This is a genomic window from Parapedobacter flavus (assembly GCF_035818675.1).
GTDB lineage: Bacteria > Bacteroidota > Bacteroidia > Sphingobacteriales > Sphingobacteriaceae > Parapedobacter > Parapedobacter flavus.
In genome coordinates, this window is the sequence record NZ_JAYKZZ010000004.1 from 1 (window position 1) to 57,671 (window position 57,671).

The window sequence follows — 57,671 nt, forward strand, 5'->3', positions numbered from 1 at the left end:
TTACCAAACCGGAGAAACACCGGTATACCACTCGTCGCCGGTCTTCGCAGACCTGGCCCCGGGTGAATACCTGGTGCAGATGCGGTCGTTGACGATTGATTGCGAAGCATCGGCCGTGGCGGTAACCGTCAACGCAGCACCCGAGGTCCCTGCGGCCCCGATGGCCGAAGACCAGGCCGTATGCGCGGAAACGCCGCTGCAGACGCTGACCGCTGTGGCCACCGTTCCCGAGGGCACGACCGTGTTGTGGTACGATGCGGCGACCGGCGGACAGGTGGTGACCGATCCTACCCTGAATACGGTTGGAACCGTTACCTACTACGCGGAAGCCAGCAACGGCGACTGCGTGAGCGAGACACGTACGGCGGTAACGCTCACCATCCATGCATTACCAACGATCATCATTACGGATCCGGCGGTAGCCTGCGCTGGCGTAACCATCGATCTGACGGCTGCGGCCATTACGGTGGGCAGCGATGCCGGATTGACGTATAGCTATTACACGGATGCTGCGGGTACCAGCCTGGTGGAAAACCCGGCTACTGTTGCCCTATCCGGTGTTTACTACATCCGTGCGACTGATCCGGTGACGGGTTGCAGCACCATTGCACCGGTTACGGTAGAGTTTGTGGACCGGCCTGTGGTGGTTGTGACCCATCCTGATTGTGTAGTAAGGGCAGGAACGATAACCATCACCGAACCCTTGGGCGCTGGTTTCGAATATTCGATCAATGGCGCGGATTACCAAGCGGAGCCATTGTTTGAAAATATAGTCCCCGGCACCTACCGCGTCACAGCGCAGCATGTGTCGGTACCGGGATGCGTGAGCGGGGAAGTCGAGGTAACCATCAACGCGACCCCGACAACGATTATGCCCACGGTGGTGCATCCGGAATGCGGGGAGACCACGGGCGCCATCGAGTTCCCCGTTGATACGGATTACGAATATGCGGTGTACCGCACCGGAGAAACACCGGTATACCACTCGTCGCCGGTCTTCGCAGACCTGGCCCCGGGTGAATACCTGGTGCAGATGCGGTCGTTGACGATTGATTGCGAAGCATCGGCCGTGGCGGTAACCGTCAACGCAGCACCCGAGGTCCCTGCGGCCCCGATGGCCGAAGACCAGGCCGTATGCGCGGAAACGCCGCTGCAGACGCTGACCGCTGTGGCCACCGTTCCCGAGGGCACGACCGTGTTGTGGTACGATGCGGCGACCGGCGGACAGGTGGTAACCGACCCGGTTTTGAGTGCGGTTGGAACCATTACCTACTACGCGGAAGCCAGCAACGGCGACTGTATAAGTGAGACGCGTACAGCCGTAACACTGACCATCAGCGCAACCCCGGTTATCGATCCGTTGGAAGACGCCGTGGTATGCGAAAGTTATACATTGCCCGATATCACGGGAACGAACCTGACCGGGGATAGGGCTTTTTATACCGAAGAAGGAGGAGCCGGTACACGGTACGAAATCGGCGAAACGATCGCTACGGCAGGAACCTACACACTATATGCCTATGCAGCCACGGCGGCAGGCTGTACCGCGGAAACGGCGTTCACGGTGACGATCACGGAAACGCCGCAAGCGGGGCAAATAGGCGCTGACCAATCCGTCTGCGTTGGGCAAACATCGGCAGCGTTGGTTTCGGTCATAGCCGGCAGCGGTTCAGGCACGGTTGGCTATCGCTGGGAGCAATCTGCGGATGGAACGACTTGGTCCCCCATCGATGGGGCAACGGGTGCGGCATACCAGCCCAGAGTCTTGGAGGCGACCACGCATTACCGCCGGGTTACCGTGACGGTAGTGGGCGATGTGGTGTGCGAATCAGTGCCTACTCCTGCCGTAACCATTACGGTCGTGGAAGTGCCGGTAGCCAACGCGGGTGCGGACCAGACGAAAGCTGTGGATCCGGTGTTCACGCTAGACGGCAACAGCCTTGCCGGTACGACGGGAACCTGGACGGTGGTTTCGGGAACACCGGCCGTTACCTTTTCTGATATTCAGGACCCGCAGGCAACGGTGTCGCTCACACCGGGTACATCCGTAACCCTGCGGTGGACCCTTGGCAACGGCAGCTGCGAGGCTTTCGATGAGGTGGTGCTTACGTTGCTACCGGAAGTCAAAGCGGACCTCGGGGTTACCAAAACAGTGGACAATGAGTCGGCGCTGGTGGGGAGCACCGTGGTGTTTACCATCGAAGTGACCAACGTAGGGCCTGACGGCGCCACCGGTGTGGAAGCGTTGGATAAGCTTCCGTCGGGCTTTACCTTCCTGTCTGCGGAAGCATCGGCAGGCTCCTATGATGAGGCTTCGGGCATATGGACGATCGGTTCACTCGCCAATGGCGAAACGGAAGTACTGCGGATTACGGCTTCGCTAAATGCGGAGGGCGAATACCTGAATGATGCCGAAGTGTACGGCAATGAAGATGATCCCGACGCGGACAATAACGAAGCCCGGATTTCGGTCACCCCAATACATCCGCCGCAGGCGATTGATGACAAGATAGCCGGAAACTCAAACAAGGGCCTGATGATCTCGGTATTGGCCAACGACAATGAACGTAGCTATCCGCTGGATCCATCGACCGTGCAAATTGTTACCCAGCCGCAACACGGTACCGCCACCGTCGGTACGGATGGCACCATCTCCTATATATCCGAACGTGGCTACGTAGGTGAAGACCGGTTTACTTACCGCGTACAGGATAGTGAGGGCCATTGGAGCGATCCGGCAGAGGTGGTCATCGGGGTAGCCGCTAACCCGCTGCGCATACCGAATATTTTCACGCCCAACGGTGACGGCCAAAACGACCGTTTAGAAATCGAGGGCATTGAAGGGTACGACCGGATTGAGCTTGTGGTGTTCAATCGCTGGGGTAACGAAATCTATCGCCATAACAAGTATGACAATACATGGGACGGAGCAAACATCCAAGAGGGCACATATTACTATATGCTGACATTGCATAAGGGTAATGATAGACAGGTGGAAAAAGGATGGATCGTCTTGAAAAAGCAATAATAAGGGATAAGACGTAATCATTCGGACCAATCAATACGATGAAGATGAGATATATTAAGATAATCACATGGTTGTTGGCCATAGGGATGCCAGGTGCGCTCCGGGCCCAGCAAAACATCCAATTTACGCAGTACATTTTCAATTCAATGAGTATCAATCCTGCTTATGCGGGATATAAAGAAGAATGGTTTGGCCAGCTGGGCATGCGCAGCCAGTGGGTCGGCATCGACGGTGCCCCGCAAACGGCATTGCTGTCGGTAGACGGATTGCTGGACCAGGCCACCTATAAGCGGCACGGACTGGGTATACAGCTCACTACGGACCGGCTGGGGCCACAGTCGGCCAACTCGGCTTATCTGAATTACGCCTTCCGGCTGAGACTGGATGATGAAGATACCCAACGGTTGAGTTTCGGCATCGGGGCAGGAGTGACACAATACGGCCTGAACGGCGCTTTACTCGACCCCGTTAGCGTGGGAGACCCCATCGTACCGCCCAACCGCATTAATAACTTTATTCCGGATATCCGTTTCGGCATCTATTATTACAACCCCACCTGGTATGCCGGTATCTCGGTGATGGACCTGTTGTCTGGCGACCAAAGCAATAATATCTTCCGGTGGGATAACACCACCACAGATAATATCCGGCGTAAACGCCACATCTATTTCATGGGTGGAGCGCTTGTCAATCTCAGTGAGGGTACCCGCCTCCGGCCGAGCCTGCTCATAAAAGAGGATTTCAAAGGGCCAACCAGCTTGGATTTGAATGCGATGTTCGTATTCGGTGACCGCTTTTGGATCGGAGGTGGCTGGCGTACGGGTGTCACGGTATTCAAGAAGGATTTCGAACGCCTCTCAGGAAACAAGTTAAGTAAACAGAATTCGGTTTCGGCGATAACACAGCTCTACGTGACACCCCAACTAAGGGTGGGTTACTCGTATGACCATATCCTCAGCCAATTAAGTGGCGTGCAGAATGGATCGCATGAGGTGACGCTGGGCATCACCTTTGGGCCTAAAGACCGGCGACTATTGAGTCCAAGGTTCTTCTAGGAATTTTTATTGCATGTACCGGGTTATGTTATTGGAAAGGATTACACGGTTCTTAGATGGGACAAACGCGTTCAGGTACACCCGAAGCGGTCATTTGATAGAAATTTGGTTAGCACACATGGAGGAATTGCCTGTTGTCGTGTCTAAAATCAATAGCAGCCGATACATTGTCTCTTCGGGAAATTTGATTTATGAGATGACAGACGAGGAGAAAGCATACCGTTACATCCTTCGGGTATTTGTGGTCATGGATAGTACCCGTTGAAGCATTTTTACGATAATAGTAAATTAGTTATGAAAGCAACATTACAGCCAAGGATTCGTTTTTATCTCGTTTTCTTTCTTACCGTCATCCTGTTATTGACCAACGTATTCACATACGCCCAGGAGCAACTCGGTTTGCGCGACCGGGCGGAACAGGCATTCCGAAAATATGAGTATGCAAATGCCGCGGCACTTTATGTGAAACTGGTCGATAGGAAGAAGCCCCATGTGGCCGATTTGGAGCATCTGGCGTATTGTTATGTACAGATGAAGGACTATGAAGCGGCGGAGAACTGGTACGCCCGGGTGGTGACTACGGAATCGAGCGATCCGGAGAACCTGATACACTACGGAGAGGTGCTGAAAATGAACGGCAAATATGCCGAAGCGAAGAAGCAATTGGAAGCGTATGCCGAACAATCGAACGACCGGGACAGGGTAGCTGTACAGCTGGCGGGCTGCGATTCGGCCATCGTATGGATGGCCGACCCCACGGTGCATAACCTACGCAACGAGGGGATAAATACATCCCTGTCGGAGTTTGCCGTATTCCCCGTGGGTGATAAGGTGTACTACGCAGGCGAACCCGATGCGCATATGCGGGGCGTTGGGACATACGGTTGGACCGGCAACTCCTTCCTACGGGTCTACACGGCCGATCGGGGCACGGACAACATGCTTTCGGATGCGGTGATAGCCGTTGACGGCATCAACAATGCGCCATTCCATATGGGGCCTGTTGCTGCCAATGCAGAAGGTACCACGCTGTACGTGACGCGTACGTATGCCGGCAAAGAGGGGAACGTATCCCGGGAAGAACGGCGCAAGTACCTGACCAATACACTCGAACTTTATATATACACCCAGGGGGATGACGGTAGCTGGCAATCGGCCCCTTTTCCATATAATAACGTGGAGGAATACTCATTGGGCCACGCAGCGGTCAGTACGGATGGGAACGTCTTGTATTTCGTGAGCGACATGCCTGGTGGACAGGGCGGCACGGACATCTGGTACAGTGAAAGGCAAACCAATGGAGGCTGGGGAACACCGGTAAACGCGGGGGGAACCGTAAACAGTGCGGGCGATGAATTTTTTCCGAATATCGGCCCCGACGGCACGCTTTATTATTCGAGTGATGGATTTGCAGGCATGGGCGGATTGGATGTATTTGAAACAACAGGCAGCAGGCAGCAATGGACCTCGCCCAGGAACTTACGGTTTCCAGTGAATTCAGCCGGTGATGATTTTGCATATCTGCTCACTTACGAGCGCGAGGAAGGTTTCGCCGGTTATTTATCTTCGAACCGGAAAGGCGGCATAGGCGGTGATGACGTGTATTCGTTTACGTTTGAAAAGCCGAAAATAATCATCGTTCTAAGAGGTACGACAGCCGACAAGCATACCGGCCAGCGCCTGGCAGAAGCAACGGTAACGCTTTATGATGGCGACCGTGAAATCATCGCAAAACGGAATAGCGATGGTAAGGGGACCTTCGAGTTTATACTGGATAAAGGGATGTCGTACACGGTATTGGGACAGAAGGCGGGCTACCATGCCGACTCGGCCAAGGTGAATACGCTGGGCATCACCACGTCAGACACGCTAGAGGTGGCCTTGCTGCTTGAGCCGGTTTTCGAGGTGGGCAAGACCTTCGAACTGGAAAACATCTATTACGATTTCGATAAGCACAACATCCGTCCGGACGCTGCGGCCATATTGGATGAGCTGGTGCGCACACTGCGTGACAACCCCACCTTGAAAATCGAGCTTTCGAGCCATACCGACAGCCGCGGCAGCGATGCCTATAACATGGCACTGTCGCAGCGGCGTGCACAGGCCGCGGTGGATTATCTGGTTAGCCAGGGAATAGCGCGCGAAAGGATGGTGGCAAAGGGTTACGGAGAAACGCGCTTGGTGAACGATTGCGGCAACGGTGTGCCGTGTTCGCGCGAGCAGCACCAGGCCAACCGCCGTACGGAAGTGACCGTATTGGCGTATTAGGATGTCAACTGAATCGGGGATTTTTTAGATATTTTAACTGATGACAATTATGGCTTTGAAAATTGACGAACGGGATATAACGATCAATGGGCAGGCGAAACAACTGGTTTTTGTAGCCATGGAGGGACGCGAAGGTTGTCGGGTCGCTATCGAGGCCAATCTGGGGTTGACAGGGTTCGGAGCAGACAAGTCAGACCTCATTGCCGACATCAAGGATAAGGTGCGGCAGTATTTCAAAGCAGACTTCAAAGGCCAAATTCGGTTACGCGAATTCACCGACACCGTCATCGACTTTTGATGGCAGCTTTTCTCATTTACCGCCAACCCCCGCCCAACGCCTTATAAAGCGTTACCTTGGCGTTGAGCTGCTGCTGTTTCACACTGACCAGATCCAGCTCACTGTTGAGGGCATTGCTTTGGGCCGTAATCACCTCGAGGTAGGTCGCCTCACCGGCTTTGAACAATAAGTTGGCATTTTTGACGCCAAGCTGTGCCGTGGCTACCCGCTGCTGGGCGATACCGAGTTGCTCATTGAGCTTGTCGATCATCACCAGCGCGTTGGTTACTTCGTGCACGGCATCCATCACCATATATTGGAAGCCGATTTCGGCCTTATCACGCTCCAGTTTGGCTACCTCATGCTGGGTCTTGAGTTTCCTGCCGTTGAATATGGGCTGTGTAACGCCACTGATAAGTCCGCCAAACAACGCCCCGGGTATATTGAACCAATTTTGAGGCAACATGGCATTAAGGCCGCCCGATGCTTCGATGGTCAGCGTAGGGTAGCGGTAGGCTTGAGCCACGCCCACCTCGGCATTGGCGGCACGCAACGCGAGCTCTGCCTCGCGTACATCCGGACGGTTGGCCAGCAGCTGCAAGGGCACCCCACTATCGTAAGTTTCCTGCATGTGCCAGTCGGTCAGGGCGGACGACCGGTATACACCGCCCGGCATACGCCCCGTGAGTGCCATCAATGCATTTTCCTGAATAGCGATCTGTTGTTCCAGCTCGGGTATGAGCGATGCGGCCACCAGCTTTTGCGATTCGGTCTGCTGGATGGCCAACGAGCTCACCTCACCGGCGTCGCGCTGGAGCTTCACAATCTGCAAGGTGCTATCGCTGAGCCGCAGGTTGCGCTGGGCTACTTCCAACTGGCCATCCAGCGTGAGCAAGTTGTAATACCCTTCGGCGATAGCGGCCACCAAGCTGGTTTGGATGGCTTTCCGGGCCTCAAACGTTTGCAGGTATGAGGCATAAGCGCCCTCTTTCTGCCGGCGCAATTTCCCCCAGATATCCAGTTCCCAGCTCATATCGATGGATGAGAAATATTGCGACTGTAGCACGTAGAGATTTTCCGGTGGCGTACCGTTGCCCCCGCGTTCATACCAGCCCGAAGAGGGGGAGGAGTAATAGTCGCGCGACCGCCATTGATGGTTCGTGCCGGCCAGCTCGGCACCAATTTGTGGTAAGAATGCCGCGCGCGACTGCCGTACGGACTGGTTGGCGATTTCGATGTTCTTCAATGCCGTCTGCATGTCGAAATTGTTCGCAATGGCGCTGTCGATGAGCATGGTGAGCATGCTATCGGTAAAAAAGTCGTACCATGGGATGTCGGCGATGTTCACCGAATCATCAAGGGCGCTTTCGTCGACGACCGTACCACGGAAGGTATCGGTAAGGTCCGTTTCAGGGCGCACATAATCGCGCCCCACTTTACATGACGATATCAGCAGCGAACAAATCACCGCCATAAGACCAGTTTGCCAAGTTAGCTTCATTCTTCTTCTTTCGTAGTCAACTTATTTTTAACAACTTCGTCGAGGTGCTTGAAAACGACGTATAGCACGGGGATGATGAAGATCCCCAAGGTTACACCGAAGAGCATACCCCCGGCGGCGCCAAAGCTGATGGAGTGGTTGCCTTGTGCCGATGGTCCCACGGTCCACATGAGCGGCACCAGACCGGCAATAAACGCCAGCGAGGTCATCAGGATGGGGCGCAGGCGCATGCGCGATCCTTCCAGCGCCGACTCGACAAGGCTTAGTCCGGCGCGGCGTTGCTGCACGGCAAACTCTACGATGAGGATGGCGTTTTTTGCCAGCAGGCCAATAAGCATGATGAGTCCAACCTGCACATAGATGTTGTTTTCCAATCCCACGAGGTTCACCAGCGTATAGACACCGATAAGCCCTACGGGAACGGAAAGCATTACGGCCAATGGCAAGATGTAGCTTTCATACTGTGCAGCGAGCAGGAAGTAGACGAAGATGATGCTCAACGCGAAAATGAGGAATGTTTCGTTTCCCGATTTCCGTTCTTCCAAACTCATGCCCGTCCACTCATAGCTGTAGTTGCCGGGTAGGTACTCAGCGGCGGTTGCTTCCATGGCCTGCATGGCTTCGCCTGTGCTGTATCCCTCGGCGGGCGTGGCGTTTACGGCGATCGCATTATAAAGGTTATACCGGTTCACCACTTCGGGGCCCATTGCCTTCCGCAGGGTGATGATGGTGTTGGCGGGTACCATTTCGCCGTTGCTGTTGCGCACGAAGATGGATTTGAAGGACTCCGGGTCTGTGCGGTAATCAAAGTCGGCTTGCATATATAGTCGGTACTGACGCCCGAAACGGTTGAAGTCGCTCACGCGCACGCGGCCGTAGTATCCTTGGATGGTGCGCATCATATCGTTGATGCTCACGCCCAGCGCCTTGGCCTTCACAGGGTCGACTTCCAGTACATACTGAGGGAAGTTGGCGTTGAATGTGGTGTATGCCGACGCGATTTCGGGTCGTTTGCCCAATTCGTGGATGAAGGTGTCGGCTACGGCCCCGAAATCCCACATCGACCCACCCATGCGGTCTTGCAGTACGAACTCGAGGCCCGAGAAGTCGCCGAATCCTTGGATAGTTGGCCGTGGGAAAACACTGAACTTGGCATCGGTAATCTGGGAGAGGTCGCTGCGGATGGTATCCATGACAGCGTTGATGTTCCGGATGTCACCGCGCTCGCCGGCAGGCTTCAGCTGGATATAGCCCACGGCGAATGCCGAGCTGGCGCTGGCGTCGATGGCGTTATAGCCCGACACGGTGGTCATGCCGGCAATGGCCTCTCGCTTTTCCAAGATGCTGTCTGCTTTGGCCAGTGCGTCGGTGGTACGGGCCAGTGATGCCCCGGGCGGCATGGACAGCGAGTACGTCACGAAGCTGTCGTCTTCTGTAGGGATGAAACTCGTGGGTGTCCGGTTCATCAACCACACGCCAATGACGGTGACCAGCGCCAGCCCGCCAAAGGCAAGCACCTTGCGCCCGATCAGGAAACGGATGGCACCTATGTATTTGTGGGTCATGGTGTCAAATGCCGTGTTGAAGGCGCCGAACAGTCGTGAGGTAAAGTTGCGGCTCCTTTTTTTCTCCGCGTTGTTGCTTTCGTCCATGGCTTCCAGTTCGTGGTCCTTCGGTTTTTTCAGCAACAACGCGCACAAGGCGGGGGTAAGCGTCAGCGCATTCAATGCCGAGATCAGGATGGCTGTCGCCAAGGTATAGGCGAATTGTTGGAAAAACACACCCGATGGCCCCTGCATGAAACCCACCGGAAAGAACACCGCTGCCATCACCAGCGTGATGGAAATGATAGCTCCCGTAATTTCGCCCATGGCGGCGTGGGTTGCTTTGCGTGGACCCAATTTTGTGGAGTGCATCTTCTGGTGCACCGCCTCCACCACCACAATGGCATCGTCAACCACAATACCGATGGCCAGCACCAGTGCAAACATGGTCAGCACGTTGATCGAGAACCCGAACAGCTGCAGGAAAAAGAATGTGCCGATGAGCGATACCGGGATGGCGATGGCCGGTATGAGTGTGGAACGGAAGTTCTGCAAAAAAATAAATACGATGATGAACACCAGGATAACGGCCTCGAAGATCGTATGTTTTACCTGATCGATGGACTCATCGATCTGGTCGCGCACGCTGTAGGAAATCTCATGGTGGATATTGTCGGGGAAATCCTTGGAGAGCCGCTCCAGCACCTCCCGGATGTGGATGTCGATTTCGCGGGCATTGGAGCCGCTGGTCTGGAGGATGTTGAGCGTAAGTCCCGGGTAGCCGTTTACTTTGTTATCGCTGCCCAGGTTGGTGGCTCCCAGTTCGGTGCGGGCAATGTCCTTGAGGTAAAGCACCGAGCCGTCGGGGTTCGTCTTGATGACAATCTGTTCGAACTCTTCGGGCAGTGTAAACCGGCCTTCGTGCCGCAGGATGGTTTCAAAGGCCTCGTTGGAGGTTTCGCCGAATTTACCGGGGGCGATCTCGAAATTCTGGTCGCGGATGGCATCGCGTACATCCTGGGGTACCAAACCATAAGAGGCCATTTTTTCGGGATTGAGCCAGGTACGTATGGAGTAGTCGCGCGCACCTACCCGGCGTACTTCGCCCACGCCATCTACACGCGCAAGCTCACGCATCAGGTTGATCTGTGCGTAGGCCTGCAGGAACGTTTCATCATACAGCGTGTCGGGATGGTCGCTGAAGATGTTAATGGTCATGATGATGCCGCTTTGGCGGGGTTCCACCGTGATGCCCGACTCGATCACTTCGGCGGGAATACGTGAGCTGGCTTTAGATACCCGTGTTTGCACGTTTACCGATGCCTGGTCGGGGTTCGTTCCCGTTTTGAAAAACACCGTGATTTTACCAGATCCGGAGTTGGTGGCCGACGACCGGAGGTACGTCATATTGGCTACACCATTGATGGCTTCCTCGATGGGAAGCAGTACGGCACCCGCCACCGTCTCGGCGTTGGCGCCGGGGTAGGAGGTCGAAACCGTTACACTCGGCGGTGCGATTTCGGGAAACCGCGTGATGGGCAGTTGCCACATCGATACCAATCCGAGGATAACAAGCAGCGTAGAGATTACGGTAGCTAATACCGGTCTGTTGATGAATGTCTTGAGCATACAGTCGTTCTATGATAGCACACCGCAAGCGAGCGCGAAACGAGCCCGTAGCATCGTGCTATGAAGTCAATGAATAATAATCGGGAAACTATTCGGCCGTGGTGGCGGGAACATTCAGCGGTTTGATGACCATACCATCCGACAATTTGTCCACTCCGGAAAGGACAATCCGGTCGCCGATGTTGACCCCGCTATTGACCATATAGTGGTTGCCACTTTTGCCGGCAACCTCAATGGCCTGCCGTTTCACGGTGTTGTCTGCGGAAAGGGTATAAACGAACACCTTATCTTGCAAATCGGTAGTTGCCACTTGGGGTACGGTCAATACGCCGGGTTGGCGCTCTTCCATTTTGAGGGTGCCGGTGTTGCCCGAACGCAACACGTCGTTTGGATTGGGGAAGGTAGCACGCAGGCTGATAGACCCGGTGGTGCGGTTCACCTGGCCGTTGATGGCGTCGACCACGCCCTGCTCGGCATACGTCGACCCATCGGCCATCACCAACGATACATTCGGAATCAGTTGGGTGGTGTCGGTCGATTCCTTGGTCGAATCTTGCTTCCCGTATTTCTTCCGGAAGTAAAGGAAGTCAGATTCGCTCATGGCAAAATAAACATACACTTCGCTGATGTCCGAAAGCTCGGTCAGAGGGTCGCTCTTGCTCACCAGGTTGCCGATCCGTTTAGGAATACGGCCGATATATCCGCTCACGGGGGCCTTGATGGTCGTAAATTCTAGGTTGATGCGAGCACTGGCTACGGCGGCAGACGCCTGGTCGAGCGAGGCTTTGGCCACATCGTAATCTGATTTTGCCGTAAGCAGCCGCACTTCGGATATCACGTCGTTTTCAACCAATGGTTTCAACCGTTCGACTTCCAACTTGGCGTTTTCGAGTTTGGCCTTCTCCACGTTTTCGTTGGCCACGGCGTTGTTCAGCTCCTCTTGGTAGGGCTGTGCGTTGATCTTGAAAAGTTTTTGCCCTTCCGCAACGAAAGCGCCCTCGTCGACATATATTTCTTCCAGAATACCCTCAACCTGGGGACGTATTTCTACATTGACCTTGCCCTCTATGGTGCCCAGATAGTCTTTTACCGTCACGGCGGTGGTGGTATCAATGCGCTGCACAGGGAGTGCGATCGCGTTATCTTTGCCGTCGGTTGTCTTAGACGATCCCGTGGAACAGCTGAAAATGGCGAAGAGCAATAATGCCATTAAAACAATGGCTATTAGTGTTTTGGTGTTTAATCTGATGGATGTGTTCATGTTCGATTATTTTGTTGTCCTAGTATCTATTTGTTAACGGTGCGGCCATAGGGTGCTTTGTTTCCGTTGCCTTAGCCGCCTATGCAACGAAATTCAGAATGCATGCCAAAAGCGGGTGACGGCCTGTGGCAAACATTTCTTCATGTACTGGTGTTATTGCTTTCGACATGGAGTTGGTATATCATATACATAAAGCGCAAAGCCCAATTATCGCGGCTGCCATCCACGATGGCCATCTGATTGCAGCACCGTTGCTCGATTACATGCATTTGCAGGAACATGAGCGTTTCCGCGAGGAAGACCCCTACACGGCCTACCTGGCCAACATGCCCGCAAACCGCATCCTCGTACAGACCTCCCGGTTCCAGACCGATTTGAACCGGAGACGGGAAGAGGCCGTATACCGGGAGCCGGATGATGCCTGGGGGCTCACCGTATGGCAGCCCACGTTGCCTGAACGCATGGTGAACCAGCTGTTGGTGGAATACGATCGGTTTTATGCCGATGTGGCGGAGCTGATCCAGGGGACCATCGCTCGCTTCGGCAGGTTTGTGGTGCTCGATATACACAGTTACAACCACCGGCGCCGCGACCCTTCTACCGAGGCGACCATTGGCGAGAACCCGGAGATTAATATCGGAACGGCACACAACCATGAACAATGGAAGTGGCTGGGGCAGCAGCTCACCCGCTTTCTGGCCCACCACCAAATCGATGAGCTGTTTGTCGATGTACGCGAGAACGTCAAGTTCAAGGGAGGTGGTTTCTCCGAATGGATCAACCACCACTACGGCGAATATGGTTGCGTGCTGTCGCTGGAATTTAAAAAAACATTTATGGATGAATGGACGGGCCGCGTAGCCATTGGGCACCTCCGCCAGTTGAGGGCTATGCTCGCTGGATGTGTGCCATTCCTCTTGGATAAACTCGATGAGATCGTTAAACCCGTTTACCCGCATGGCCACTGACACCAACAAACACATAAGCCGTATCCGCGCCAAGTTGAAAAAAGGACAGCCCCTGCGCATGGCACTGCCTTGCGGGGGTGAACTTCACATCGACCGGCCGGTACCCTACCTATTGGTGTACCGCGTGCCGCCGAATGGTGAAGATGCGTTTACATCCACACTGGGGAAAACGGAATCGGCGTACTTGGTGGCGCCAGATACCGCCGAATGCCCTACCACGCCCATTGTACGTGAAATAGCGGGAATGATGGCCGACCAGTTCGGGGGCTTTATGCTGCTGGAAGTGTGGCTCTCCGAACAGAGCGACTCGCCTACATTTACCATCCACCTGGGCCAAAAGAGCGCCCTGGCGGTTGCCGAGAAGCTCCAGTCGGAATTGCAGGGGATGCGCCTTCCGCAACTGCCGAACATTGAAATCGATCTGGCAAAAGGCAAGAAATTGCCGGCACCGCCTTACTACAATCAACTTTTCGAAGCCGAAGAAGCGCGCAAACGTGAAATCATTGTCATCGGATTGGCCATTTCCCCGGTCTATATCAACGAGCAGACGGGTGCGCCGTATCCGCTGTTCCTCCGTGCACTGCGCGAAAGCTTCGGTAAGGCATTGCGAAAGAGCTTCTTTGAGTTTGTACGCATGAAAACCTCCTATAGCGCGGCGCACTTCGAAATGCTGGGTACTACGGAGTTGCACGACGGCGTATGGGATATTGACGAGCGCCTCGCCGAGTACAGTAACCTCTTTGACTTCCTGCTCCTGGTAACGCCCATCAATACGCAAGACGCATGGAAAGGCTTCGCCAAGAGCAAGTACCGTAGCAATCCGGTGTTCCACTACCGGCCTATGCCCATCGACCCCGAATTGATTAAGCGGAAACTGTATAACCTCCCGATAGAAGACCTCGCGGACCCGACCATTGGATACCTTTTCCGCGACAAGCGGAAGGAGGTAGACCGTATGCTCAACATGTTGAGCGACCGCGATAAGCCCGATTTTGTTTACAGCAGCCAACAGCTTTTTGGCAATATCGAGGAAGACCTATTAGAGACCGCGCAGGCTATCCTGGTGGCATCCGAACGGCCACAGCAACCGGCCGACGAACCCGAAATGATCGATGCCGAAGCGTTTGCGGCACTGGCCAAAGTCGAATTGGACTACCTGAAGCAACAATACGACGCCGTATCGACCGCAGTACGTGTGCGCGATGACGTGGAGGGTGTCATGGTGTCGCGCGGTACACTCAACATCAGCAGCCGCTACCGCATATCCAAAACGCGCGCATTCGCCCTGCTGCAGCACGAAGTGGGAACGCATGTGGCCACGTATTACAATGGCAAAGCACAACCATTCCGGCTTTTTTACGTGGGCGTGCCCGGGTATGAACAGCTGCAGGAGGGCTTGGCGGTGCTTAGCGAGTACATTACCGGTGGCCTCACCAACCAGCGCATGCGCATCCTTGCGGCGAGGGTCGTCGCCGTGCACCATATGCTCGGGGGGAATTCGTTTGCCGATACCTTTGATATGCTCACCGAGAAATATGGTTTTAAACACGAGACTGCCTTTCACATCACCATGCGTGTGTACCGCGGGGGCGGGCTTACCAAAGATGCGGTGTACCTCAAAGGTCTCCTGAATGTGATCGAATACATCAAACAGGGGAAGGATATCGGCCGGTTGCTCGTGGGGAAAATCAGGCAGGACTACCTGCCCATCATCGATGAGCTGATGCATCGGCAATTGCTGAAACCATCGCCCTTACGGCCCAAGTTTTTGGAAAAACCGTACATCGATAAAATCGAGGAAATAAAAAAGGACGGTACGGTGTTCAAGATGATTAATTAACGGGGTCTGCGGGCACGAGGCAAACAAGCAAAACGGCAGATCAAAAAAAAACGGAAAAGCAAATAACAAAATAAAATGACCATCACATTCATTGTCAATCAGGTGCGTAAAGAAGTGGCTGGGTACACCACTACAGCGCTGGCTTATGAGGCCCATAAGCGTGGCCATACGGTGTATTACGCCGGGGTGGGCGATTTAGTGTATCTGGCCAACGGCAAGATCGGCGCGCATTGCAGGGAGGTGCCCAATCGGGAATTCCGCTCGCTGAATACCTTCTTGGAAGCAGTGGTTGCCGAGGAAAAGACGCTCAAAAGTACCAAAAACTGGGATGTGCTCTGGTTGCGGAATGACCCGGCCGCCGATATGGAAAACCGCCCATGGGCGCAGGATGCTGGTGTACTGTTCGGACAGCTGGCCAGCCAACAGGGGGTGTTGGTGCTGAATGATCCGGTAGGTCTGATTAAGGCATCCAATAAAATGTACCTGCAGTATTTTCCCGAATCCGTGCGGCCCCTGTCGGTCGTTACCCGCAACATGGCTGATGTGGAAGCGTTTTACCGCGACCAGCACCACCGGATCATCCTGAAACCCCTCAAAGGGTCGGGCGGGAAGAATGTTTTCCTCGTCGATAAAAAAGATAACAAAAACCTGAAGCAGATCGTTGAGGCCATATGCCGCGATGGGTTCGCTATTGCCCAGGAATACTTGCCCGCAGCGAAGAAAGGCGATACCCGCCTGTTTTTGATGGATGGCGAACCGATTGTAATCGGTAAAAAGGTAGCGGCGATTCAACGGGTGCAACAAGCCGGGGAAATCAGGAGCAACATCCATCGGGGTGCGAAGGCAAAGCCCGCTTCCATGACCAAAGAGATTCAGACCATCGTGGATGCGGTAGGGCCACTGCTGCGCGACGACGGGATGTTTTTGGTGGGACTGGATATTGTAGGTAACAAACTGATGGAAATCAATGTGTTCAGCCCCGGCGGACTTATCCATGCTAGTGAGTTCCACGGGGTGGATTTTATGGAAGAAGTGATCACAGCCGTAGAGAAAAAGGTCGCTGATATTGGGGGAAATGCCTAAGTTTGAGGATGCATGTGTTGGCGAAGAGCCCCATCGATATACTGCAGACCGTAGGCACCTTTATCTATCAATGGTATTGGATTCCGCTTTTGGTGGTGTATCTGGCCGTCATCGCTACCATCCTGATCGAGAACCGGAACCCATCGAAAACCATCGCTTGGATTCTCATCATTGTTTTCATTCCCATCGTGGGAGTCATTATCTATTATCTTTTCGGCCAAAAGTTCCGTAAAATTAAGGTGTTCCGGGTGCAGGACCGCGAAAGGCACGCCCGGCTGGTCCGCTTCTGGGAACAGCTCAGTCCGCTTATGGATGCCAACCTTGTCGTTTTAAAGCAGTCGATAGGCCAGCTGAGCCGCGTATTTACCTTTCTGAAAAACCAGCAGGTGGCACCTCCCACGTTGCACAATGAAGTAAGGTTACTGATCAACGGTGAACAGAAATTTCCGGCACTGATCGAAGCTATCAAGTCGGCGCAGCACCACATCCACCTGGAATATTATATTTTCGACACCGACCGCATCGGTAACCAGCTTATCGAGCTGCTTGCCGAGAAAGCGTCTGCCGGCGTAGCGGTTCGGATCATAGCGGACGACTTCGGATCGCCAGGCCTCAATAAGCAACGTAAGCGCTTGGCCAAGGCCGGCCTGGCGTTTGTCGCATTCCTGCCCGTTACCTTTACCTCGCTAGCCAACGGTAACTACCGCAACCACCGAAAAATAGCCATCATAGATGGCCATACTGCGTTTGTGGGGGGTATCAACATCAGCGATAGGTACATCAACGATGTCCAACAACCGTTGTATTGGCGAGACACAGCGGTACAGATCCGCGGGCAGGCGGTTAAGGGGTTGCAGACCCAATTTTGGGTCAATTGGCACTTGGCAAATGGACCGTCCTTCAGTTTGCGTGATGGTTATTTTTACACGGCACCCGTAGTGCCTACGGGCTCGGCAGCGGTGGGTTTCGCGTTTTGTGACCCCGGCTCCATTGCGCCGTTCAACATGGAGGCGCTCCTGATCGGGATAGCCGAGGCCGAAGCGTCCATCCAATTATGTACCCCTTATTTTATTCCCAGCGACGAACTAAGTACCGCCCTCCAGTTGGCCGCCGCGTCGGGGGTGAGGGTGGAACTCATGCTGCCCGCGCGGTCGGATTCCTTGCTCGTGCAGCATGCTTCCTTCTCGTTCCTGAAGCCACTGTTGGCGCGTGGCGTATCGGTATACCTCTACGAGAAAGGGTTTTTGCATGCCAAGACCGCCTGCATTGATGGTAAACTGGCGTATATTGGCACGGTTAATCTCGATATCCGTAGCTTCTACATCAATTTTGAGGTGAGCGCCATTATCCATGACGAGGCGCTATGCAACGATTTGAACAGACAGTTCGAGCAAGATAAGCTGGATAGCACGCATGTTACCCTGGGCGACTGGATCGCCCGCCCCCGATGGAAGCGTGGTATCGACTCCCTATGCAGGCTACTCGCCCCGTTGCTTTAAATCGCAGACCACACGCGTTATTAAATGTTAAAATTTGGCGAAAACGCCCGAAAAAAGATATATTAGCGGCTTATTGACTCGAAATATGATGGGAATGAACCGTATCGCGAAATTACTATGCTGTGCCTTTTTTGTCTGTTGCCAATCCATCCAGCTACAGGCCCAACAAGATAGTATCAGCGTGAACACCCTTGTTGAGAAAACGCAGAAATTGCTCGAAGCCTATCCCATCGAGAAGGTACATGTGCATTTCGATAAGCCATACTATGCCGTTGGCGATACCCTGTGGTTTAAGGTCTACCTTACCAGCAATATGTACAATTACGAGCTGAGCAAAGTGGCCTATGTAGATGTGCTGAACGGAAAGGATTCGCTGATGCAAACCATGCGGATCCCACTGACCGACCGTGCGGGCGATGGGCATCTGGTGCTCGATCAGGAATGGTATACCCAGGGGAATTACCGCTTCAGGGCATACACCAAATGGATGGCCAATTTTGACCCGGCGTATTTCTTCAATAAGATTGTCCCTATCGGTGATGTGCTCAACAACAACCTGCATTATACCATCTCATTCAACGATATGAGTAAAGGGAAAAATGCCCGTACCCAAGCAGTGATCCAATTCAAGAATAGGGAAGGAAAGCCGTTGGCCGACCGGAAGTTGACCTGGGCGGCCGTAGCCGGTTGGGAACCGATAGATGATGGGAAAGCGGAGACCGATGCCGTGGGTAATGTGATTATCAATATCAACGGGAAGGACCGGGACCTGCTGCGCGCGGGTAACCTCCATGTGTCGGTAGAGCCAGAGGGAAGTGGAGAACCCATGCTCGGCCGTTTCCCGCTGCGCAGTGCACTGTGGGATGCGGATGTACAGTTTTTTCCGGAAGGTGGTGATTTCATTGCGGGCCTGGCCAAGAAAGTAGCTTTCAAAGCGGTGGGGAGCGACGGGCGTGGCCTGTCGGTCACCGGAAATATCGTTGATCAAAGCGGAAACGAAGTGGCCGCGATAACCGGTACGCACTTCGGGATGGGTTATTTCACGATGGCGCCCGAGGCGGGAAACCAGTATACGGCAAAACTGACGTTCGAAAATGGGGAAAGCCGCGAGTATCCTTTGCCCGCGGTCGTCGACCAGGGAATCAACGTCACCGTGTTGAAATCGGATACTTCCCAATTGCAGCTGGGTATTGTCGCCAATAGCCGTTTCCATAGCGCAAATAATGGCAACGCCTATTACCTGATTGCCCAAGCTAACGGTATCCTCTGCTATGCAGCGCAGGCGGTTTTACGCAACGAAACGATAACGGTGAATTTGCCGACGGATCGCTTCCCCACCGGTATTGCCCAACTCACCCTATTCAACTCGGCGGGAAAGCCGCTCAGCGAACGGCTGGTGTTTGTGGAAAATCTCAAGCCGCTGGATATCGCCGTGAATACCGATAAAGCGGCCTATGCTGCTAAGGAGCTGGTAAGCCTGGGCTTAGCCGTGGACAACAACGGCACACCCACCGTGGGGAGCTATTCGGTGTCGGTGGTCGATGAGACCAAAGTGCCCGCCGAAGGAAGCCGTGAAACAACCATCTTGAGCAACCTGCTGCTCACGTCCGACCTTAAAGGTTATGTGGAAGCCCCCAACTATTATTTTATCGAACAGGATGCCGAAAAACGGGATGCTTTGGATGCCTTGTTGCTTACACAGGGATACCGTCGGTTTTCCTACGCCGATGTGGTGGCCGAAAACTACCCTACCGTGCACTTTTTCCCCGAGCAGGGCATCGAGATATCGGGCATTTTGCGACTCAATAACGGTAAGCCGGTGGCCAATGGCGGACTGTTGTTGTCCATCCCCGATAGGAGCTTCAAAACGGATATGTATACCGACGAGCGCGGGCGCTTCGTGTTCAAGGATTTACAGTTTACAGATTCCTCACGGGTAACCATCAACGCCCGTGGAAATGATAATTACCGCAACATGGTCATCAACGTTGATCCTACGCAATTTCCGGGGATAGATACCACTGCTTACCGGGCCAACAATGTGCTGAATATCGACCAACAGTTTGCGGGCTATCTGGATAACAGCCGCAACGAATACCGTACCTCTATCGTGCTGGAAGAGGTGGAAGTAACGGCGTCTGCGCGGCCCAGTTTTTCACATAAAGACTATTCGGCCCTTTCAGGTTTGGGCATGGCCGACCACCAAATCACCGCCGATCGGCTGAAGGGTTGTAATAACCTGATCATGTGCTTGCAGACCGCCCTCACCGGCATCACCTACGATGCGCAGAGCCAACTCTTTTTCATCACCCGCGATTACAACGCCGGTGGCCGCATTCCCGTGCAGTTTTTCGTGAACGGCATGGCCATGGACGTGCCCGCATTAAGCGGAATCATGCCCACGGAGGTGGAGGGTATTGAGATTTTCCTCCGCGACGAGCTGGGTACCGTGAGCCGCATGTACCAGAATAACGGGGTGGTATCTATTTACACTAAAAAGGTGGAAAAAGCACCGCGCATGTCGCTCAGCCAGATAGAAAGTTTGCTGCCAAAAAGCAACATCATTGACCTGACGCCCCTCGGATACGTGGAGGAACGCAAGTTCTACACGCCCAAGTACGATACCCCCGAGCGACGCGCGGTTAATGACATCCGTACAACCGTTTACTGGAATCCCGACGTGAAGACAAGCGAAGACGGCAAGGTTCAACTGACGTATTATAATGCCGACGGCACGGGCAGCTATCGGATTGTGGTAGAAGGTGTCGACGTGAACGGCAATATCGGTCGCGCGGTATACCGATATACCGTTAACTGATACAAGTATAGATGATATGCGGAAAATCATCCATATCGATATGGATGCGTTTTATGCCTCGGTAGAACAACGCGATTTTCCGGCGTATCGGGGCAAGCCACTGGTGGTGGGTGGCCCGCCCACGAGCCGCGGGGTGGTCGCCACGGCGAGTTACGAAGCCCGTAGCTACGGCATACACTCCGCCATGCCATGCAGCAGGGCGATTAAGCTATGCCCCCATGCCTTGTTCGTGCCGCCACGGTTTGATGCATATAAGGCTGTTTCTGCCCAAATACGTGAAATATTCAAGCGCTATACCGATCTGATCGAACCCCTGTCGCTTGATGAAGCCTACCTCGACGTAACCACCGATAAACAGGGGGTAGGCTTTGCCATCGACATCGCCCAGCGCATCAAGGCGGCTATCCGCAGCGAGCTCCGGCTTACCGCATCTGCAGGGGTGTCTGTCAATAAGTTTGTCGCAAAAATAGCTTCTGATATGGACAAGCCGGATGGCCTTACATTCATTGGACCATCGCGGGTGGAGCGATTCATGGAACAACTTCCTGTCGAGAAGTTTTTCGGCATAGGTAAGGTTACGGCCGCCAAGATGCGGCAGTTGCAGCTGTTCACGGGTGCGGACCTTAAACAAATGGCCGAGGCGGATCTGGTACGGCTGTTTGGAAAGAGCGGTCGCTTCTATTACCGCATCGTGCGCGGCATAGACGACCGCGTGGTGCAGCCCAACCGCGAGCTGAAATCGCTGGCGGTCGAAGATACGTTTTCTGCCGACATCGACCGGTTGGATATCATGGAAGACGAGCTGAATAAGATTGCCGTAAAACTCACGGGCCGTTTGCAAAGCCGCGACCTGAAGGGGCGCACCTTTACGCTGAAAGTCAGGTTTGCCGACTTCCGGCTAATTACCCGGAGCCACTCCTTGCCTTACTATACCGATGCCTTTGACGACGTGTTTACATTAGCCTCCCAGTTGCTGGGGGCAGTCGTCATCGAAAATTCCATGCCGATACGGCTCCTCGGTATCTCCGCAAGTAATTTCGATCGGGTGAAGCTGGCATCCGCTCAGCTGTCGTTGTTTTGACGGTCTGTGATTCGGAGCGGCTCATCTTCCACTTCTTTTTCGGTCGTGACTACCTTGACTGCGTATGACGAGGGCCACACACCCTTGCCATATTTTAATGCGTAGGCTTTCGTGAATTCGGCCCCGAAATACAGGATGGCCGCTGAATAATAAACCCACAACAGGAGGACGATAATGGCACCGGCAGCGCCATAAATAGAAGCAGGTGCACTGAATTGCATGTAAAGGGCAATAAGATACCTGCCCAGCATAAACAGGGCCGCGGTAAAGAGGGCTCCGCCGACCACATCCCTGAACCGCATCCGTGCATCGGGAAGGAAATGGAAGATAAAAGCAAAAAGAGCCGTAATCACCACGAGTGTGAGCCCAACGTTGACCCACTCGACGACGATGACCGATATATCGGGGAAATAGCTGGTAATCTGCGAGCTGAGGGCCATTACCAGCCCATTGGCAATCAGCGATACGATCAGCAGGAAGCCGAGCCCAAGTACCATGGAAAGGGAGAGGGCCCGGTCGATCAGCATTTTCAGCCAGCCTTTTTTTGGCTTCGGGCGCACGCCCCATATCCGGTTCAGGGAATCTTGTATCTCAACGAAGATGGTGGTCGACCCTACAACCAACGTGCCGATGCCCACCGCGATACCGATGCCTGATTTGTCCGAAACGCTGATGTTCGTAATGATTTGCTGGATCTGGGTGGCGGTTTCCGGACCGAAGATATTGGCGAACTCATCGAAAACCTCGGCTTGCGCATCCTGTGGACCGGCTAATAATTCACCGTAAAAAAAGCCGACGGTCCAGATCACGATAAGCAGCAGAGGGGCGATGGAAAAGATGGTGTAATAGGCAAGCGAGGCACTCATCTTCATTCCTTTGTCATCGGAAAACCCCGCTGCGGTATCTTTAAGCAGGTGAAAACTATCTTTGTAGAATTGGGCACGGAAAAGTTTCATATCGTCAGCTGTACGTTCAGTTAAGAAACCATTGAACCGCGAATTAGTTTTCTTCGTAGATGCCGTTAATGGCTTCTTCGTGCCGCTGCAGTATCGCTTTGCGCTTCAAGCTAAGCTTCGGCGTCAGCTCGCCGGCATCGATGGTCCACGGGTTGGCAAGCAGGATGAATTTCTTCACCTTTTCCCACTGACCGAAACCTTGGTTCAGCCGGTCGACCTCGCGCTGGTATTTTTCGATCACAGCGGTGTTCTTCACGGCTTCGTCTTTTGTGCCGAAAGGGATGCCCTTGATGGTGCACCACTGTTCCAACACGTCGAAAGCAGGAACGATAAGGGCTGCGGGGAATCGCCGGTTTTCACCGATAACCATCACCTGAGCAATCATGGTCGATTCCATGAATTTGTTTTCCAGCACCTGCGGGGCCACGTATTTGCCGCCGGCGGTCTTGAACATTTCCTTTTTGCGATCCGTTACCCGCAGGAACCCTTCGTCATCCAGCTCCCCGATGTCGCCCGTATGCAGGTATCCGTCAGCGTCGATGACCTCGGCCGTGGCCGCTTCGTTCTTATAGTAGCTGCTGAATATGCTGGGGCCCTTACACAAGATCTCGCCGTCGCCGGCAATCTTCACGTCTACATGTTCCAACACTTTGCCCACAGTGCCAAATTTTACGCCGTCAGCTTCCAAGGTGTTCACGGCGATGACGGGCGAGGTTTCGGTAAGTCCATACCCCTCCATCACCGGCATGCCCGCCGCCCAGAATACCCGTGCGAGGCGGGGTTGGAGGGCGGCACCGCCCGAAACAATCAACTGGATATTGCCGCCGAGGGCCTCCTGCCATTTCTTGAACACCAATTTGCGGGCAATGCCCAATTGGAAATCGAACCAGCCGCTGTTTTTGCCAGGCTCCTTATTGGTGAGGCCCAAGTTGAGCGCCCAGAAAAAGAGGTGTTTTTTAAGCCCTTTGAGCGTCTTGCCCTTCGAGACGATTTTGTCATAGACCTTTTCCAACACCCGCGGTACGGTGGTAAACCCGTGGGGTTTCACATCGTTGATGTCTGCCACAATGGTATCCAAGCTCTCGGCATAATGCACTTCCACACCCTTGGCAAAGTATAGGTACACCACCATGCGCTCGAAGATGTGGCATAGCGGCAAGAAGCTGAGTGCCTTTTTGAAGGTGTCGGGCAGCAGGTCGAAACAGTCGTATACGTTGGTCAATACGTTTTTATGGGAAAGGCACACGCCTTTCGGCTTGCCCGTGGTGCCCGACGTATAAATGAGGGTAAGGAGATCGTCTTCACCAACGGCCTCGCGGTAGGGTGTCAAATCGGTGTTGTGCTGTCGGCCTTCATCCACCAAGGTTTGCCATGAGGGTTTACCCGCTACCGGGTCGAATGTATAGATCGGGATGTCGAGGTTGTTTTCGGCCAATGCCTCGGCAATCTTTTCGTGAAGCTCCGTATCGCTGAGGAAAATAATCTTTACCTCGGCATCACTGATGATGAACGAAAGGTCTTGCTTGGAAAGGGTTGGATATAACGGCACCACGGCGGCCCCCAATTGGTTGATAGCGAAGTCGCAGAAGTTCCATTCCGGACGGTTGTGCGACATCAGCGCGATTTTATCGCCCTTGCCGATGCCCTTGGCCACTAATCCTTTACTGAGATCGTCTACGGTCGACAAAAACACTTCGGTCGAATAATTCGTCCATTCGCCACCCGACTTTCCAGCTACCATGAGCGGCTTGGCATAGTGGTTTTTATAATACGTTAATATGTCGAAGATACGGGTGGGTGTTTCCATAACCATTTAGCTAAACTGGTGTCTAATCTCGCCGGAAAAACCATGTCGGCGCATCTAAAGTTAATAAGAATTTCGACGAAATCATAGTTTTCAAAAAAATAGCAGATCTCGGCATCATCTGCCCCTATATTGGCATCTGTTTTGCGCAGATAGCGGCATGAAAACAAAACGGTTGGCCTTATTCATCGCGGTTATTTTTTTAGGGATTGGTAGTCACGGGGCGCTCGCCCAAGAATCAGATAGCTACACGCGGGCGATAGGGGGACGCTTCGGCGTTGCGAATGGGATCACGTACAAGCATTTCCTCAACGACAGCCATGCCATTGATGGCATTATGAATTTCCAGGGCAATAGGAACTTTACCATTTTTAAATTGCTGGGTCTTTACGAAATCCACCAGCCGATCAATTTCGTCGATGTGGAAGGCTTGCGTTGGTACTATGGCTTTGGTGGTGGGTTGGGACATTACCGGTATAAAGATACGGATTCAAGTGGGTTGGCATGGAGTTTCGATGGGGTATTAGGGGCCGATTACAAAATCCCCGAAGCGCCTATCAACCTCTCGCTCGACTGGAAGCCGACCATGGAGCTTACCCCCGAGTCGGGCCTGCGGTTCGATGGTATCGGTTTGTCGATACGGTTTGTGTTTTAATGGTCAATGGTTAATGGTCAATGCCTTTTAGCCGAACGGCAACAATTAATCATTGACCATTAACCATTGACCATTAGTTCAACGAAAGCCAGATTTGCCCCAATTCTTTTTGTTCAGGCGAGGCGTTGGGCATCGGTACGATGCGGAACGACCCTTTGGTGCTTTCCGTCAAGGTGATGGTCAGCTCCCTGATCTTCCCGTCCCGGGCGATGAGCACATCGAGTTGATCGCCTACCGCGACCATTTGCATCAGCCGGTTCAGTTCGCGGCCGTTGGCATCCAACCGTTCGCCATTGATGGCCAGGATTTCATCCCGCACATTGACGCCGCCAACCCAGGCGCCGGTACCGCGGGTTACACCGGTAACCACGATGCGGCCGTCGTTTGCCGATGTGCTGAAACCGAGGTCCGGTACCGAAAGTCCCTTGTTGTAGTCGACCAGCTCGTAGCCCACTGCGCTTAAGTAGCGGTTATAATCCAATGGACCCACGGCGTGGGCCGCATCGAAGATATCTGCTACGGAGGTGCCTGCAATCTGCTCGATCAGCGCTTGGAGTTCGGGCACCTCGAAACCACGTTGCTCCTTGACATAGAATTGCTCATAGGCCGTTCTCAATACGTCGTCCAGTCGCTTTTCGCCCTGGGTGGTGGCCAGGATCTTGAGGTCGAGCAACATGGCCATCAGTGCGCCTTTGTTGTAGTAAGATACGCTTGTGTTAGCCGAGTTTTCATCAGGCCGGTAATATTTGATCCATGCATCGAAGCTGGCCAGCGCCACGGGCTGTACGTCGTTTCCCGGGCGGTTCTCTACGGCATTTACATCGTTGGCAAGTGCTTGCAGGTAGTTGGTTTCATCCAGGAAACCACTCCGCCGTAGCAACAGGTTGTCGTAATAAGCCGTAAAACCTTCCATGATCCATAAGGCCGAGGTGTAATTTTCCTTGTCGTAATCAAATGGTCCCAGCTCGCGGGGGCGTAGCCGCTTCACATTCCACAGGTGGAAGTATTCGTGTGCAACAAGGCCCAGAAAGCCGACATAAGAGCGCTCGCTCTGGTAACCGTTCCTGCTCGCGCCCAGCACGGTTGAGTTTAGGTGTTCCAAACCGCCGCCGCCCGACTGGTAATTGTGCACAATGAATACGTACCGTTTGTTGGGGTTTACACCGAATATGGCGGTTGCTTCTTCCACAATGGTGGCGCAGTCCGTCTTCAGTTGCTCCTTATCGTAATTACCGCCACCTACCATGGCGATTTCGTGATGCACACCCGCGGCCTCGAACGTAAATACATCTTGGTTGCCCACTTCAATCGGTGAGTCAAACAGGATGTCGAAATCGGCCGCGTGGAACGTGTTCGGTTTGCCCGCAATGGCTTCCAAACCCGTCGATATGGTCGCCCAGTTAGCGTGCGGGATAACGGTTACGTCTACGGGGTGGTCGATCATTCCATCGACATACATAAAAGTAGCGGCCGGGGAGAGGAAGGCGTGGCTATCGTCAATAAAGTTGGTACGTACCGATACTTCAAACCCGTAAATACGGTAGCTGAAAACGACTTTGTTTGCCTTATCCGATTGGATACGCCAGGTGTTTTTGTCGATTTTTTCCACGCCGAGGAGATCGCCATTGGCATCGCATGCTTCCACACCCTCCACATGCCTTGCATATTCGCGCACGAGGTAAGATCCCGGCGTCCATACGGGCATCTTCACATCGATATGGTCTTTGCGGAGGTCTGAGATTTCCATTTTTATCTCGGCATAGTGGGCCTGAGGTTCCCTGAACGACACCTCGAAATGGATGGCCGGTGCCGCGAAGGCAGATGTGGTCACAGTGGTCATAAGGGCGAGCAAATTAATACGGATTCTTCTCATGATGGTGCAATTAGGAAATGCGAAAATACAAGTATCCGACCAAGCATCAAAGAAATAAGCAGGTTAATTGAAAATCGCTATTCCCGTATCGTCGTGGTGGCATTAGCCTGCATGGTGGGCATGATCAACATGTCGTTGACATTGACGTGTTTCGGGCGGGAAGCAGCGAACCATACGGCCTCGGCGATATCTTCGGACAGTAGCGGTTCGATGCGGTCGTACACGGCGGCTGCACGTTCCGTATCGCCCTTGAAGCGAACCTCCGAAAACTCGGTTTCCACCATGCCGGGGTGGATGGCGGTGACCTTGATGTGTTTATCGAGCAGGTCGATCCGCATGCCTTTGGTAAGGGCATCGACGGCGTGTTTCGTGGCGCAATACACGTTGCCATTGGGGTACACTTCCTTGCCAGCAATGGAGCCGATATTGATGATGTGCCCCTGTTTCCGTGCCACCATACCGGGAGCTACCGCACGGGTGATGTACAGTAAGCCCTTGATGTTGGTGTCTATCATGCGGTCCCAATCGCCGATGTCGCCCTGGTGTATGGGGTCGAGACCCTGGCTCAGGCCGGCGTTGTTTACCAGAACATCCACCTGGCGCCAATGCTCGGGAAGATTGTTGAACGACGTAAACACCTCATCCACATCGCGCACATCGAGCGCCAGCGAATGCACCTTTATGCCAAATGCTGCGGTAAGCTTGGCCGACAATGTCTCCACCCGATCAATGCGGCGTGCCGCCAATAATAAATCGTATCCCTCGCGGGCGAATACCCGTGCGCAAGCCTCGCCGATGCCCGCACTTGCTCCTGTAATGAATGCTGTTTTTTTTGCCATGAGACGTTAGATATTAGACACTAGACACTAGACATTAGACACTAGACATGAGACAAGAGATTCCTCACAACCTCACATGCTCACAACCTCACATGCTCACAACCTCACTCAAAATACAAACTCACCTGAAAGCTTCGCATGTAAAGCCGCTCCAGCGGCGAGTCGTTATTGAACGTGTTGTTCGGGCTGTCATGCAACATATTCCCAACGCTTTGGACCCACCGGATCTCCGGCGACATCTTGAAATAGTCGAAATAGATATCGAAGCCAATACCGGCGGTGTAGGCCAAGTAAGCGCGATTGGTCATGATGTCAACATTGCGATCATATCGCTTGGCGGAGGAAACGTTGAATGACAATTCACCACCACCGATGAGGTAGCCCCTCATATTCGTTTTCCGGTCGGATTTGAATTTCAATAGCAGCGGTATACCGATGTCGGAACGTTGTACCTTGTGCGCCGCGTCGTCGATTTTCACATCAATGTTCATGAACCGTAGATTCGGTTGGAGCCGGAGATTAACGTTCTCGGAGAGTCTCGCATCGGCCAGCAACCCCAGGCCCACATTGTGCGAGAAAGGCGAGGTTACACTACCTCCTTGCCAGGAGTCCTTCAAATCAATTTTATAATCCGCATTGATATAATGGAAACTAAAGCCGAAATGCAGGTACTCATCGTCTACGCCGCCGCCCCACCGCTGGTACCGTTGTTGGCTGTGCACGGCAGCCGAAGCCAACAGCAAGGTGGCCATACAGCATATCACGTACCGGCCCCAACATTTCATTTCGTCGCGATGTAAATCGTGCAAATACCGAATGTCTGGGGCCGCGATAACGCCTTGTGGAACCCTACACGCCGAAGGATATCCGTGAACTGCTTTCCATCAGGAAACTGCGCAACGGATTCGGGTAGGTAGCTATATGCCCGGTAGTCTTTAGAAAACGTTTTGCCGATTAGGGGCGTGACACGGTTGAAGTAAAAATGATACAGCTGCTTGATGGGGAAACTTTTGGGTTTCGAGAACTCGAGCACAACGGCCTTGCCGCCAGGCTTGAGTACCCGGTGGATATGAGCGAGGCCCTTCTCGAGGTTTTCGAAATTGCGGACGCCAAAGGCCACGGTTACCGCGTCGAATGTGCCATCCGAGAATGGCAGGCGCTCCGAATCGGCCAGTGCAACTTCAAACTGGTCCTCAAGACCCTTTTTGGCGATTTTTTCGCGGGCAATATCCAACATGCCCGATGAAATGTCGACACCGATGACTTTCCGGGGCTGCAGGATCTTGATGGCTTCCAACGCAAAATCGCCCGTACCGGTAGCCACATCGAGCAATCGCTGGGGCTTACTCGCTTTCAGGGCCTTGATGGCTTTCTTCCGCCAGATGATGTCGATACCCAACGACATGAAATGGTTGAGGAAGTCGTACGTGCCCGAAATGTTGTTGAACATATTGGCAACCTGCTTTTTTTTGTCGGCGCCGGTATCTTTATAAGGCTTTACTGTTTGCGATGTCGTCATGATAGGCAAAGATACAGTTTTACCGCGTACGTGGGCCATGCGCTTCAAACTTAATAACTTATTATGTACCTTTGCGTGAGGCAAACCTGTTCTATCGCTCTTTCGCCACGGCGGAAGGGAGGAAAGTCCGGACAACGCAGGGCACCCCGCTTCCTAACGGGAAGGGTTGCGCCTCGCCTCGGTGGGGCGCGATACGGAAAGTGCCACAGAAAATATACCGTCACGCCAACGGCGCGATAAGGGTGAAAACGTGGGGTAAGAGCCCACGGCTTTGCATGGCGACATGCATCGCGGTAAACCCCGGGGGTTGAAAGGTCAAATAGGTTGCGGAAACCAGGGGGCTGCTCGTCTCCATTCCGTCTCGCCCAAAGCAAGACGGGAACCGCAACGGGTAGACTGCTCGAGCCTGTCAGTGATGGCAGGCCCAGATAAATGATAGAAGCCCGATGAATCGGGATACAGAATCCGGCTTATAGGGTTTGCCTTTTTTAGACAAATTGAGACATTAGATAGTAGACATCAGACACTAGATTTGAGACATGAGACAACTCTCACAAGCTCACAAACTCACAAGTTCACAACTCACAAACACACAAACGCACAACGGAATAAATGACCAAAATATTAATTATCGACGACGAACGGGCCATCCGAAGCACGTTGCGTGAAATTCTCGAATACGAAGATTATAAGGTCGTGGATACCGATAATGGTATCGATGGATTGGCCATCATCAAGAAAGAAGACATTGACCTGGTGCTCTGTGATATCAAAATGAGTAAAATGGACGGTATGGAGGTGCTTACTGAAGCCCTGGCCATTAAGCCGGATTTGCCATTCATCATGATATCGGGGCACGGCACTATCGAGACTGCCGTCGAAGCCAGTAAAAAAGGCGCTTACGATTTCATCTCCAAACCGCCCGACCTGAACCGGTTGCTGATTACCGTACGGAATGCGCTCGAACGCGGTACCTTGGTGACCGAAACCAAGGTGCTGAAACGTAAAGTCAGCAGAACACGCGACATATTGGGCGACTCCGACGCGATCGGGCGTATTAAGGAAACCATCGAACGGGTGGCACCCACCGATGCGCGCGTGCTGGTAACCGGGGCAAACGGAAGCGGTAAAGAACTGGTGGCCCGATGGCTCCACGAGAAGTCGGCACGGGCCGATGCGCCTTTGGTTGAGGTGAATTGCGCGGCCATACCTTCCGAGCTGATCGAGAGTGAGCTTTTTGGGCATGAAAAGGGTTCGTTTACTTCGGCGATAAAGCAACGCATCGGGAAATTCGAACAAGCCGATAACGGTACGCTGTTTCTTGATGAAATCGGCGATATGAGCCTCTCGGCCCAAGCTAAGGTGCTGCGGGCTTTGCAAGAGAATAAGGTGACGCGCGTGGGCGGAGAAAAGGAAATCAGTGTGAATGTACGCGTCATTGCGGCTACCAACAAGGATTTGCTCAGGGAAATCGATGCCGGTAATTTCCGGATGGACCTCTACCACCGCCTGAGTGTCATCATTATCCATGTGCCACCATTGGTGGAACGGAAAGCAGATATCCCGGTGCTAGCCAAGCAGTTTTGCGATGAGGTCTGTGGGGAATATAATATGCCCGTAAAGAAAATCACCGACGACGCGATGGAAGCGCTGAAAGGGTTACCGTGGACCGGTAACATCCGCGAGTTGCGCAATATGGTGGAACGGTTGATTATCTTGAGCGACAAAGCGATTACCGATAAAGATGTGCGGGCATTTGCCAACCCAAGTGCGATAACAACGGTGGTTGAGCATACGGAACCTGTCAGTGTCAATCGGGAACGGCCTGCCGCAGGAGGTGCCGCTGCCAATTACGATGATTTCCCGTCGTTCCAGGATTTCAAGGACCATACGGAAATGGAATTTATCAAATATAAGCTGGAAAAGAACGGGTGGAATGTGTCTAAGACCGCAGATGAAATCGATATCCAGCGCAGCCACCTGTATAGCAAAATCGAAAAATTCGGATTGAAACGGGAACCGTAAACTTTATTCGTTGAATTTCCGGTACTGTTTCCTGATGAGGACCACCACAATAATGGCCAGCACAACCACGGCCAGGGCAATATAACCATAGGCCTGCAGTGGGTCTTCCACAGCGGTCGTGTCGCGCGGCTGGATAACCGCCGGAACGCTAAACAAAGAAATAAACAGGGCAACGGTGCTGAGCATGGTGCAATGTCATTTAGACCTATTACAATTCCTACAATATACTAATTATAATGCATAAAGCCCGCTCGATGTTTGGTTTGCGCCGGTATTGTTACAAATCGATGATTATCCGATTTCTGCGATGAATACGCCATCACGGTCCACCTGGTCCTTGTTTTCAAGAATATGGCCTAAGTTGACCTTGCCGATGACATATTTGAAATCCTGGGCATAATACCGCTCGCTGATGGATGTAAACCCAAGCTTTTCGATAATCTGCTCATCGGTATAGCGGAGGTATACCGAAATTTCCCAATCGGTGCTATACCGTAATCCACCGGCATCGATGTGCTTTTTGTACTCATACCGGTACCCATAACGAAGGGCGGCGATATCCGAAAGTACAGCCGATCCGGTGGGGTGGCCACCGGCACCCTTTCCATAGAAAAACTGCTCATCGGCAAAGGCGGCTTTCACCAATACACCGTTGTACTCGTTTTCCACGTTGTAAAGGATGTTGTCTGGGGTAACCAACTTGGGCAATACGTATAGGATGACGGCCTTATCGTCGATTTCCCGCGCGGTTGGTACAAGCTTCAACCGAAGGTTTTTCTCGTTAGCAAAGCGGATGTCGGCATCACGTAGTTTGTCGATTCCGATGTTGAGGATGGTATCCGGAGAGATATAGAGCCCATAAGCGTGCGAGGCAACAATGGCTAGCTTAAACTTGGCGTCAAACCCGCCCACATCCAGGGTAGGGTCTGTTTCAGCAAACCCAAGATCCTGGGCCTGCCGCAGGGCCGTGTCGTAGGCAAGGTTTTCATTGAATATCTTGGAAAGGATATAATTGGACGAGCCATTGAAAATACCCGATACGGAGTGCAGCAATTCGTTGTCGTAATATTCTTCGAGGTTCCGGATGATGGGGATGCTTCCGCACACGGCACCTTCATACAGCAGGCTGGTGCCATGCTGGTTTTGGATTTCTACCAGTTCAGCGAGGTGTGTGGCAATCATTTTCTTATTTGCCGACACCACATTTTTGCCCGCACGGAGCGCACGTGACACAATATCGAAGGCCGCATCGGCATCGTCTATCAGTTCAACGACCGTGTTGATTTCCGGATCGTCCAATACCGCGTTGGCATCTGTGGTGAACAACTCAGCTGGTAGGCTGCGTTCCTTTTCGGGGTGCTTAATGACGAATTTTTTAATGGCTAGGTTGAGGTGCTTGGTGCTGATGATATCATAGAGTCCTTGGCCTACCACGCCGAATCCGAAAATACCCAAGGTCAGTTTGTTGTCCATGTTTGCTGTTGAAGTTGTTTGGTTACTCTTGTGGATTGGAAAAGGTTTCGCCGGACCCTCCGTCCGGCGAAACCGTCCTTATTTTACTTGTTCAAATGCCTGTTGCAGGTCGCCTTTGATGTCGTCGATGTGTTCGATACCAACGGCCAGTCGCAATTCGCCCGGGAAAACACCGGCTTCTTTCTGATCCTGCGCCGACAACTGCTGGTGGGTAGTGGCAGCCGGGTGGATGACGAGGGTTTTCGTGTCGCCCACGTTCGCCAAGTGGCTGATCAGTTTCAGGTTATCGATAAATGCATCTGCTTTTTCAGCGCCACCTTTAATCGTGAAAGAGAGCACGGAGCCGAATCCGTTTTTGAGGTACTTCTGTGCGTTGGCATGGTTGGGGTCGCTTTTCAAACCGGGGTATTTCACTTTTTCCACCTGCGGGTGCTGCTCAAGCCACTTCGCCACTTCCAGCGTATTGTCTACGTGGCGTTGTACCCGAAGTGAAAGCGTTTCCAATCCCTGCAATAACAGGAAGGAGTTGAATGGCGATAGGGCGGGGCCGAAATCGCGCAACCCTTCTACCCGTGCCCGGATGGCGAACTGGATGTTGCCCAGCGGACTATCCACGCCGAAAACATCACTGAATACAAGTCCGTGGTAACCTTCCGATGGTTCGCTGAACTGCTTGAATTTGCCATTACCCCAGTTATAGGTGCCGCCGTCTACGATGATACCGGCGATGCTGTTGCCATGGCCGCCAATCCATTTGGTCGCTGCCGCAACCACCACGTGCGCACCGTGTTCCAAGGGTTTGAATAGGTAGCCGCCGCAACCGAAGGTGTTGTCTACGATGAGCGGCAGGTCGTATTTCTTGGCGATTGCCGCGATGCGGTCGAAATCGGGGATGCTGAAGCTGGGATTTCCGATGGTTTCCACGTAAATGGCCTTTGTTTTATCGTCGATTGCCGCTTCGATATTTTCGGGCGTTTCGTTTTTCGCAAACCGGGCCTCGATGCCGAGCCGCTTAAACGAGACCTTGAATTGGTTGTAGGTGCCACCATATAGACTGGTTCCCGTGACGAAATTATCGCCGCTTTCCAGGATGTTGGTCAGCGCGATGAACTGTGCCGACTGGCCCGAAGCCACGGCTAAGCCCGCTACGCCGCCCTCAAGCGCGGCCATCCGCTTTTCGAATACGTCGGTGGTCGGGTTCATGATCCGAGTATAGATGTTGCCGAACTCCTTGAGCGCAAACAGGTTCGCGCCGTGTTCGGCACTGTTGAAGACAAACGACGTGGTTTGATAGATCGGCACTGCACGCGAGCCCGTGGTAGGATCAGCTTCTTGTCCGGCATGGACCTGCAGTGTTTCAAATTTCAGATTTTCATTAGCCATGATTCAATGATTTAATATATTTAATTTTTATGATAGATTAATGCGTGTGCACATTTGGATACGCATTGCCCCGCAGCGTATCCACCGTTTCGCAACAGACCGCAATGGACCATGCGGGTGTCGGATCAACAGCGGCCAACATGCCGAACGGTGTCCTCACCGGGTGTTCCCGTTATTCGGATAAGGGTATTGGTTTCTGGATGCTTATTCATCGTCTTATCATTTATATGCTCCCAATCCATATCGATTGAGACAGGAATTGGCACCTTTTCCACCGCTTGTGGATGGTTGCCAGCGGGTCATTGAGCCAGTCTCTCGCCACTTCTTTATAAACCAAGACCCTGTTTTGAAGAGGGATTGATTTGTGCGTATGTAAACGCAATGGATGCAAATATAGGCCGCGCGCTCGGTTTGTCCAAATTTTTTGATAAAAAGGTCCTTACGTTGGCTAAGGAAATAAGAAAGCACCAAGTACAACGACCACCTCGGAGGACGGTAGTTGCACTTGGTGCATTTGTAGTTAAGAACCGGTTGCCGTAAACGGCTTACCGGACAAACAAGAGTTCGCGCAGTTTGGGCAACGGCCATTGGCGGTCATCCACAATCTGCTCCAGCTTATTGAGGTGGTAGCGGATTTGATCGAAATAAGGTTTCACCTTTTCGTCGTAAGCAATCGCTTTCTCGCGGGTGTCCTCGAGCACGTTTGCCTTTTTACGTTCTTGGCGCATCGCTTCCGCATCGATCAAAATGGTGTTGATGTGGCTGGAGATACGTTCCACCAAATTGGCCTGCGATCCATACGCCTCGCTTTCCAACCCCAGGTCTTTAAGTCCTTTGATGTTCGTGATGAGGGTGTTCTGATAGTTGAATGCTGCCGGTGCCACAAGGCTGGTTACAATCTCGCCGATCACACGGGCTTCTATCTGGATTTTCTTGAAGTAGCTTTCTAGTAGAATTTCATGACGGGCCTCACTTTCGCGCCGACTGAATACGGCCAGTTTTTCGAACATCGCCATCGACTTTTCATCGACATACACGTCCAGTGCTTTCGGCGTGGTTTTAATGTTCGAAAGTCCACGTTTGTGCGCTTCCTCTTCCCATTCTTGGCTGTAGCCGTTGCCCTCAAACCGGATGGCTTTCGATTCCTTGATGTATTTGCGGACCACATTGAGCAGCGCAAGGTCCTTTTTCGTGCCTTTTTTGATCTGCTTGTCGACCTCCGTCTTGAAGTCGACGAGCTGGTTGGCCACGATGGTGGTGAGTACGGTCATCGGGCTCGCGCTGTTTGATGCGGATCCCACTGCCCGGAACTCGAATTTATTGCCCGTAAATGCAAACGGAGAGGTCCGGTTGCGGTCGGTATTGTCGAGGGTCAGTTGTGGTATTTTCGGTATGCCATGCCACAACATCGCTTCATTCTTCACCTTTTTGGCCACCCTTGCAGTCTCCACCTCGTCGAGTACGGCATTGAGCTGGCTTCCGAGGAAAATCGAGATGATGGCCGGCGGTGCTTCGTTGGCGCCGAGTCGGTGGTCGTTGCCGGCGCTGGCAATGGATGCGCGCATCAGGTCGGCATGGTCGTGCACCGCCTTGATGACATTCGTGAAAAACGTCAGGAACATCAGGTTCGTCTTCGGCGTTTTTCCCGGCGAAAGTAAATTCACACCGGTGTTGGTGATCATCGACCAGTTGTTGTGTTTGCCAGAGCCGTTGATTTCCGCATACGGCTTCTCGTGAATCAGCACCTTGAATTTGTGGCGTAGCGCTACCTGCTCCATCAGGTTGAGCAATAGCTGGTTGTGGTCTATCGCCAAGTTGATTTCTTCAAACATCGGCGCACACTCAAATTGTGAGGGTGCCACTTCGTTATGGCGTGTCTTTAATGGAATGCCTAGTTTGAGGGCTTCTTGTTCAAGGTCTACCATGAACGCCAGCACCCGCTCTGGGATCGCACCGAAGTATTGGTCTTCCAGCTGCTGTCCCTTGGCCGACATATGGCCGAATAATGTACGGCCGGTCAGTTGCAAGTCGGGCCTGGCATTGAATAGCGCGAGGTCTACCAGGAAATATTCCTGCTCAATACCCAGCGATGACGTTATTTTGGTGATTGATTTATCGAAGAAATTGGCCACGTCTACTGCAGCTTTATCAAGCGCATTGATCGCTTTCAATAACGGCGCTTTGTAGTCCAATGCCTCCCCGGTGTAAGAAACGAAGATGGTAGGGATGCAAAGTGTTTTGCTGCCACCTGTTTCATAAATAAAAGCAGGGGAAGAAGGGTCCCATCCGGTATAACCGCGGGCTTCAAAGGTGTTGCGGATACCGCCGCTGGGGAAGCTGGAAGCATCGGGTTCTTGCTGTACCAAGGCACTGGCCGTGAACTTATCGATCGCCGAACCATCCGGTAGCGGCTCGAAGAAGGCATCGTGCTTCTCTGCGGTGGCACCTGTCAACGGCTGGAACCAGTGGGTGTAATGGGTTACACCGTTACTGATTGCCCAGCTTTTCATGGCCTGTGAGATGTGCTCGGCAAGATCGTGTGTAATGGGCTTTCCGCTGTCAACAGTCCCAACAAGTTCTTCATAGGCATTCTTCGGAAGGTAATCCTTCATCTTTGCCGTTGTGAACACGTTTTTTCCAAAAAACAAGGAGGGTTTGGTTGTTTCGTGGGTCTCATTTCGGTTTAACCGCGAAACTGCGGTCTCTACCGCTTTGAATCTTAAGCCTGACATTTAATTTTTGTTAGTTTTATCTATATGTTGTATTGTTTCTTTGTTTTCGGCTCAAAATTCGTTAAAAAAAATTATATTTCACTGTTTTTTTTGATAAAATTTCAATTTTTTCTATAAAAAAATGAAAATTCACCTTGTGGAATGGTGTTTTGCTGGTGTTTTTCGAAAAGTCGGCGAGCGATGAAGCTTCATTGTTCGGTGCCAAACCCCCAGTCTATGCCTTTACGTATGGCTGGTACGCCATGCTCAATCCATGGTGCAGCGGGTTTGCCTTTCAGGAAATGGTCGAAAAATTCCAATTCGCGCCGTTGGATGTCTTTCCGGTTTTGACGATGAACCAGGTTATGGGCTTCGCCATTGTAGTTCAACAGCCAAACGGGTTTTTGCAGCCGGCGGAGGGCCGTAAACATTTCGATGCCTTGGTACCAAGGTACCGAACCATCTTCATCGTTGTGCATGATGACCACCGGGGTTGTTACGTTAGGAAGGTGGAACAATGGGGAGTTTTCGATGTACAATTCGGGCTTTTCCCATAGCGTGGCCCCGATGCGGCTTTGGGTGCGTTCATATTGGAACTGCCTGTTCATTCCGCTTGTCCAACGGATGCCGCCATAGGCGGAAGTCATGTTTACGACCGGTGCACCTGCCCATGCCGCTGCATACATGTTGGTGCGTGTAATCAGGTGGGCCACCTGATAACCACCCCAGCTTTGCCCTTGGATGCCCAGCTTATCGCCATCAACCCACGGTTGTTTTTTTAATTCCTGCATGCCCGAGTTAACGTACTCTTCGGCCGAACGACCGGGGTGGCCGATTTCATAATGGATGTCGGGCGCGAATACGAGATAGCCATTGCTCACGAAGAAGCTGATGTTTAGCCGCGAGGGCGTAGGGGTGGGCGGCACATAGCTATACAACCCATCGGATAACACTTCGTAGAAATAAGAGATAACCGGGTACTTCTTGGCCGGATTAAAATCTTCGGGTTTGTAAAGTATCCCCTCGGCATCGTGGCCGTTGGGTGTTGTCCATCGTACCAATTCGGCGGTACCCCAATTGTATTGCTGCTGTTGGGGGTTGGTACTGCTCAGTTTGGTTTCTTTTACAAAGTCTGTCGATACATAGACATCGGGCGACGAAACGTAGTTCTCCTTAATATAGATATAGGTGTCGACATCCGCTGCACGTTTGGCCTGGCGATAGCGGTAGGGGCCAGTCACCATCTCTTTCGGGTCCCTGCTTTTGTCGCCATTGGTCTGGAACCAGCCGTTTTCTTTCGTGATGTGGTTGAAAGCCGATAAGATGAGCGGTTCTTTGGTATCGATGATGGCAGTGGTGCGTCGTTTCCGATACCTCGCCATCCGGTTTTCTTCCATATGCTCATACCTGAAGGTAATTTGGTTGCTCCGCCCCGCGCCATTGGTAACGAGGCGTCGCTCGGACCCATCCGGATGGAACGCCCAGATGTCGTATTTGTCATAAAGGAAGATTTCCTCATCGTTTTCGCTCCAGCCAGCTATGCCGTAGTCGCCCGGATCATCGGGAACGTCGTTGTCTTCATCTGCGAAACTTACCGGCAGATCAACGTTTAGTTGTGCCGTTTTACCCGCTTGGATGTCGTGGCCGTACCAATTGCCTTCGGTGCGGTCGAACCAAACGACGTAGTCCCCTCCCGGCGAGATGCTGACGCGGCCGCGGATTTCTTCGGCGATCTTCTTCCGGCTACCGTCTACGGTGGAAACCACATAAATATCTTGGAAAGCCCCCGTGCGCCATTGGGTCTCCACGCGGCGGCCCACATCGGTGGTGGCCAGCACGTAGGTGTTATCGGCATCATCGGTCAACCACGTGTAAGGTAGCAGTTCGTCGGCCAACGGAATCACTTTGCGGCCCTGCTTCGGATAGGTAACGGCCAGGTAGCTCCTGTTTTGCTCCCGGCGGAGGTTTACCAACTGCTGCGTTTGCAGGTAGTCGTCCTTCCAGTGCCAAATGTCCACGTTCGCGTGTTCAAATTCAACCAGGGTAGTATCTTTCACCGGTGGGATGGGTGCGATACCGAAGAAGAGCTTTTCCCCATTTTTACTGAACCGGACGCCCCCCTCGCCACTTACATACCAGCCCTCCGGTACGCCGTGGGTCCGACGCGAGGCGATGACGATGGCGCTGTCTTGGCCGGGGGCGTAGTAATAAAGTTTAAATGCTTTTTGAAGGGATTTCTCGGGGCTCTTGTCCGCCGTAAAAGCCAGCTGTACCGATGCGTCGTCAAAAGTTATGTTTTTATAGGAGCCCTTGCCGCTACTGATGTGGCGCGATTGCCGCGTGGTCAAATCGTAATAATATACGCCAGCGTCGGCACCGATGCTGTCCTTTTCCTCGGCTTTCCTGACATAGGTGAGCGCATTCCCATCGAAGCTGAATGCGTAGTCTTCCACACGTTCGATGGTGGTCTCCGCGCCACTCGGCAGGTGCCTGATGTGTAACGTCGGTTGGGGTTTCTTACGGGCTGCCTTCTTGGCGTCGGCCGTGTCGGCCGCCGTGCTATCTTTTGGCGCCTTGGGCTTTTCGGTGATGTAGGCAATGTATTCTCCCGGCTCCGCCGGTATTTTATACGACTTTACAAAAGGTATCTTTTGCAATGCAGCCGTCTCCAAGGTGAATATGGCCAACGAGTCTTGAGGCATCTCGTCTGCTTTTTTCTTCTTTATCTTGGCCTGCCGGGTTTCTTCGTAAAAGGGTTTGATGTGTGCCAGAAGGTAATGGCCGTCGGCAGAAAAACGGGCATCGGCGGCGCGTTCAATGCGGCCGATGGACTGGTTATCCGGATTCGTCACCACCAATCGCCCGTCGCCCGCCTGTGGACTGACCATATAATAGATAAAGCGCCCATCGTCCGAGATGGCGGATGAGCTGATGGCTTCCCAGCCGTCATAAACATCGTGGTTCAGCGGCTTCTTCTGTGCCCACGCCGTGTGTACGCTGCATATCAATAGCAAAAAGGCGAAAAATCGATGCTTGGTCATTGTCGTATGGAACTTCATGGTGCGTTATAAGGATGCAATATTGAAATAAAACGGTGACTGGCCGGAGCTGTAATATCATTTTTACAGTAACCCGGCCCGCATTTTCATGCGTAAGACGGTCGGCAGCGTAACAACGGGGGCAGCCGGCCGTCAAAACTACGTATTTCTGGTCTATTTGGCACGCGGCTTCTTGTATGCCGGGGCAACTTTAGCTAAGTTTACGGAAATAAGGATTGACAAAAGGATACATGACTACGATATTAAGCGTGAAAGACGTCGGCAAAACCTACCCCAGTGCGGGTAAGCCGCTCGCCGTACTGCAAGCAATTAGTTTTGAAGTGGAAACGGCATCCACTGTGGCGATTGTAGGGCCCTCCGGCAGCGGTAAAACCACTTTACTGGGGCTTTGTGCAGGGCTAGATCGCGCCAGTGCGGGCAGCATCGTGTTGAACGGGGTGTCGTTGGATACGCTCAATGAAGACGAACGGGCGCGGGTGCGCAACCAATATGTAGGCTTCGTATTCCAGAATTTCCAGTTGCTGCCCACGTTGACTGCTTTGGAGAATGTAATGGTTCCGCTCGAACTGCGCGGCGAGGCCCACAGTAAGCGGGTGGCGCTGGAGCTGCTGGACAAAGTCGGGCTGGCCGATCGTGGCCACCATTACCCCCTGCAGTTGTCGGGGGGCGAGCAGCAACGGGTGTCCATCGCCCGTGCGTTTTCCAATGCACCGCAGATCCTGTTTGCCGACGAGCCAACGGGTAACCTCGATGCCGAAACCAGCGAGAACGTCGAAAAACTGCTGTTTGACCTCAACCATGATGCCGGCACAACACTGGTGCTGGTTACCCACGATTTGGAGCTGGCATCAAAGACCCAGCGCATCATCCGCATGAAAGGGGGCAAGCTGGTCTCGGATTCGGCAGTAGATCATACGCTATGATGACTTCCGACCGCCAAAAGATCGCTTTCGGCTGGGTGTTGCGTATGGCGTGGCGCGACAGCCGGCGGAACCGTTCCCGGCTGTTCCTCTTTATATCATCCATCATTATTGGCATCGCGGCGCTGGTAGCCATCTTCTCGTTCGGCGATAACCTTGCCAAGGACATCGACAAACAGGCGGCCGGTCTGGTGGGTGCCGATTTGGTGATCCATAGCAACCGTGAGCTCTCCGAAGAGGGGCAGGCGATTGTCGATTCGGTACGGCGACGCAGTACGGATCATTCTGTCGAGCAGCGCTTCGCTTCCATGGTGCTATTCGCCAACAGCGGAGGTACCCGCTTGGTTGAGGTGCGCGCATTGGATGGTGCGTTTCCTTATTATGGTGCGTTCGAAACCGTGCCCGAAGGCGTTGGCGCCACGTTCAGAAAACACCGGCAGGCATTGGTCGATAAAACCTTGATGCTTCAGTTTGGCGCCCAAGTGGGCGATTCGGTGAAAGTGGGGGCGGTTATGTTCGAGATTGCCGGCAGCTTGGCGCAGGCGCCGGGGCAGAGTGGTCTCTCTACTGCCGTGGCACCGGCCGTGTTTATCCCATTGGAATACCTGCCCGCCACGGGGTTGAACCAGAAAGGGAGCCGCATCAATTACAACTACTATTTCCAGCTGGAAGAAGGCACCGATGCCAACAAACTTGCCGACGGCCTCGATTCGCTGATGGAAGTACAGCGGATGGGGTTTGACACCATTGCTTCACGGAAGCAGGAAACAGGACGGTCGTTTGCCGATCTGAACAACTTCCTCTCGTTGGTGGGCTTTGTGGCGTTGCTGCTCGGATGCATCGGCGTATCGAGCGCTATCCATATCTATATCAAAGAGAAGCTCAATACCATAGCGATATTACGGTGCCTGGGAGCGAGTTCGCGGCAGGCATTTTTGATTTTTCTCGTGCAGGTGTTGGGCGTCGGCTTGGTCGGTTCTATCATCGGTGCGCTGCTGGGTACCCTGGTGCAGCAATTGTTGCCCTTGGTGCTCCGCGATTTCGTTCCGGTGGCCATCAGCAGCGATATCTCGTGGTGGGCCATTGCGCAAGGGATCGGACTGGGGGTCTGTATAGCGGCACTGTTTGCTTTGCTGCCCCTTGTTGGTATCCGTAATATTGCTCCGCTGAACACGCTGCGGTTATCGGTAGACACCTCAAGCCCAATCAGGGATCGTTGGAGTTGGCTGGTATACGGCCTCATAGGGCTGTTTATTTTCAGCTATGCCTATATACAGCTGGATGGGCTTGGGCAGACACTCGCATTTACCATGGGTGTGGTGCTGTCGTTTCTGGTGTTATATGCCGCCGCGAGCCTCCTTGTTTGGCTGGTTAGGCGCTTTTTCCCGTCGTCATGGAGCTACCTATGGCGGCAGGGGCTTTCCAACCTGTTCAGGCCCAACAACCAAACGGTTATCCTGATCATCGCCATCGGGCTAGGCACGGCATTTATCGCTACCCTGTTTGCCGTGCAGGGGATGCTGATTACACGGGTATCCCTGTCGTCGAGCGAAAACCAACCGAACATGGTGCTATTTGATATCCAATCGCCGCAGAAAACAGCAGTGGCCGACCTAGTTGCGGCGCAGGGGCTGCCCGTATTGGACCAGGTGCCCATTGTGACGGTGCAGTTGGAAGCCATCAATGGCGTTACTGCCGACGATGCACGGCGCGACAGCACCATCGAGGTATCCCGACGGGCGCTGGGCGGTGAGCTGCGGTCTACCTACCGGTCGGAACTCAGCGATTCGGAAAAGGTGACCGAAGGCGAATGGATAGGCGAAACTGCTGCTGGCGATACCGCTCGGGTGTCCCTTGAGGAGGGGTATGCTCGCCGTATCCGGGTGGATATTGGCGACGAACTGTTGTTCAACGTGCAGGGTGTGCGCATACCGACCATCATTGGTAGCCTAAGGGAGGTCGATTGGAACCGTGTACAGACCAACTTTCGATTGATATTCCCAACCGGCGTTATCGACGATGCGCCGCAATTCCACGTGCTGATGACCCGTGTGCCGGATGACGCAACATCTGCCCGTATGCAGCAGGCGGTGGTAACGCAGTTCCCCAATGTATCTATCATTGATCTGGGGCTGATCCTATCGGTGCTAGACGCCATACTTGAAAAGATTGGTTTCGTGATCCGGTTCATGGGCGGTTTCAGTATCCTCACCGGTTTTGTGGTATTAATCGCCTCTGTGATGATCAGCAAATATCAGCGGATAAAGGAGAGTGTACTGTTGCGTACCATGGGGGCAACGCGGAAACAGATTTTGGCCATTACCGCACTTGAATACTTCTTCTTGGGAGGCATTGCCGCGTTCACCGGTGTGCTGCTGGCGCTTGGGGGCAGTTGGGCATTGGCCGTTTTCAGCTTCGAGATACCGTTTACACCCGATATCGCCGTTATGCTCCTGTTGATGTTGGGGGTAACGCTGCTGACGGTATTGATCGGACTGGTGAATAGCCGGGGAATTACCGAACGCCCGCCATTGGAAATTCTGGGTAAAGAAGTGTAGGGCGCATGGCGCCTGTTATCGCTTGGTTTCCAGAATGGAATTCAAGATAGCGACCCCTACGCTGTCAACGGGTTCTGCGGTATTCGATAATACAATCACCGCCATCTTTCTGTCCGGCGAAAAGGCCATATAGCTGCTGCTCCCGAAGGTGCCGCCATTATGCCAATAAATAAGCTCGCCCCCCATCAGGTTCATGTGCCACGCCAACCCAATGTCCGTATCTGGCGGATTGAAGTAGGTGAATTGGCGGGTACGGGCCAGGGAATGTTCCAAATCGCTCTCAGGCATTTTGAAATGGGCTTTTGCATAGGTAAGCAGATCTTTTACAGACGATTTCAACGAGCCGTGGGCGGTGAACGCATCGAATGTCCACAATGGGGTCTCCAAGCCATCCTTGTTATACACCTTGGCCACGTATTGCGAATCCGGATCGGGAAACTCGGTGGTGTTTTTCAGGCCGAGCGGTTGGCAGATGATTTCCTGTACCATCTCATTGTAGGGCTTGCCGTAAACCGAGTCGAGGACACTGCCCAACAGGCCATACCCCAGGTTGCTATATATATAGATGGAGTCGGGGGGCGTGGTCGCTTTGTACGATGCCAGGAAGTTGTATAACTCCACTTGCGTGTAATCTTTATACGGGTTCAGCGGGTGGGCAGCTGCCGTGGCATCGATGTTTGCCGGCATGCGTGGTAATCCCGATGTATGGTTGGCAAGCTGTTTCAGCGTAATGCGCTGCAAATCCGGATTTGCCGCAACGGAGTCGGGGAGGTAATTGGTAATCGGGTCGTCAACGCTAAGCTGCTGGGTCTGCGCCAGGTAAGCGAGCAATGTAGCAGTGAAGGTCTTGCTGATGGATCCGATTTCAAATAACGTGTTTTCATCGGGGAGCCGGTTGTTTCCATTTTCGGTTTCCCCGTAATAGTAGCTGCTGGTTTTACCGTCGTATACCACACCAATGGCCAATGCATGGGTATGGCCCTTCCGGCTGTAGGCTAGGGCGATGGAATCGATGTGAAAATCGAGTTTCGAAGTCGCCGGGCTGCGAGAGGCAAGTACGTCCGTCTTTTCAGGCACCGGATCGCCGGCATAGGGTTGGAAGAGGAAGGTCTCGATCTGGTTCAGGCTATCCAGCCCCAACACCACCTGCAGTGGGGTGCTGAGGAAGTTGAGTTTGTAAATACCGGTTCGGTTATCATAGCTTTTCAACTCGGCCGACTGTATCTGCCCCAACGGGTATAATTGCTGGGTCATTACCGTTTGGAACGCCTGTAAAGAAAGCGATTGCTTGAACCGTGGGCCGGCAAGCGCATAAATGGAATCGGTTTCCTGCAGGTTGAAATGATATTCGATTTTATTGAAAACCGCTTGGTTGATTTGCTGGGCACGGTTTTCCTCTTGCGTAAAGGCCGGGAATACAGGCAGCAATAAGATGATGCAGATGATCCTGTTTATGGTTTCGAACATGGCGCAAAATTACGTGAAACCTATTTACATTCCTAATCTTTGTTTGAGACGAGTGTAACCGTTTTTACTGATGCTTACCCGGTTCCCGTCGGCAAGTACCGCAACGTAGCTGTCTTTCTCGTGGGGCTCCAGCCGGGCGATATGGTCTATTTTGACCATGAACGACCGGTGTACGCGCACAAACAGGGATGGATCGAGCTGCTCTTCAAAAGACGCCATCGTTTTATTCTTCATAAACACCCCCTCGTCGGTATGGATTTTCACGTAATCGTCGTCGGCTTCCAGGTAGATGATGTTACCTACGGGGATGATCTTGATTTTTGTTCCGGTTTTTACCACGATGCGTTCCAGCTTGTCGTCCGATTGGTGCATTTTATCGAGCAGGTTACGGGTGTTTTTCTTGCCCGCCTCCAGGTGCTGGCTATCGAGGAATTTGGCCATGGCACGGTCGAACCGCGTTTTGGCGATGGGTTTGAGCAGGTAATCGACCGCATGGCGTTCAAAGGCCTGGATTGCATATTCGTCGAAAGCGGTGGTGAAAATAACGGCGGGTTGGTTGTCGATGATTTCCAACATCTCGAAGCCGTTGATTTTAGGCATTTGGATATCGAGGAAGATGATGTCCGGCTGGTGTTGCATAATGGCTTTCGCTCCTTCAAAGCCATCGCCGCATTCGGCAACTACCGTTATTTGGGGGTAAGCTTCAAGGTACTCGGCAACCATGCCCCGCGCCAGGGGCTCGTCATCTATCAATACCGCCTTCATCATCGTTGTGGAATCTTGATTATGCTGGTAAAGATATGAGTTGTGGCTTTAGTTTCCAACAGGTCGGTGCGTCCGAATAGTAAAAAGAGTCGGCGTTGAATGCCGCGGAGCCCGAATCCCGTACCCCGGCGGGGCTTATTGCTCTGGCTGTCGTATGGGTTTTCGATCTGTATTTCCAAGAGGTGGTCGGTGCATGTACAGGCCACGCAGATGGTCACCTTTCCGGTGGTATCATAAAGGCCGTACTTAATTGCATTTTCTACCAGTGGCTGCATAATCATGGCAGGCAGCGTCATGTCCAGGCACGCTTCGTCAAAATTGATCTGTGTTGCCAAGCGGTGGCCAAATCGGACTTTTTCGATTTCGAGGTACAGTTGGAGGTGCTCCAGCTCGTCCCTGAGCGCAATCAGTTGCTGATCATCCTTGCGCAGTGTACCCCGAAGGAAGTCAGACAGTTGAAAGGTCATGTTCCGGGCCTCGTCGGGTTTCCGCCCGATGAGGGCGATGATGGAGTTGAGGCTGTTGAACAGAAAATGGGGTTGGAGCTGTTGCCGGAGATTGTACAGTTCCGCCTCGCGGGCCAGTCGCTCGGCATCGGCCTTCCGTTGTTCGTTTTCTTTATACTCCTGCTGGATATTCCAGAGGATGTTGATGATCGCCATCCAAGCAATCAGTAGCGCATTGATGAAAAAGCGCAGGGGTAATGACACGTCGATGCGATCGCGGTAGCCTTCGTTTTGGATGATGTATTGAAGTATCCATCGGTCTACAGATACACTGATGGCAGCCAGCACCAACCCCCAGATGACGATGTAAAAGTAACCTTTGCGTTGGGGGAGGTAGTGGGTGAGTGCACTTGCGATGATGTAGCAGCATAGCGTGATTACCGTAGCGCTGACCAAACTATCGTTCAATGCGAAGTTGAAATCAACATCGAACCACCACAGCAAGGCCGTTTGGATGAGCGCATAAGCCATCCAAATGACAAAGCAGCTGATGTTGATGAGCCGTTGTTTTGATGAAGTGTATGTTGCGGCACTCACCCGGTTAGCTGTTTTTGATGGTAATGCCCCCAAACAGGGAGGTACCTTTAATATAAACCACTTTCTGGTCATCGTGGGGCGTGCCCTGCGAAAAACGGCGGTCATCCACCTCGCCGAATACAGATACCACTTCGGACTGGATTTTCCAATGGGAGGGAACGATGATTTTGGTGCCGGCAAACAGCTGGAACACATCGATAACGACGGGCTGTTGGATGTCTGCTTGCACGAGGTTCACATCGGTGCCTCCGCATACATTCACGATCTCGCCACCCTGGAACCGTTTGGAGATGACAATCTTTTTGATATCGCTGAATATGGCGGTCGATTTAAGGTAATCCTCACTGGTAAGGCTGCTTGGTCCGCCACCAGCGGTGTCTGTTTCGTCCAACGGACGGCCTTCATCGAAATTGCCTGTTCCGCCAAAAGCGGTAGCCCCGCTACTTGCAGGGCTATCGGGTTGGTCTTTTACACGCTTGTCCCATTCATAATCACGGTACCGCGCACGGTAGCGATGGCGTCGATCTGGCGGCGGTGGACACGGCCCACGCCGGCTTTTCCCCGAGAGCAGCCACAGGCCGATGCCGATGATGACCACAGGCCATACAAATGCGCCGATGTCGAAATCGGTAATGTTTCTCAGCAAAAAGAACGCGCCTAGCCCCATTAAGATGAACGATGCCGGGTTACGGAAGTTGGAGTTGCCCCCGATAATCAGTCCTACGGTAACCAATATCATGGGCCACATATTGTGCCAACTGAATAGCCAATCGGGGAAAAGCCAATCCAACCCGAGTCGCCCAGCGAGTAGTACCGCACCGATACCGATGATGATGATGCCTGCCCACATGCGACCTGTGCTGGAGTGCTGTTTTGCTGGTTGGCGTTGTTCGTTCATTATCTTGTTGTTTGTGAAATTTCTGCCTTAAAATCGTTAATCAACTACCGTGTTGATGGAACCAAAGGTATAGGGAATATATACGTTCCGCAACAACCATTAGGCCACAACAGCTATTTTCTCGGTGAACGGCCGTTTTATTTCGGTAAAACAAGAGGGAGTGCTGCCCGAATCGCCCGCTCGGACATAGGAGCGCTAATTTATACAAATTGGATGAATTACTTGTATTAATCGGCTAAATTACTTTATATTTATCCCGATTCTGAGAATGCAAAAATAAATAAGCTTAACAATGGGAGATTTTGACAACAAAGAGCGTGAAGAGGTTTTTTCAAAAAAGGTAAGGGCTGGTAAGCGCACTTATTTTTTCGATGTAAAGGCGACTCGGTCCAACGACTACTACGTTACCATCACAGAGAGCAAGAAACGGTTTGAAGACGGCGTGTTCATCAAGCATAAGATTTTCTTGTACAAAGAAGACTTCGAGAAGTTTGCCGAGGGACTCAGCGACGTGGTCGAGTATATCAAATCCCATCAGGAAGTGGTTGAGAAGCGCTACGAACCCGGGTTTGAAAGCAATGGGGTAGGGGTTGCTGACAACGGCGGGTCAAAGGACGATTTCTCGTTTTAGGTTGATCATAACAACGTATTGATAATAAACCAAGCCTTGCTCACCGTAAGGCTTTTTTTGATAGCCAATAAATTAAACCATTATGCGTTGGAAAGGCGGTAGAAAAAGCGGTAATTTCCAAGACCGACGCGGGATGTCGTCGGGTGGTAAGCTGGCATTGGGTGGCATGGGCGGCATCGTCGTACTCGTCATCGGACTACTCTTGGGTGGCGATCCCGGGGATCTGCTGCAGCAGATGCAGGTTGGCGGGCTACAGCAGTCGGAGGGCCCCGTTGAGATCAGTGCCGAAGAAGCCGAACTCACGGAGTTTGTACAGGTGGTGCATACGAGTGTCGGTGACGTTTGGGCTGACATTTTCCGCAACGAGCGGTTGCAGTTCCGGCCGGATACGCTGGTGGTCTACTGGCAGCAGACGCCTACAGACGGGTGTGGTATGGGAGCCTCGGCGTATGGCCCGTTCTATTGCCCGGCCGACGAGAATGTATACATCGACCTGAGCTTTAACGAAGAATTGAGGAACCGATTTGGCGCCACGGGCGAGTTTGCGATGGCCTATGTGATTGCCCATGAAGTGGGCCACCACGTGCAGAACCTGTTGGGTGCCATGGATAAGGTAAACCGCGCCCGGCAGCAACTGAGCGAACGCGACTATAACAAAGTGCAGGTGATGCTGGAGTTGCAGGCCGATTTTTACGCCGGGGTGTGGGCACACCATGCCAACCGGACATCGGACGTGCAACTGGAATACAACGACATCATCGAAGGGATGAAAGCGGCGGAAGCCGTTGGCGATGATCGGCTGCAAATGCAGGCACAAGGGAAAGTCGTTCCCGAAGCGTTTACCCACGGTACGTCTGAACAACGCGCATACTGGTTCAAAAAAGGCTATGATACCGGCGATATCCGCCAGGGCGATACGTTTAGCGACCCCAGTTTGCAGTAAAAGTAAGCACCTATTGCACCAATAGGTTGCACCCCCGGATGTCGCTCTGATCGAAACGGCCCAACACCTCGAACGATCCATCGGCCTGTTTCCGTCCCAGGTCCTGCGTGGCAATGAATGCGCACGAGTGGATATTGGCCAAGTCGATGATATTGATGGCACCGGTGCGGTTTGTCGACACGGTGTCTAAGGGATCGTTGGTGTCGCGGATAAACACGTCCATCCATGGCGGGCAGCGGAATATGCCCCCGCCCGCGGAATATGCTTGGGATAATAGCTCGGTCATTCCGTATTCGGAATGGATTTCCGATACGCTGAACCCCCGGCATAGCCGCTCGTGCACTTCCTCGCGGATCATTTCCCGCCGCCGGCCTTTCATGCCGCCCGTTTCCATCACGATCAGTTCGGAGAAATCCACGACGTGGTTTTCCACAAAATCGAGCAGCGCATAGGTGACGCCGATGAGCAGCGTCGGCGTGCCGGTGGCCTTCAGCTCCCGTAGGGAATCTTGCAAGTCATCGTGGTTGTATAAGAAGTAACCGCTTCTCGGATGGGCGCTCTGGCGGATGAGGTCGTCCACCATATAAATAAGCGACGACCCTTCGCGCTCGGAGTAGGCGGGTAGCAGCGCTAAAATGGCCATATCGCTTGGGTTGCCGTAAAACTGGTTAAACGCGGTACGGAAGCTATCCTCATAAATGGTGATGTCTGCCACGTAGTGCTTGCTTTGCACGGTGCCCGTGGTACCCGAGCTGGTAAATACCTGCTGCGGGGCCTCGGGGCCGGTGGTTATCCGATGGTTCTTGAAGAAGTCAATGGGTAGGCAGGGAATGGCTTCGGGTCGCTGTATGGTCGCGGGGTCTACATGGATGAGCGACAGGTACTCCTTGTAAACCGCACCATGCTGCGCCTGGTGACGAAATGTCTTCATGCATACCTCGTCAAAAGCTTGGCGCGTCTGTATGGAGAAGATTTCGTTATTCATCCCCGCAAAGGTAGTGTTTTGGTGCGGAAGGCGATTGGTTCATTTACCCTGCTATCAAGGTTTCTTTCGGTAATGTTTTTCCTTCCTTTTTGAATAAAAAAGCCTGATTTCTTGGAGTTCTATTCCTTATGTCTTAGTTTTGTTGTGAACCACTAATTGTGAGCCCCTTATGATGGTAGTATGCTTGCCGATTCTACTTTTGTTTCTGCTGTTTCCGCCCGTGGAGATTAAAGCTCAAGTTGAAACCACTTTTATCGTTAAAGGCGTCATCGATACGGTTCCCCATGCAACTTATTTTATCAGCTATCGCCAAGGGGACGTTTGGATCGATGATACCGTGTCGTTGGATGACGAACGCAGGTTAGCATACACAGGGGAAATTTCTGAGCCGACCATATTTAATCTGAATATCGAAAATATCAATCCGAAATTTATTGGTGACGCCACCGTTTACTCCTTTTGGGTGGAGCCCGGGGAAACGGCTTCCTTCAGAGGAAAGTCCAATTGGAAGGCCAAAGGTGCCCAGGGGATATTCACTTCGGGCAAGATTGAACGTTTGACGCCTTCGAAAATAGAGAAAAGTGAACAACGTCATTGGACAAGCGTTAGGAAAGCAATACGGGTACAAGAGGAAAATACTACAGGGTCTTTAAGTCGCACGGACCGGCGCCAGATAAGTGATTCCGTTGCGCTCGATTTCATCCGCCAGCATCCTACCGATTTTTTTGGCTTGTATTTGGTATATAACAGGCTGCTTGGAGGGGTGGAGGCGTTTCCTTTCGCAGAGAAAGCAATGAAACGACTCTCTGCTGACCTCAAAAGCACGCCCACGGGACGTTTAGTCACTCAAAAAATCATCGTAAATAATTTGGTTGGCATCGGCCAAGTAATGCCCAATTTTGAACAGCCGGACACCGCATCAAATGTGGTTAAGTTGTCGGACTTTCGGGGAAAGTATGTGCTGGTTGATTTTTGGGCCAGCTGGTGCGGCCCTTGTCGGAAACAAAATCCCTTTCTGGTTGAAGCACATGAGAAATTTGCGTCGAAAGGTTTCGATATTTTTGGGGTTTCGCTTGATGATGCTAAAGAGCGGTGGCTGGAAGCCATACGGAAAGACGGATTAAATTGGACACATGTATCCGACTTGAAAGGATATGACAATGCGGTAGCCAAGCGTTTTTTCATCCATGCCATTCCCGATAATTTTCTTTTGGATCCTGATGGCGTCATCATCGCCAGAAACTTGGATGGACGTGAACTTTTAAGAAAAATGGAAACCATTTTTGACAATTGACATCCGAACGCCTCATAAACTTAATGAGAAGGTAAGGACTATAAAACTTCTAAAAGGGGAATGTCCGGATGGTTATGCCTTAGTTTTGTTGTGAACCGCTAATTGAGAACTCTTTATGATGTTAGTATGCTTACCGAATTTTTATAATAGAAAAAAGGGCACTTTACCTGCCATATTCTCTCTTCTACTTTTGTTTCTGCTGTTTCCGCCCATGGAGATTAAAGCTCAAACTGGCACCACTTTCGTCGTTAGCGGAGTAATCGATACGATTCCCGGTGCAACCTATTTCATTAAATATCGCCAAGGAGATGCCCTGTATCACGATACCGTATCACTGGATGAGGAATGCAGGTTTACTTATTCTGGCAAAATTACGGAGCCAACCCTATTCCATCTGAACATCGAAAATATCAATCCGAAGTTTGTTGGTAATGCCACTGTTTACTCCTTTTGGGTGGAGCCAGGAGAGACGACGTCCTTCAAGGGAAAGTCCAATTGGAAGGTCAAGGGTGTCTACGGTCTGGTAGCGTCTGGTAAAATCGACCGCTTGATACCTTCGCCGACTGAAGAAGCTCATCATCGTTACCGCGAAATGGCCGCCAAAGCGAGAAGGCAAAAAAAAGAGCGCACTACAGGGTCGCTGACTAGCGCGGATTGGCGGCAATTAAGTGACAGCGTTGTACATGAGTTTATCCGCCAGCATCCGGAGAATTTCTATTCATTGTATTTGATATATTGCTTCCGCGGAAGGATAGCTAGAGGAGAGGTGCGTGCGCGTGTATTAGCTGAGGAAGCACTTAAAACGCTTTCAAATGACCTAATGAGTACACCTACGGCAAAGGTGATCACGCACCGTATTGCTGTTGATAAGCTTGTTGGCATCGGTAGAGTAATGCCCGATTTTGAACAAGCGGACACCGCATCAAACCCAATTAAACTATCAGGTTTCCGTGGCAAATATCTTCTCGTAGATTTCTGGGCGAGTTGGTGTGGTCCCTGCCGTGAAGAGAATCCCTATCTTGTGGAAGCACATCAAAAATTTGCATCGAAGGGGTTCGACATTTTGGGCGTTTCACTTGATCTTTCTAAAAATCGTTGGTTGGAAGCGATACGAAAGGACGGATTAAATTGGACACATGTATCCGACTTAAAAGGATTTGACAATTCGGTAGCCAAGCGGTTTTTTATTCATGCCATTCCCGATAATTTTCTTTTGGATCCTGATGGCGTCATCATCGCCAGAAACTTGAATGGGCGTGAACTTTTAAGAAAAATGGAAACCATTTTTGACAACTGAAACGCGGTTTAAGTTTTAGCCAAGGCATTTTCGGTGTTCTGTGCCGGTTTTCTCGCAGAGATAAAGACGTCTATTTGCCAAAACCGGCTGAAAATTGGCAAAAATAGAAACCTTTTTTTACTTGCTTTTTTGTTGTTTGCTATGAAAAATCGATGCACAAGGTGGTGTAGCGACGGTTTTTATGCTAAATTGATTGGACGCATAGAAATGCATCATCAGATAGCGTTACTGGTCCGCCGCGAAGTCATCGCTTGACGCTCTTCGCTCGGCGTCCGTCCGAAATGTTTTTTAAACTGGGTGGTGAAATGCTTGGCATTGCGGAAATGTACCATAGCGGCAACCTGAGCTACCGAGAGGTTGCGTTTCCTGCGCAGGAGTTCTTGGCTTTTGTACAAACGCATTAATTGGATGGCGACGTTTAATTTAACGGGCCGCCCCTCAAATGCCCGACTCAGCTGCCGGGTGGAGCACCCCAACCGCAGCAACCGTTATCCGATCCACTCCTTCATCCATAAAGTGCTGCTGGATATACGCAATCGTCTTATCGTAAAGCTGAAAGAGATTTTTTTGAGGCATATTTGCGTTGTTACATTGGCTTAAACTTTATACCTTTGGGTAGAAACCGTGTCGTTATGGACAATAGATATAATCCCGAACATTGGAAAATGGGGTTCTTTTACGTAAACCCCAAAGACCGGTTACTGGTCGTGCCGAAACTAAACGGCTTGGGCTGGACGTTGAACTTCGGCCATAAAGCGCTATGGCAATATATGCTGGTCCTGTTGGTGCTTCTGGTGGCCTATGTCGCGGTTCGCTATTACGCCGCCTTTTAAAGCATGCCGCCGCACACCGAAAGCACCTGCCCGTTGATGTAGGCCGATAGGTCCGATGCAAGGAATAAACACGCGTTGGCCACGTCTTCCGTTTCGCCGGCCCGTTTCAATGGGATGCCCTGTTCCCAGCCTTCCACCACTTTAGGGTCCAGCACTTCGGTCATCTCCGTGCGGATGAAACCCGGCGTGATCACATTGGTGCGGATGTTCCGCGAGCCCAGTTCCTTGGCGACCGATTTGGAGAAGCCGATGATGCCTGCCTTGGATGCCGCATAGTTTGCCTGACCGGCATTCCCCTGTACACCAACCACCGAGCTCATGTTGATGAATACCCCCTTGCGGTTTTTCATCATGATGCGCGATGCGGCTTTGGTGACGTTAAATACCGACTTGAGGTTTACTTCCAACACATCGTCCCACTGGTCTTCCGTCATGCGGAGAAGCAAGCCGTCTTTGGTGATGCCGGCGTTGTTCACCACAATGTCGAGCGTGCCGAATTCCGATACGATGTCATTGACCAGCTGCTCAGCCGCGTCAAACTTGGAGGCGTCAGACCGGTAACCCTTTACTTTGGTGCCATGGGCCTGCAATTCCTGCTCCAATGCCTGGCCTTTTTCTACGGAAGAGAGGTAGGTGAATGCCACGTTTGCGCCTTGCTCGGCAAACTTCTCGGCTATGGTGCGGCCAATGCCTTTTGAGGCCCCGGTGATGAGTGCGGTCTTTCCTTCAAGTAGTTTCATCATAGTACGTTGTTTCTATGCTTTCGGATTTAAGATGCAAACTTAGCTAAAATTCGCATAAAAATGCGAATGCATTGCTCACAAAAGGGTTCACGCGACGTAGCAACTTTAGGAGGTTCACGCAAAGTTCGCAGAGACGCTTCGCTTTATCGCAAAGTTCGCTGAGGTGTGTCGCTTATCGCAAAGAAATGTCCTCTGCGTTCTTTGCGTAAAAAACTCCGCGCTCTTCGCGTGAAAACGAAATGGTTCCTTTGCGTGAAAAATAAATAAATGTGTGAAGCTAAATACTTTTAGCATTTTCCTTTTCCGATATTTTTACCATATTAGCGGACGATAACATAGTTGTAAAGATATAAACCCTAAAAACAAACACGTACTTCAATGAAATCACCATTAACCCTCATGCTCTCCCTGCTCACCTTCGTTGCTACGGCGCAGGACGTGGGCCGCGTTGAAAATCCACTCGATTACGTAAACACCTTGATGGGTACGCAATCCGTGCACTCCCTTTCCAATGGCAACACGTATCCGGCCATTGCACGGCCCTGGGGAATGAATTTCTGGTCGCCCCAAACCGGGAAAATGGGCGATGGATGGATGTATACGTATACTGCCGACAAGATCCGTGGGTTCAAACAGACGCATCAGCCATCGCCGTGGATGAATGACTACGGGCAGTTCTCCATTATGCCGACCACCGGCAAACAGACGTTCGATCAGGATGAGCGGGCTAGCTGGTTTTCCCACAAAGCCGAAATCGCGAAGCCGCACTATTATAGTGTGTACCTTGCCGACCACGACGTGACCACCGAAATCACGCCTACCGAACGGGCAGCGCGGTTCCGGTTCACATTCCCGGCCACCGACAGCGCATTTGTGGTCATCGACGCGTTCGATAAAGGCTCTTACATAAAAATTATCCCCGAAGAGAATACCATCATCGGTTACACCACCCGCAACAGCGGCGGCGTGCCCGACAATTTCAAAAATTACTTCGTGATGGTGTTCGACCAGCCCTTCGCCCACGCGGGTACTTTCGCCGATTCGGTGTTGGTAGACGACCGGATGGAAATCCAGGCCAACCATGTGGGCGCCATTGTGGGCTTCCGCATCGCCAACCGGGGCGAACAGGTACAGGCAAAAGTGGCCTCGTCTTTCATCAGTCACGAACAGGCCAAGCTGAATCTCCGTGAAATCGGAAACAAGGATTTCGAAACCATCAAACAGGAAGGCGCCGACCAGTGGAATGCCGAGCTGGGCAAAGTGCGCGTAGGTGGCGGCACCATCGATCAGGTGCGCACGTTCTATTCGTGTCTGTATCGCACCATCCTCTTCCCACGGATGTTTTACGAGTATGATGCCGATGGCAACGTAATCCATTACAGCCCGTATAACGGCAAGGTGCTGCCCGGGTATATGTTTACCGATACGGGTTTCTGGGATACCTTCCGCGCACTGTTCCCGTTCCTTAACTTGGTATACCCCGAGGTGAACCAAAAGATGCAAGAAGGCTTGGCGAACACCTATAAGGAAGGCGGCTGGTTGCCGGAATGGGCCAGTCCGGGATACCGTAACATCATGGTGGGCAACAATTCGGCCTCCGTGGTTGCCGATGCGTACATCAAGGGCCTGCGGGGCTATGATATCGAGAAGCTGTACGAAGGGCTTCTTAAAGGTGCCAATAACGCCGGTCCCATCACCGCGGTGGGCCGGGCAGGGGCGGAGTATTACACCACCCTCGGATACGTGCCTTACGACGTGGGTATCAATGAGAATGCCGCCCGGACGTTGGAGTATGCCTATGATGATTTCGCCATCTACCAGCTGGCCAAGGCGCTGGACCGGCCTGCCGATGAGATCGCGCTATACCGCGAGCGGAGCTTCAACTACAAGAAGCTCTTTGATAAAGAGACCGGGCTGATGCGCGGAAAAAATAAAGACGGTAGCTTCCAAACGCCGTTCAACCCCTTTAAATGGGGCGATTCATTTACCGAAGGCAACAGCTGGCACTACTCGTGGTCGGTTTTCCAGGATGTGGAAGGATTTGCGCAGTTGATGGGAGGATACGATGCATTTGTAACCAAGCTCGACTCGGTGTTCTCCTTGCCGCCTGTGTTTGACCACAGCTACTACGGATTCACCATCCACGAAATCCGCGAAATGCAGATTGCCAATATGGGCCAGTATGCCCATGGCAACCAGCCCATCCAACACATGATCTACCTCTACAACTATGCGGGGGCACCGTGGAAAACCCAATACTGGGTGCGCGAGACGATGGACCGGATGTACCTGCCCACACCCGATGGCTATTGTGGCGACGAGGATAACGGGCAGACCTCGGCATGGTATGTTTTCTCGGCGCTGGGATTCTATCCGGTAACCCCGGCTACCGACGAGTATGTGATGGGAGCACCGCTTTTCAAGGAGATGACCATCCAACTGCCCAACGGCAAAGCCATCGAAATCCATGCGCCCGATAACGGGAAGGAAAACCGGTATATCCAGTCGCTCACCCTGAACGGCAAGAAATATGGTAAGAATTACCTCAAGCATGGTGATCTCATCAACGGCGCTGTGCTGCATTTCGATATGGCAGATAAGCCCAATAAGCGGCGGGGAACCGACACGGCCGATTTTCCATTTTCGTTGAGCCTGGAGGAAGAATAACCAGGCAACAATTTATTTTAGGTAAGCCCGCCGATAATTCAGCGGGCTTTTTCCGGTTATCTGCTTAAAGTATTTGTGAAAGCCAGCGAAGTTATGGAACCCGGTTTCAAAACAGATTTCTTTGACATTGAGGTTGTTTTCGATGAGCAGCTTGCACGCATGGCCCACCCGTAGCTCGATAAGGAACTGCGAGAACGTTTTTCCGGTGCGCGACTTGAAATACCGGCAAAAGGCATTGTTGCTCATGCCGGCCACCTCGGCAATTTCGTCCAGGGTGATCCGTTTCCGGAAATGTTGGAGCGCAAAATCGTAGATGTTGTTTATGCGGTTGTTTTCGCCCCGCTCGAAATGTGGTGTGAAACCGACAGACGAGAGGGCCTTGCGTTCGCTGGTATGTGCAATGGTGGTGAGGGCTTCAATGAGCAGGAGGATTCGCTTTGTGCCTTCGGTTTCCAATAACTCGGCAAGTAGTTTCTGC

At 52.4% G+C, this 57,671-nt stretch carries 45 protein-coding genes, 1 other RNA gene and 1 riboswitch (1 of these 47 running past the window's edge); of the genes, 22 read left to right on the forward strand and 24 right to left on the reverse strand.

Annotated features, from left to right (window positions below; all coding sequences use genetic code 11):
• The 5 genes from U9S71_RS03525 to U9S71_RS03545 all read left to right on the forward strand — a co-directional run.
• A partial coding sequence (locus tag U9S71_RS03525; protein WP_326325302.1) for an Ig-like domain-containing protein occupies positions 1 to 3,028 on the forward strand: 3,028 nt, incomplete at its 5' end.
• A gap of 44 nt (positions 3,029 to 3,072) precedes the next feature.
• Positions 3,073 to 4,083: a PorP/SprF family type IX secretion system membrane protein gene (locus U9S71_RS03530; protein WP_326325304.1), complete on the forward strand. Its 1,011-nt coding sequence runs from the start codon at positions 3,073 to 3,075 to the stop codon at positions 4,081 to 4,083.
• A 31-nt stretch (positions 4,084 to 4,114) separates the two neighbouring features.
• Entirely contained in the window at positions 4,115 to 4,348 is a 234-nt protein-coding gene (locus tag U9S71_RS03535; protein ID WP_326325305.1) for a hypothetical protein, read from the forward strand.
• A 29-nt stretch (positions 4,349 to 4,377) separates the two neighbouring features.
• Positions 4,378 to 6,351 (forward strand): OmpA family protein, encoded by a 1,974-nt coding sequence (locus U9S71_RS03540; RefSeq protein ID WP_326325306.1) that lies wholly within the window; start codon positions 4,378 to 4,380, stop codon positions 6,349 to 6,351.
• A gap of 49 nt (positions 6,352 to 6,400) precedes the next feature.
• On the forward strand, positions 6,401 to 6,649 hold the full coding sequence (locus U9S71_RS03545) for a hypothetical protein (protein ID WP_326325308.1): 249 nt from the start codon (positions 6,401 to 6,403) through the stop codon (positions 6,647 to 6,649).
• 16 nt (positions 6,650 to 6,665) lie between these two features.
• On the opposite strand, the gene U9S71_RS03550 is transcribed toward U9S71_RS03545, so the two are convergent.
• From U9S71_RS03550 to U9S71_RS03560, 3 genes are all read right to left on the reverse strand, one after another.
• A complete protein-coding gene (locus U9S71_RS03550; RefSeq protein WP_326325310.1) occupies positions 6,666 to 8,102 on the reverse strand; it encodes an efflux transporter outer membrane subunit in 1,437 nt (478 codons plus the stop codon).
• A 23-nt stretch (positions 8,103 to 8,125) separates the two neighbouring features.
• Positions 8,126 to 11,302, reverse strand: a complete 3,177-nt coding sequence (locus U9S71_RS03555) for an efflux RND transporter permease subunit (RefSeq protein ID WP_326325311.1) — start codon at positions 11,300 to 11,302, stop codon at positions 8,126 to 8,128.
• Positions 11,303 to 11,390: 88 nt separating this feature from the next.
• Entirely contained in the window at positions 11,391 to 12,563 is a 1,173-nt protein-coding gene (locus U9S71_RS03560; protein ID WP_326325312.1) for an efflux RND transporter periplasmic adaptor subunit, read from the reverse strand.
• Positions 12,564 to 12,730: 167 nt separating this feature from the next.
• Here U9S71_RS03560 and U9S71_RS03565 point away from each other — a divergent pair, with 167 nt between their 5' ends.
• From U9S71_RS03565 to dinB, 6 genes are all read left to right on the forward strand, one after another.
• Positions 12,731 to 13,531 (forward strand): N-formylglutamate amidohydrolase, encoded by an 801-nt coding sequence (locus U9S71_RS03565; RefSeq protein ID WP_326325314.1) that lies wholly within the window; start codon positions 12,731 to 12,733, stop codon positions 13,529 to 13,531.
• The gene (locus U9S71_RS03570) at positions 13,494 to 15,371 is read left to right on the forward strand and encodes a flavohemoglobin expression-modulating QEGLA motif protein (protein WP_326325316.1); all 1,878 of its coding nucleotides are present in this window, start codon (positions 13,494 to 13,496) and stop codon (positions 15,369 to 15,371) included. The genes U9S71_RS03565 and U9S71_RS03570 overlap by 38 nt, the downstream gene beginning before the upstream one ends.
• Before the next feature lie 75 nt (positions 15,372 to 15,446).
• A complete protein-coding gene (locus U9S71_RS03575) occupies positions 15,447 to 16,454 on the forward strand; it encodes an ATP-grasp domain-containing protein (protein ID WP_326325318.1) in 1,008 nt (335 codons plus the stop codon).
• Between the two features lie 8 nt (positions 16,455 to 16,462).
• Positions 16,463 to 17,953: a cardiolipin synthase gene (gene cls / locus U9S71_RS03580; RefSeq protein ID WP_326325768.1), complete on the forward strand. Its 1,491-nt coding sequence runs from the start codon at positions 16,463 to 16,465 to the stop codon at positions 17,951 to 17,953.
• A gap of 85 nt (positions 17,954 to 18,038) precedes the next feature.
• Complete coding sequence (locus U9S71_RS03585; RefSeq protein WP_326325320.1) at positions 18,039 to 20,771, forward strand: carboxypeptidase regulatory-like domain-containing protein; 2,733 nt, start codon at positions 18,039 to 18,041, stop codon at positions 20,769 to 20,771.
• Between the two features lie 16 nt (positions 20,772 to 20,787).
• Entirely contained in the window at positions 20,788 to 21,852 is a 1,065-nt protein-coding gene (gene dinB / locus U9S71_RS03590; protein ID WP_326325321.1) for a DNA polymerase IV, read from the forward strand.
• Here the strand turns inward: dinB and U9S71_RS03595 are convergent.
• Together U9S71_RS03595 and U9S71_RS03600 are read right to left on the reverse strand one after the other, a co-directional pair.
• The gene (locus U9S71_RS03595) at positions 21,834 to 22,808 is read right to left on the reverse strand and encodes a YihY/virulence factor BrkB family protein (protein WP_326325323.1); all 975 of its coding nucleotides are present in this window, start codon (positions 22,806 to 22,808) and stop codon (positions 21,834 to 21,836) included. The genes dinB and U9S71_RS03595 overlap by 19 nt on opposite strands.
• A 43-nt stretch (positions 22,809 to 22,851) precedes the next feature.
• Entirely contained in the window at positions 22,852 to 24,615 is a 1,764-nt protein-coding gene (locus U9S71_RS03600) for an AMP-dependent synthetase/ligase (protein ID WP_326325325.1), read from the reverse strand.
• Between the two features lie 157 nt (positions 24,616 to 24,772).
• Here U9S71_RS03600 and U9S71_RS03605 point away from each other — a divergent pair, with 157 nt between their 5' ends.
• Complete coding sequence (locus tag U9S71_RS03605) at positions 24,773 to 25,267, forward strand: hypothetical protein (RefSeq protein WP_326325327.1); 495 nt, start codon at positions 24,773 to 24,775, stop codon at positions 25,265 to 25,267.
• Between the two features lie 73 nt (positions 25,268 to 25,340).
• Here U9S71_RS03605 and U9S71_RS03610 read toward each other — a convergent pair whose 3' ends face one another.
• From U9S71_RS03610 to ubiE, 4 genes are all read right to left on the reverse strand, one after another.
• Positions 25,341 to 27,140 (reverse strand): M61 family metallopeptidase, encoded by a 1,800-nt coding sequence (locus tag U9S71_RS03610; RefSeq protein ID WP_326325328.1) that lies wholly within the window; start codon positions 27,138 to 27,140, stop codon positions 25,341 to 25,343.
• Positions 27,141 to 27,217: 77 nt separating this feature from the next.
• Positions 27,218 to 27,979 (reverse strand): SDR family oxidoreductase, encoded by a 762-nt coding sequence (locus U9S71_RS03615; protein ID WP_326325330.1) that lies wholly within the window; start codon positions 27,977 to 27,979, stop codon positions 27,218 to 27,220.
• 104 nt (positions 27,980 to 28,083) lie between these two features.
• Entirely contained in the window at positions 28,084 to 28,764 is a 681-nt protein-coding gene (porT, locus tag U9S71_RS03620; RefSeq protein WP_326325332.1) for a type IX secretion/gliding motility protein PorT/SprT, read from the reverse strand.
• Entirely contained in the window at positions 28,761 to 29,498 is a 738-nt protein-coding gene (gene ubiE / locus U9S71_RS03625; RefSeq protein ID WP_326325333.1) for a bifunctional demethylmenaquinone methyltransferase/2-methoxy-6-polyprenyl-1,4-benzoquinol methylase UbiE, read from the reverse strand. Before ubiE ends, porT begins: the two co-directional genes overlap by 4 nt.
• A gap of 78 nt (positions 29,499 to 29,576) precedes the next feature.
• On the opposite strand from ubiE, the gene rnpB reads away from it, so the two are divergent.
• Both rnpB and U9S71_RS03635 read left to right on the forward strand, forming a co-directional pair.
• Positions 29,577 to 29,987, forward strand: an RNA gene (gene rnpB, locus U9S71_RS03630) — RNase P RNA component class A.
• Between the two features lie 123 nt (positions 29,988 to 30,110).
• Positions 30,111 to 31,523 (forward strand): sigma-54-dependent transcriptional regulator, encoded by a 1,413-nt coding sequence (locus U9S71_RS03635; RefSeq protein WP_326325334.1) that lies wholly within the window; start codon positions 30,111 to 30,113, stop codon positions 31,521 to 31,523.
• Positions 31,524 to 31,526: 3 nt separating this feature from the next.
• On the opposite strand, the gene U9S71_RS03640 is transcribed toward U9S71_RS03635, so the two are convergent.
• The 6 genes from U9S71_RS03640 to U9S71_RS03665 all read right to left on the reverse strand — a co-directional run bounded on the left by U9S71_RS03640 (position 31,527) and on the right by U9S71_RS03665 (position 40,149).
• The gene (locus U9S71_RS03640; RefSeq protein WP_326325335.1) at positions 31,527 to 31,709 is read right to left on the reverse strand and encodes a hypothetical protein; all 183 of its coding nucleotides are present in this window, start codon (positions 31,707 to 31,709) and stop codon (positions 31,527 to 31,529) included.
• Between the two features lie 105 nt (positions 31,710 to 31,814).
• Positions 31,815 to 32,996 (reverse strand): homoserine dehydrogenase, encoded by a 1,182-nt coding sequence (locus U9S71_RS03645; protein ID WP_326325337.1) that lies wholly within the window; start codon positions 32,994 to 32,996, stop codon positions 31,815 to 31,817.
• Positions 32,997 to 33,074: 78 nt separating this feature from the next.
• Positions 33,075 to 34,379, reverse strand: coding sequence for an O-acetylhomoserine aminocarboxypropyltransferase/cysteine synthase family protein (locus U9S71_RS03650; RefSeq protein ID WP_326325338.1), 1,305 nt, complete (start codon positions 34,377 to 34,379; stop codon positions 33,075 to 33,077).
• Positions 34,380 to 34,416: 37 nt separating this feature from the next.
• Positions 34,417 to 34,539, reverse strand: a complete 123-nt coding sequence (locus U9S71_RS03655) for a hypothetical protein (RefSeq protein ID WP_326325339.1) — start codon at positions 34,537 to 34,539, stop codon at positions 34,417 to 34,419.
• A gap of 60 nt (positions 34,540 to 34,599) precedes the next feature.
• Positions 34,600 to 34,714, reverse strand: a riboswitch (SAM riboswitch).
• Positions 34,715 to 34,924: 210 nt separating this feature from the next.
• Positions 34,925 to 37,111, reverse strand: a complete 2,187-nt coding sequence (locus U9S71_RS03660) for a glutamine synthetase III family protein (RefSeq protein WP_326325340.1) — start codon at positions 37,109 to 37,111, stop codon at positions 34,925 to 34,927.
• Positions 37,112 to 37,299: 188 nt separating this feature from the next.
• On the reverse strand, positions 37,300 to 40,149 hold the full coding sequence (locus U9S71_RS03665; protein WP_326325342.1) for a S9 family peptidase: 2,850 nt from the start codon (positions 40,147 to 40,149) through the stop codon (positions 37,300 to 37,302).
• A 230-nt stretch (positions 40,150 to 40,379) separates the two neighbouring features.
• On the opposite strand from U9S71_RS03665, the gene U9S71_RS03670 reads away from it, so the two are divergent.
• On the forward strand, positions 40,380 to 41,072 hold the full coding sequence (locus tag U9S71_RS03670; RefSeq protein WP_326325343.1) for an ABC transporter ATP-binding protein: 693 nt from the start codon (positions 40,380 to 40,382) through the stop codon (positions 41,070 to 41,072).
• On the forward strand, positions 41,069 to 43,627 hold the full coding sequence (locus tag U9S71_RS03675; RefSeq protein ID WP_326325344.1) for an ABC transporter permease: 2,559 nt from the start codon (positions 41,069 to 41,071) through the stop codon (positions 43,625 to 43,627). The genes U9S71_RS03670 and U9S71_RS03675 overlap by 4 nt, the downstream gene beginning before the upstream one ends.
• A gap of 15 nt (positions 43,628 to 43,642) precedes the next feature.
• On the opposite strand, the gene U9S71_RS03680 is transcribed toward U9S71_RS03675, so the two are convergent.
• From U9S71_RS03680 to U9S71_RS03695, 4 genes are read right to left on the reverse strand one after another with little or no spacing between them, the layout of a single operon-like run.
• On the reverse strand, positions 43,643 to 45,094 hold the full coding sequence (locus U9S71_RS03680) for a serine hydrolase domain-containing protein (RefSeq protein ID WP_326325346.1): 1,452 nt from the start codon (positions 45,092 to 45,094) through the stop codon (positions 43,643 to 43,645).
• A gap of 24 nt (positions 45,095 to 45,118) precedes the next feature.
• On the reverse strand, positions 45,119 to 45,862 hold the full coding sequence (locus tag U9S71_RS03685; RefSeq protein WP_326325348.1) for a LytR/AlgR family response regulator transcription factor: 744 nt from the start codon (positions 45,860 to 45,862) through the stop codon (positions 45,119 to 45,121).
• Positions 45,859 to 46,902: a sensor histidine kinase gene (locus U9S71_RS03690; protein ID WP_326325350.1), complete on the reverse strand. Its 1,044-nt coding sequence runs from the start codon at positions 46,900 to 46,902 to the stop codon at positions 45,859 to 45,861. The genes U9S71_RS03685 and U9S71_RS03690 overlap by 4 nt, the downstream gene beginning before the upstream one ends.
• Positions 46,903 to 46,906: 4 nt before the next feature.
• Complete coding sequence (locus U9S71_RS03695) at positions 46,907 to 47,800, reverse strand: LiaF transmembrane domain-containing protein (protein WP_326325352.1); 894 nt, start codon at positions 47,798 to 47,800, stop codon at positions 46,907 to 46,909.
• A gap of 292 nt (positions 47,801 to 48,092) precedes the next feature.
• Between U9S71_RS03695 and U9S71_RS03700 the strand changes: the two genes are divergently transcribed.
• The gene (locus U9S71_RS03700; protein WP_326325354.1) at positions 48,093 to 48,431 is read left to right on the forward strand and encodes a DUF3276 family protein; all 339 of its coding nucleotides are present in this window, start codon (positions 48,093 to 48,095) and stop codon (positions 48,429 to 48,431) included.
• An 82-nt stretch (positions 48,432 to 48,513) separates the two neighbouring features.
• A complete protein-coding gene (ypfJ, locus tag U9S71_RS03705) occupies positions 48,514 to 49,374 on the forward strand; it encodes a KPN_02809 family neutral zinc metallopeptidase (RefSeq protein WP_326325356.1) in 861 nt (286 codons plus the stop codon).
• Positions 49,375 to 49,384: 10 nt separating this feature from the next.
• On the opposite strand, the gene U9S71_RS03710 is transcribed toward ypfJ, so the two are convergent.
• Complete coding sequence (locus U9S71_RS03710; RefSeq protein WP_326325358.1) at positions 49,385 to 50,359, reverse strand: long-chain-fatty-acid--protein ligase; 975 nt, start codon at positions 50,357 to 50,359, stop codon at positions 49,385 to 49,387.
• Between the two features lie 169 nt (positions 50,360 to 50,528).
• Between U9S71_RS03710 and U9S71_RS03715 the strand changes: the two genes are divergently transcribed.
• Both U9S71_RS03715 and U9S71_RS03720 read left to right on the forward strand, forming a co-directional pair.
• Positions 50,529 to 51,653 carry a peroxiredoxin family protein gene (locus tag U9S71_RS03715; protein ID WP_326325359.1) on the forward strand — a complete coding sequence of 375 codons (1,125 nt, stop codon included), beginning with the start codon at positions 50,529 to 50,531 and terminating at the stop codon, positions 51,651 to 51,653.
• Positions 51,654 to 51,768: 115 nt separating this feature from the next.
• Positions 51,769 to 52,950, forward strand: a complete 1,182-nt coding sequence (locus U9S71_RS03720; protein ID WP_326325360.1) for a TlpA disulfide reductase family protein — start codon at positions 51,769 to 51,771, stop codon at positions 52,948 to 52,950.
• 215 nt (positions 52,951 to 53,165) lie between these two features.
• Here the strand turns inward: U9S71_RS03720 and U9S71_RS03725 are convergent, their stop codons facing one another.
• A complete protein-coding gene (locus tag U9S71_RS03725; RefSeq protein ID WP_326325362.1) occupies positions 53,166 to 53,435 on the reverse strand; it encodes a helix-turn-helix domain-containing protein in 270 nt (89 codons plus the stop codon).
• Positions 53,389 to 53,526 (reverse strand): hypothetical protein, encoded by a 138-nt coding sequence (locus U9S71_RS03730; RefSeq protein WP_326325364.1) that lies wholly within the window; start codon positions 53,524 to 53,526, stop codon positions 53,389 to 53,391. The genes U9S71_RS03725 and U9S71_RS03730 overlap by 47 nt, the downstream gene beginning before the upstream one ends.
• Positions 53,527 to 53,582: 56 nt before the next feature.
• Between U9S71_RS03730 and U9S71_RS03735 the strand changes: the two genes are divergently transcribed.
• The gene (locus U9S71_RS03735; protein WP_326325365.1) at positions 53,583 to 53,783 is read left to right on the forward strand and encodes a DUF5808 domain-containing protein; all 201 of its coding nucleotides are present in this window, start codon (positions 53,583 to 53,585) and stop codon (positions 53,781 to 53,783) included.
• Here the strand turns inward: U9S71_RS03735 and fabG are convergent.
• On the reverse strand, positions 53,780 to 54,523 hold the full coding sequence (gene fabG, locus U9S71_RS03740; protein ID WP_326325769.1) for a 3-oxoacyl-[acyl-carrier-protein] reductase: 744 nt from the start codon (positions 54,521 to 54,523) through the stop codon (positions 53,780 to 53,782). The two genes, U9S71_RS03735 and fabG, sit on opposite strands and share 4 nt — an antisense overlap.
• A 381-nt stretch (positions 54,524 to 54,904) precedes the next feature.
• Here fabG and U9S71_RS03745 point away from each other — a divergent pair, with 381 nt between their 5' ends.
• Entirely contained in the window at positions 54,905 to 57,193 is a 2,289-nt protein-coding gene (locus U9S71_RS03745; protein ID WP_326325366.1) for a GH92 family glycosyl hydrolase, read from the forward strand.
• Positions 57,194 to 57,205: 12 nt separating this feature from the next.
• Here U9S71_RS03745 and U9S71_RS03750 read toward each other — a convergent pair whose 3' ends face one another.
• Positions 57,206 to 57,671, reverse strand: partial view of an AraC family transcriptional regulator gene (locus tag U9S71_RS03750; protein WP_326325367.1) — the 3' portion only. 401 nt of this gene lie beyond the right edge of the window; only the last 466 of its 867 coding nucleotides appear in the window; its start codon lies off the right edge, out of view; its stop codon occupies positions 57,206 to 57,208.

Coding starts and splice junctions, on each gene's coding strand:
- U9S71_RS03665 (WP_326325342.1), bottom strand. CDS start 40,149: ATGAAGTTCCATACGACAATGACCAAGCATCGATTTTTCGCCTTTTTG.
- U9S71_RS03745 (WP_326325366.1), top strand. CDS start 54,905: ATGAAATCACCATTAACCCTCATGCTCTCCCTGCTCACCTTCGTTGCT.
- U9S71_RS03545 (WP_326325308.1), top strand. CDS start 6,401: ATGGCTTTGAAAATTGACGAACGGGATATAACGATCAATGGGCAGGCG.
- U9S71_RS03570 (WP_326325316.1), top strand. CDS start 13,494: ATGAGATCGTTAAACCCGTTTACCCGCATGGCCACTGACACCAACAAA.
- U9S71_RS03660 (WP_326325340.1), bottom strand. CDS start 37,111: ATGTCAGGCTTAAGATTCAAAGCGGTAGAGACCGCAGTTTCGCGGTTA.
- U9S71_RS03685 (WP_326325348.1), bottom strand. CDS start 45,862: ATGATGAAGGCGGTATTGATAGATGACGAGCCCCTGGCGCGGGGCATG.
- dinB (WP_326325321.1), top strand. CDS start 20,788: ATGCGGAAAATCATCCATATCGATATGGATGCGTTTTATGCCTCGGTA.
- U9S71_RS03540 (WP_326325306.1), top strand. CDS start 4,378: ATGAAAGCAACATTACAGCCAAGGATTCGTTTTTATCTCGTTTTCTTT.
- U9S71_RS03645 (WP_326325337.1), bottom strand. CDS start 32,996: ATGGACAACAAACTGACCTTGGGTATTTTCGGATTCGGCGTGGTAGGC.
- U9S71_RS03610 (WP_326325328.1), bottom strand. CDS start 27,140: ATGAGAAGAATCCGTATTAATTTGCTCGCCCTTATGACCACTGTGACC.
- U9S71_RS03585 (WP_326325320.1), top strand. CDS start 18,039: ATGATGGGAATGAACCGTATCGCGAAATTACTATGCTGTGCCTTTTTT.
- porT (WP_326325332.1), bottom strand. CDS start 28,764: ATGAAATGTTGGGGCCGGTACGTGATATGCTGTATGGCCACCTTGCTG.
- U9S71_RS03575 (WP_326325318.1), top strand. CDS start 15,447: ATGACCATCACATTCATTGTCAATCAGGTGCGTAAAGAAGTGGCTGGG.
- U9S71_RS03600 (WP_326325325.1), bottom strand. CDS start 24,615: ATGGAAACACCCACCCGTATCTTCGACATATTAACGTATTATAAAAAC.
- ubiE (WP_326325333.1), bottom strand. CDS start 29,498: ATGACGACATCGCAAACAGTAAAGCCTTATAAAGATACCGGCGCCGAC.
- U9S71_RS03675 (WP_326325344.1), top strand. CDS start 41,069: ATGATGACTTCCGACCGCCAAAAGATCGCTTTCGGCTGGGTGTTGCGT.
- U9S71_RS03695 (WP_326325352.1), bottom strand. CDS start 47,800: ATGAACGAACAACGCCAACCAGCAAAACAGCACTCCAGCACAGGTCGC.
- U9S71_RS03530 (WP_326325304.1), top strand. CDS start 3,073: ATGAGATATATTAAGATAATCACATGGTTGTTGGCCATAGGGATGCCA.
- U9S71_RS03595 (WP_326325323.1), bottom strand. CDS start 22,808: ATGAAACTTTTCCGTGCCCAATTCTACAAAGATAGTTTTCACCTGCTT.
- U9S71_RS03710 (WP_326325358.1), bottom strand. CDS start 50,359: ATGAATAACGAAATCTTCTCCATACAGACGCGCCAAGCTTTTGACGAG.
- U9S71_RS03730 (WP_326325364.1), bottom strand. CDS start 53,526: ATGCCTCAAAAAAATCTCTTTCAGCTTTACGATAAGACGATTGCGTAT.
- U9S71_RS03735 (WP_326325365.1), top strand. CDS start 53,583: ATGGACAATAGATATAATCCCGAACATTGGAAAATGGGGTTCTTTTAC.
- U9S71_RS03640 (WP_326325335.1), bottom strand. CDS start 31,709: ATGCTCAGCACCGTTGCCCTGTTTATTTCTTTGTTTAGCGTTCCGGCG.
- U9S71_RS03635 (WP_326325334.1), top strand. CDS start 30,111: ATGACCAAAATATTAATTATCGACGACGAACGGGCCATCCGAAGCACG.
- U9S71_RS03700 (WP_326325354.1), top strand. CDS start 48,093: ATGGGAGATTTTGACAACAAAGAGCGTGAAGAGGTTTTTTCAAAAAAG.
- U9S71_RS03565 (WP_326325314.1), top strand. CDS start 12,731: ATGGAGTTGGTATATCATATACATAAAGCGCAAAGCCCAATTATCGCG.
- fabG (WP_326325769.1), bottom strand. CDS start 54,523: ATGAAACTACTTGAAGGAAAGACCGCACTCATCACCGGGGCCTCAAAA.
- U9S71_RS03650 (WP_326325338.1), bottom strand. CDS start 34,379: ATGGCTAATGAAAATCTGAAATTTGAAACACTGCAGGTCCATGCCGGA.
- ypfJ (WP_326325356.1), top strand. CDS start 48,514: ATGCGTTGGAAAGGCGGTAGAAAAAGCGGTAATTTCCAAGACCGACGC.
- cls (WP_326325768.1), top strand. CDS start 16,463: ATGCATGTGTTGGCGAAGAGCCCCATCGATATACTGCAGACCGTAGGC.
- U9S71_RS03605 (WP_326325327.1), top strand. CDS start 24,773: ATGAAAACAAAACGGTTGGCCTTATTCATCGCGGTTATTTTTTTAGGG.
- U9S71_RS03715 (WP_326325359.1), top strand. CDS start 50,529: ATGATGGTAGTATGCTTGCCGATTCTACTTTTGTTTCTGCTGTTTCCG.
- U9S71_RS03560 (WP_326325312.1), bottom strand. CDS start 12,563: ATGAACACATCCATCAGATTAAACACCAAAACACTAATAGCCATTGTT.
- U9S71_RS03550 (WP_326325310.1), bottom strand. CDS start 8,102: ATGGCGGTGATTTGTTCGCTGCTGATATCGTCATGTAAAGTGGGGCGC.
- U9S71_RS03670 (WP_326325343.1), top strand. CDS start 40,380: ATGACTACGATATTAAGCGTGAAAGACGTCGGCAAAACCTACCCCAGT.
- U9S71_RS03615 (WP_326325330.1), bottom strand. CDS start 27,979: ATGGCAAAAAAAACAGCATTCATTACAGGAGCAAGTGCGGGCATCGGC.
- U9S71_RS03680 (WP_326325346.1), bottom strand. CDS start 45,094: ATGTTCGAAACCATAAACAGGATCATCTGCATCATCTTATTGCTGCCT.
- U9S71_RS03720 (WP_326325360.1), top strand. CDS start 51,769: ATGATGTTAGTATGCTTACCGAATTTTTATAATAGAAAAAAGGGCACT.
- U9S71_RS03555 (WP_326325311.1), bottom strand. CDS start 11,302: ATGCTCAAGACATTCATCAACAGACCGGTATTAGCTACCGTAATCTCT.